Here is a 57671-nt window from a genome sequence, read left to right on the forward strand (position 1 = left end):
TTTGTAGCAGAGATCTGCCAGGGTGATGTCCAGGAACAACTTCCCTCATCGGAGAGGGAGCGGCATGTCCAACACATTATTCGTTATGTGGATACCCATTATATGAAGGACATTGGTCTGGATGATCTGGCACTTGAATTACATCTGTCCAAGCCATATCTGGCAGGCATGTTTAAGGAAATGACAGGTTTGACGATATTTAAATACCTGTATGACCGCCGTATCAATCAGGCGAAGCTTTTGTTTCAGTTTCAGCCTGAGATCACCGTGACAGAAGCAAGTCGATTGTCCGGTTTCAAACGCCTTTCGCATTTTAGTCGGATGTTCAAACAAAGTGTGGGATGTTCGCCTGATCTGTACCGTACCCAATTGCATCGCCAATCATAGAAGTCATCTTTGAGCTGACCAGCTTGTCTGGTTGGCTTTTTTTGTTGATTTTCGTTTGAGGAATGCATACCACTGTGTTTAGAGGACACGCAGAACAGGTAAAGAAAGGTAATGAACCCAGAGGAGGCGAATATGAATGAAACAGCGCACACCGGATCAGAATAACAACGATACCCATCAGGAACAATCCCATGACAATCCTGAACAATATAAGACAGAGCACGAAAGTCTGCTGGACCGACATGAAGAAGAACAGACTGTAGATCCAATTCCGATGGAAGATCTGAATATGGAAGCTCAGGAAGAGAAGAATAAAGATCAGACAAAAAGCAACTCGTCTACGGAAGAGAAATACCGGGCGGATTATCGTAAAAAGACGGGCGAAGGATAATTTCAATTGCTGTGTTGGGCAAACTTGTTGAAATATTTTCGGTGAATGTATATTTAGTGAAAATAAATTAGTTTGTTGACTAATGTATGTTACTATATTATAGTTACTATGTTGGCAATTGAAAAAAAATTTTGGGAGGCGAATAAGAATGACAACTTTTTTTGATGCGTTGAAAAACAGAAGATCTTATTATGGAATCAGCAAGGAATCTACAATTTCGGATGCTAAAATCCAGGAAATCGTAGAGGAAGCGGTGAAATATACACCAACTTCCTTTAACTCACAAACATCCCGTGCCGTTGTATTGCTCGGTGAACAACATGATAAATTGTGGAATCACACAGAAGAAATTTTGCGTGAAGTGGTAGGTAATGAAGAAGCCTTCAAATCCACAGCAGAGAAAATGACTGGATTCCGCAGCGGATATGGTACGGTTCTCTTCTTCGAAGATAACAATGCGATCGCACAGCTTCAACAAAACTTTGCAGCTTATGCAGATAACTTCCCAATCTGGGCTAACCAATCCAACGGCATGTTGCAACTGGTAATCTGGACTGCTCTGGAACAAGAAGGTCTGGGTGCATCTTTGCAGCACTACAACCCGTTGATTGACGAGAAAGTGAAGCAAGAATGGAACATTCCTGAGAACTGGAGATTGATCGCTCAGATGCCATTTGGTAAACCAACGGCAGCACCGGGTGAGAAAGAATTCCAACCAATTGAAGAGCGCGTAAAAGTACACAAGTAAGCTTCGCATTTCCCAACATTTAACCACATACGGCCTCGCTTCAATTTGATACGATGATAGTTGATCGTAATCCAATGAAGCGAGGCTTTTTGATGTGAATAATAGATTAAAAGACATAACGAACCAACGGATATGGAAAATGGCTTTGTGCGGGTTATTAACACTTGGATCGGTGGCTGGATACAGCTCTACCGTTCAGGCTGCAACCGTGCAGCAACAGTTTCAGGATACGCGTACCAGTTATGCCAAGGATGCCATTACACATCTGGTGGCCAGAGGTATTGCTGCCGGTACGTCAGAGACTACGTTTGAACCGAAGAAAGCCGTTACTCGTGCAGAATTTGCGACGTTTGCGGTGAGATTACTAGGTTTGAAGCCCGTTAAAAATAATATAAATCCCTATCAGGATATAAGCATGAATGCTTGGTATTACGGCAATGTTGCCGCCATGACGAATCTTTTTATTTTGGAGGGTAAGGGTCAGGGAACGTTCCAGCCTAATGCTTCCATTACGCGCGAAGAAGCGGCTGCCCTTCTTGTGCGAATGTTAAAACAACAACCCGTGGAGACCTCGCTCTTATCTTCAACGTATTTCGACGCAGCAGATATCTCAGACTGGGCACGTCCTTATGTTCAGACGGTATATCAACTTGGACTAATGCGGGGAAGTGGAGGCGTGTTCCGACCACATGACCAGGTAACGCGAGAAGAAGCGGCCGTAATGCTCGATGCCATTTTACAAAAGAAAACATGGTCTGAGCAGTTACAACGTGGGGATGAACTTGGCGTTCAGTTGGGCTGGCAATATAACTCCACTACAACTGAATTCAAGAAACAAGTGGAACAGTCTGAGGTCAATACACTTGTCCCACGCTGGTTTTTCCTGAACAGCAGTATGAAAGTAACAGATCACGCGGATCCTACATTGATCTCTTGGGCATCCGCCACTGACAGGCAGCTATGGCCATTACTTGGGAATCGTTCCGATTCGGCACTTACCCATCAGATGTTATCCAGTTCGGCCAACCGAGCGACAGTGATCTCACAGGTAGCCGCTTATGTCAAAACCTATAAATTGGACGGCATTAATGTGGACTTTGAGAATGTTGATCCTGCAGATCGAGAAGGGTTAACGGCATTTGTGACCTCTTTGACAGCTACGTTGCATGCACTCGGTGCTGTGGTGTCCGTGGACGTTTCTCCAGACCTGGGTACTGATTGGACGGATGCATTTGATTATGCCAAACTGGGCGCTGTATCGGATTATATGGTGCTGATGGGATACGAGGAACACTGGAACGGTGATCCGAAAGCAGGATCAGTGGCGTCTCTTCCATGGGTGGAAAAGGCTTTGGATACCATGCTTTCCGAGGTGGTACGTGCCAAAACAATTTTGGCCCTTCCGTTATATACACGGGACTGGTCTTCAGTGAATCCTGCAGCTAGTTCTTGGGACATCACACTTTCAGATCAGGGAATGCGTGCGCATGCTACGGGATCTGTAAGACGATGGGATCCAAGTCTGGTTCAATATAATATCGGGTACAACAGTAATGGTAAGCCAAGATATATATGGGCAGAGGACAGTCGTTCTTTATCGGCCAAAGTGTTAATGAGTGAGCAACGGCAAATCGCTGGACTGGCTTACTGGTATATGGGCGGCGAAACAGCCGATGTATGGAACGCCATTTCAAATGCTTCGCGATTTGAATCGTATAACTTCTAAGCAATCATAAATCTTATAGACCCAAACTCACCGTGATTCCGACGGATGGTTTGGGTCTGTTTATTTTGGTATAAGATAAGCAATATGAGGAATCGTTTAAGCTTGGCTGAACGGTTTAATGTATATAAGGACAAAATATATATATATTGAGCTAAACATTTACACAATAACGGAGAGGACAGAAAGAGCCTGAAGAAGCGAAGCGTGCGCCTAAAAGCTTTCTGAAAGAAAGCTGCATCGAAAGCATACGCTTATCCCCGGATTTACCCTTTGTAGAAGGTATTAAAAAAATCTGGGGATAACAGCGATCGGAAGGTTGTTCTGTCATCGGAGTGACCAGTGTAAATATTCTTTAGTTCAATGTATATAGTTCAGGAGGAGAAGGAGCATGCGAGAGGTTGATTGCATAATTGTAGGTGGAGGGCTCGCAGGGCTTCAGGCAGCCATTCAGCTTGGACGTTATTCAGCTCATCAGGTGTTGGTAATCGACGCGGGAGAAGGCAGATCGACGTTGTGCCGGACTTATCATAATATCCTCGGTTTCCCCGATGGGGTATCCGGTGAAGAGCTTAGAGAACGAGGCAGGATGCAGGCAGAGCAGACCGGTGTATCTTTTGAGAAAGACCGTATCATTAGTGCGGAACGTAAGGGAGAACATATTCAATTATTCGGTACTTCCGGATCTGAATATAGGAGCAAAACCATGTTATTGGCAACGGGGCTCACGGATAGAGTTCCGGACATTCCGGGTCTAACCCCTACGCTGGGCCGAACAGTGTATGTCTGCCCTGATTGCGATGGTTATGAGATTCAGGATCAACGTACGGTACTATTGGGATCTGGCGAACCAGGTGCCAATATGGCGATGATTTTAATTCAGCGTACGAATGATCTGTTATATATCAATCATGAGCAGGCTCCCATATCTGCAGAGCTGCATCGGAGCATGAAAGAGGCGGGAGTTCGTTATCTGGAAGCGGCTGTTCAGGAAGTACAACAGATTGAGGATGGCCATATCACCGGTGTTCTGACCGAAGATGGACAGATCTTTGAGTCGGAGCGTGGATTTATCGCATTTGGAGGCAACCGGGTACACTATGAACTGGCGGAGCAGCTGGGAGCTGTGATTGCAGATAACAAACATGTAGAAGCTGATCCGCGCAGCTTGCAGGCAGCGAATAATGTATGGATAGCCGGGGATCTGGGCCTGCACGCAGAACAAGCAACCGTTGCGATGGGTGAAGGTTCCATTGCCGCGATCTGGATTCATAAGGCGTTACAGCAGATGACCAAGGATTCACGTTGAATTTCACCTCCAACTATGAGGTTGATTATTTAATTGTTCATTACCAAAAAGTCCTCCCAAGCCATGCATGTGGCAGGAGGACTTATTGAGCTATCTGTTGCTAGGGAGAAAAGGATTATGCTTGTTTGTCTGATGAATCCTTTGACTTGGAAGAAGACGTCTTGTCCTTCGAGTCATGGGAGAAGTCTTTGCGAATGTTGTCCACGATATCACCAACCACGCCTTCGATCATATCGGTTGGTCCGGGATTATTTTTGTCTGGATGGATAACGGTATTCACTCCTGGTTCAAGTTCATCATTTGTCTTCTCATGTTTGGTTTTATCACGCATGGGGAATCCCTCCTGGTTCGATATTGTATAAGGTGTTCATTAACATATCCAAACACCGTTACGTATATGTAAACGATTAACCGCTGTAGTTCTTTTGAAACGTGTACTTGCACATATATAGAAGATATATACAGAATTGAACGTACTGATTAAACTTCTGCAATACGTTTATATTATAGATAACCAATGAGTATTAAGTTTAAAGCTTCAAACCAATAAACCACTATTATGCAGGAGGTTATTCAAATGAATGAAGAAAATCATGTAATCCATAAAGATGGCCAAGTATCAACTGACAAGGTGGACAATGCAATTGAGAAGATTGCGCCGGAAGAAAGAGAACAGATTTTACAGAACTTTGATGCATTCAAAGAATATCTGGGTAAGCGAATTGCCATGGGAGAATCGATTGGACTAAGTGAGGAGCAGATGGCCAAAATTGCCGAGAAAGTAGCGGATTATCTGGCAGCTCGGGAGGAACCCCGTAATCGTGAAGAAAAACTGCTGCAGGAGTTGTGGAACGTCGGTAAGGAAGATGAACGTCACATGCTGGCTCATATGCTCGTTCGTTTGGCACAAAGCTCCACACCCAATCATTAAGATTAGTATCTATGCGTAAGCATAAGAAATATTTTGAGCAGGTCTTCAAACTTGCCAAAAACCTGCCAAAAGCTGGAGCGTAACTCTGAACGTGTCTGGAGCAGGGCATAGAGAGGGGAGCGCTAACGAACCTGTTACGTCTTATTCAGGGGTTTGAAAGTCCCGTAGCAATCTAAGGAATCTGACACACGTTATATTGGTATAAACAGCCGTTAATAGCGTATTTCCAGGAAATTTTGGCAAATAACGTGTCTCATGTTCCTTACAAAATAAAAGGACCGCCAGAAGACCAAATAAGACGTCCTCGATTCCTTAGTTATCTGGACCATTCGTCAGGACTAGGTAGCTTGGACTTCAAGATGTTTGGGACACAGACATCCTTCAACGTATCACTTGCCTGAGTTTAAAAGACACACCCTAGTAAATAACCTCTGAATGGCGATGCCTTCAGGGGTTATTGCCGTTTACGGAGACTACAGACAGGAGTGATGACGCACATTGTAACTATTTTTAATCTGGCTGATACTTTTATAATCCCTGTTCGAAGTATGATAGGAAAAGAAAGAACGTTGGAATCGATAGTTCACATGAGCGTTTGAGAAGCAAAACTTCCGGTTAAGGAATAGTAACGTTCATATTAAGGAGAGATGTTACCTATGAAGAACGCGACAAAACAATGGAAACTAGGAATGATCGGTGCAGTTGTTGCTTTACTTGGTATAATTGTGCTGACTACATATTTACTTACCCCTGCGAATGCTCAAGGTAGTACGGATGCTCAACAACCTTCTGCGAAAGAAGCTCAAGTTGCAAACTCCGAGATGTTTACAGCCTATGTTGAAGGTATGCATATAGAAGACGGCAAATTGTTTATGACAGTGGACAAGATTGGCTGGTATCAGGGTGAAGAAGCCGATGCGATTTTTGCACAGCGTAATCCGGAAGCAGGTATAGACGGTGCTCCAGATGGTTACTATATTGTCAATGACAGCAAAGAGCAGGAGCAGGTTGAGGTTAGTGCCAATGCTGAAGTATTGATGCAGTTGTATGATCGGGATGGTACGATGCAGGGCGCAGACATTCAGTGGAATGAACCTGTGACATTATCCAAGTTCGAATCGTTGTATGAGAATACCCGTATTCTTGATCTGTCCGTATTCCCGTATCACCTGACGGTGCAGGACGGAAAAGTTACTAAAATTGTGCAACAATACATCCCATAAAATAAGATGAAATTCATCATCAAGCATTCCTCCTGTTCATTGGAACGGTGAGGGATGCTTTTTGGTTATGACAAATTCATGAAAGCGATTGTAATTAATGGTAGGTACATGTATCATTATTGGAATGGCGTTTTTACATAGTTCAGGAGGAGCCTCATGCTTAAAGACATGATTGCATTAACTAAGCCCGGACTTCTAAGGTTAAATGTGTTTGCGGTGGCGGTAGGATTCTGGGTAGCTTCAAAATGGGATATCAACTGGTTATCTCTGCTCATGGTCGTGATTGGATCAACTTTGGTTATTGCTTCAGCTTGTGTTATCAACAATTATTGGGATCGTGAATTGGACCAAAAGATGGAGCGCACCAAAAAAAGGATGGATTACATTAACCATCTGAAGCCAGGGTTTGTACTTGGCTATGGCATTATCCTTGGTGTTGTGGGACTAGCAGTACTGTATCTCCTGGTGAATCCATTATCAGGTTGGATGGCACTGCTTGGGTGGTTCGCTTACATCGTGATTTACACGATGTGGTTGAAACGTAGTTCGACGTGGAGCACGTCGCTGGGTGGAATTGCGGGAGCGATGCCGCCTGTCATTGGTTATACGTCTGTAACCAATGAGATTGATGCCGGAGCCTGGTTGCTGTTTGCACTATTATTCTTGTGGCAACCACCACACTTCTGGTCATTGGGTATTCGCCGGGTAGAGGAGTATCGTGCTGCTGGCTTCCCGTTGTTGCCAGTGGTTAAAGGGGTGAAACGCACCAAGTTTCAGATGATTCCTTATGTTTTTCTGCTGCTTCCTGCTGTATTCCTGTTGTATTATTACGACTACGTAGGTCTGGTATTTCTGATTGTATCTCTGGTCGGTGGATTGATCTGGTTCGTGCATACACTTAGCGGACTGAAGACACAGGATGATGAGAAGTGGGCAAAAGTAAACTTTCTGATCTCGGTGAACTATCTCATGCTTGTATTTATTGTTATGGTAGCGAATACGGTATGGTCTTAATTAGACGATGAACAGATCGTTTTCAGAGAGATTTCAGCTTATGCTATATAAATTGAACTAAACATTTACACAAAACGGAGAGGACAGAAAAAACCTGAAGAAGCGAAAGCGTTCGCCTAAAAGCTTTCTGAAAGAAAGCTGCATCGAAAGCATACGCTTATCCCCGGATTTTCACCTTTGTTAAAATGATTCGAAAAATCCGGGGATAACAGCGATCGGAAGGTTGTTCTGTCATCGAAGTGTCCAGTGGAAATATGCTTTAGTCCATTTTTTATAACAGGCTGAATCAAATGAAAAAGCACACGATGGAATAGCGTTTGGACAACCTTGAGTTGTTACAACATATTCTATAGGGTGCTTTTTTGGTATAATAAAACAATTGAATCATATAAGTGGAAATTATAATGCAAGATGGGAAGTGACAGCATGAGTAATTTGGAACAGGCCGTGCGATGGAGACAAGAAGGCAAGGTGCAGGAAGCGATTGAACTTTTGCAAGAGATTACAGTCCAAGAACCCGAGAATGCGAATGTCTGGTATCAGCTGGCTTGGGCGCATGATTCGCTTGGGTTAGAGCGGGAGGCTGTCCCGCATTATGAGAAGGCGCTAAGCCTTGGTCTTTCTGGTGAGGACAGAGCAGGGGCGATACTCGGGCTGGGCAGCACATATCGAACGCTTGGGCAGTATGAGCAGGCGAAGGTTTGGTTTGAAAAAGGGATGACAGAATTCCCGGCGTACCGGGAATTTGAAGTTTTTTATGCCATGGTGCTCTACAATCTGGGTGAACATGCAGAAGCGATGCAAAGACTGCTCGTGCAACTTGCGGACACATCAAGTGACAAGAGAATCAATGACTATAACAGAGCAATCCGTTACTACGCAGATCAGCTCGATCGGGTGTGGGAATAGATCGAATACACAGAAAAGGGAGAGATGGATGAATGAACTCCAATCAAGATCTGAAACAGGTAAATGAGAGGTTGGATCAAATTGAGCGAAAGCTGGATAACCTGGGAGGCAGTCAGCAGAACAAACGCTCACCTGGCGTGCGCTTCCTGATTGGTTTTGGCATCACGATTGCGATTATATCTGTACTGCTGCTGACTCTTGGTGTTATCCAATTTGTGAGTACCGGATAGGAGAAAAAGGATCATACCGATAAAGGTAGTGATTCTCCACATTTACTTACATAGCCTGGCAAGCCACTGTTGCACCTCTTCAATGAACCGCCGCGTAGCGGGCGATAGATTGCCCAAAGATGGGCAGGCGATGCCAATTGTACGATAAGGATCTCCAGAGAGTGGCACGAGCGCGAGTGAATCGGTATGATTTTGAAGAACCATTTTCGGAAGCAGGCTGATACCGAGGCCATTACGGACCATCGCCATAATGGCTTGATCCTCGGCTACTTCATAGGCGACATTGAGCTTGGCCGCATGCTGCCGGATCAGTCGTTCTATCTCGTTATCTCCGCCCCACTTGGGCAGAATAAAGGGTTGCTCCAGCAGAATATCAAACGAAACAGACTCCTCTGAGGCGAGAGGATGATCAAGAGGCAGGATACACATCATCCTGTCTTTTTGCAATGGGATCGTCTCAAAAGGTGATGAATCGCCGAGGGACAGAAATCCGAGATCGATGGCACCTCCAGCCAGCCAGCCCTCAATCTCAGCATAATCGCCCTCCCACAGCTTAATCTCAATTCCGGGATGACGCAGGCGAAATTGTTTCAGGATGCCCGGCAACCATTGTGTGGAGACACTTGCGAAGGTACCAATACGCACTGTACCAATCTCCGCGCCGCGAATGAGGGAAATTTCCTGGTTCATGAGTTCCGTCCAGCGCAGAATCTCACGTGTGTATCCCAGAATGCGTTCCCCTTCACCGGTAACCCGCACACCCGAGCGGCTGCGATGGAGCAGGGAAAAACCGCATTCTGTCTCCAGACTGGCGATGGCATGGCTGACTGCGGATTGGGTGATGTTCAACGCTTCTGCCGCTTTGGTGAGACTGCCATATTCCACAACGGTATTCAAAATTTCGTATTTGATTAGTGACATGAATGGTTCCGTTCCTTCCCATTTTTGATGAATGAATTTATTTCATATAATACATTATAAATATTCATTTTTATAATGCAAAGAGATCGTTTATACTTGCCAAGGCGAGTTAGTTTGACGCACGATCACACAGCTCAGAATACATAGAATGAAGGTTGAAGCAAGATGAATGGTGTACAGGTTAATCAAGGTCAGACAACAAGAAGAGCGGACATACAGATGCTGCTCGCAACGGTTATATGGGGATCTTCCTATCTGTTTATGAAATCGGGTCTGGAGTCCATGCAAGAATTGAATCTGGTCGCATTTCGTTTTGGAATTGCCTTTATTGCCGCAGGACTTCTTTTTCATCGGCGGTTGTTTAAGATGGATCGCAGAACACTTGTGGCAGGCGCTATTATGGGGACAGCTTTATTCGCTGCATTTGTATTTATCACCTATGGTGTGCAACGAACAACGACATCCCAAGCGGGATTCCTGATAAGTTTGGCCGTTATTTTTGTACCGATCCTGACGACGATCCAGCATCGTCGTATGCCGGATAAACGATTGACACTCAGTATCCTGGTTGCAGTTACCGGGCTTGGCTTGTTGACGCTTCAGCATCAGCTTAGTCTGCACATGGGAGATATTCTGTGCATACTAGCAGCACTTGTGTATGCCATCTATATCATGATTGCTGGCAAGTTCACACCGAAGCATGATCCGTTAACATTAGGGACAGTTCAATTAGGTGTTGCAGCGATGTGGGGAATTGCAGCTACATTTATGCTGGAAACGCCACGTATGCCCGATACGGCTGAATCCTGGGCAGCCATTCTCGGGTTAGGTGTTTTGTGTAGCGGCTTGGGGTATATTCTGCAGACACTCGCGCAGCGTCATGCCTCTCCTACAAGAACAAGTCTGATTTTTTCACTCGAACCACTGTTTGCAGCAGCCTTTGCATTTACCTTTCAAGGGGAATCGCTAACGTTGCAAGGGTATGCGGGAGCAGCTTTGATGTTGGTCGGTGTTCTGATCACAGAGATCAAACTTCCACAGCCTATCTTCTGGCGTAGAAAACGCCCGGTTTTACAGTCGGAACTTGGCGATCAGGGAGTATCAGGCGTATAATTGGGGGACAAGGGTCCTTTCGTCATCTTCTATGGAAGGTGGGGAGAGGGCCTTTTTGGTTATGTCGCACACCTTGTGAAACAGATAAACTACTACCTAACAAAAACAGAATAACATAACCTTGTTTTGTTGATTTTTGTTTTTTATGCTACACTGAATGGAAAATTAGGAAAAACGGGTGAGTAGGATGGCCAAAAGAGTAACGATGCAGCAAATTGCGGATGCTGCGGGGGTGTCCAAATTCGCAGTCTCCCGTGCGCTGACGGGCAAGCCTGGTGTGAGTGAGCATACACGCGAGATGATTGTCAGAACGGCGGGGCAGCTTGGGTATTTCAGAACTGAGCCTAAGCGTTATCCGGGGGAGACACAGATATCAGCGGAGATGAAGCCAGAAGCGGAGCGACAAGGCACGATATTGATTTTGTTTCCTAACGTTCGTTCTCAGAATCGATCTTCCTTATACTGGGGGCCAGTATTTGATGGCATTTCTGAGAGGTTGAATGAGAAGGGAATGGATATTTTAACGCTGACAGAACCCTCTTCAGATCGGATGTTCTCGGTCCTTAATCCCGAAGCGATCAGCGGAGTCATTACCGTGGGTACCATCTCGACATCGGTATTGCTGGAGATTTACAGGCTGCGTATTCCGCTTGTCATGGTGGATCATGAAGACCCTGCCATATACGCAGACTCGGTTTTTACGGACAATATGAAATGTATGAAAGAACTGGTTCTCATGCTCGTTGGTAAAGGGTATAGAAAGTTCCAGTTTGCCGGACAACTGCCCGATGCAGCAAGTTTTAGAGAACGCTGGCTTGGATATCGTATGGTGCTGGAAGAGAAACAGTTGGAGGGGGAACAGCAAGACGGCTTGCTGGGACCAGAGTATGATCAGATCCGGAGATCCATTGCTGAAATGGAGCTGGAGGATATCCCTGAAGTTATCGTGTGTGCAAATGACCATACAGCTGTCATTGTCATTCAGGCACTCCAAAGTCGAGGCATTCAGGTGCCCGAACGTTGTGCCGTAACCGGATTTGACAATACGCAGACGGATGAACCCATTCTTGCTTCGGTACATATTAACAAAGAGAATCTGGGAACGAGAGCAGTAGACCAGCTATTGTGGCGGATCAAACACGTGGATGAACCTTATGAACGCAAGCTGATCTATTCGGAATTAATTATTCGTGATGAATATAACGCCAGTATACTGTAATGGGATATGAATTTACGGGCTCATTTTAACAATGATCATACGGGTAAATGAAATCAGGTGAAAGACATGGAGAGGTTAGAGCTTCATGTCTTTTTGTTATGCAGAGATTGTTTAACAAATTAAATTACAAAACAGATTGACTATAAGAAGCATATCGTGTTAATTTTGTTTTGTAAGTTATTTGTTTTTATAATAACAAAACCTAACAAAATAATGTTTACCAACTCTAACAACAATGGAGGCTGTCATGAGCACAATACAATCACATGTTTTTCAGAATTGGACGTTCAAGGCTTGCGAAGATCAAGAGTGGATGCCGGCTCAGGTGCCCGGCTGTGTGCATACAGATTTGCTGAAGCTGGGCAAGATTCCAGATCCTTTTTATGGAACAAACGAGAAGGAAGTACAATGGATTGATAAGATAGATTGGGAATATCAGACGGAATTTGACGTTGCCGAAGGCTTGTTCTCCCAAGAACATCTGGAGCTGGTGTTTGATGGTCTGGATACATATGCGGATGTGTATGTGAATGATGTGCATGTGTTATCAGCAGATAATATGTTCCGGGTATGGAAGGCAGATGTAAAGTCTGTATTGAAGGGGAACGGCAACATTCTCCGAATACGTTTTCGGTCACCAATTCAGGAAGATCTGCCGAAGCTGGAGAAGCTCGGATATGCATTACCGGCATCGAATGATCAGTCCGATGTTGGCGGACTTGGCGACAAGAGAGTAAGTATTTTTGCACGTAAAGCCCCGTATCACTATGGTTGGGACTGGGGTCCGCGTTTTGTAACCAGTGGGATCTGGCGTGAAGCACGTCTTGAAGGTTGGACACAGGTACGAATCAATGATGTGTATATCCAGCAAAATGAAGTAAGCGCTACCTCAGCTTCATTAACTGCTGTTGTGGAAGTCGAGACATCACAAGCGGTAGATACGATTATTCGTATCGGCGCAGATGGACAGAGATGGGAAAGATCCGTATCACTACAACCCGGAACTCAGACTGTGGAGATTCCAATTTCCATGGATGAACCGAAACTGTGGTGGAGCCGTGGGCTTGGTGATCCGCATATGTACACCTTCCTTACCGAAGTGCTTCAAGGTGAGCGAGCTGTGGCTGAATCTACAGTGAAGACTGGGCTTCGTTCCATTCGGCTGGTACGTGACAAAGATGAAGCAGGAGCATCCTTTTACTTTGAACTAAATGGTGTTGCGGTCTTTGCCAAAGGGGCCAATCACATTCCAAATGATAGCTTCATCACTGAAATTACTCATGAACGTTATCGTCATGAGATCGTATCCGCAGCCGAGTCTAATATGAATATGCTACGCGTGTGGGGTGGCGGAATCTATGAGCAGGATGTGTTCTACGAACTGTGTGATGAATACGGAATCCTGGTATGGCAAGACTTCATGTTTGCATGCAGCATGTATCCAGGAGATGAAGCGTTCCTGAACAGTGTGAGACATGAGGCGATTGATAATGTGAAACGTCTGCGCAACCATCCAAGTATTGCACTCTGGTGTGGGAATAACGAGATTGATTCGGCTTGGGCTCACTATGTTGAGAATGGTGGCTGGGGTTGGAAAAAGGAATTTACTGCCGAGCAGCGTGAAAGCATCTGGGCCGATTACGAAGCCATCTTCCATGATTTGCTGCCAGAAGTCGTTGAAGCGTATGCGCCAGGTGTGGATTACTGGCCTTCCTCACCACTGGTATCACTGACAGGGGATGAGACGCAGCATGCGCACCCATCCACAGCTGAAGGGGATATCCACTACTGGGGCGTGTGGCACAATGTAGAGCCATTCGAGAACTACAACGTGCATGTGGGTCGTTTCATGAGTGAATACGGATTCCAGTCTTTCCCGGAGTACAAGTCAGTACGCACTTACGCAGAAGAAGAGGATCTGGCTCTGGAGTCGGAAGTCATGCTGGCTCATCAAAAGAATGGAGCAGGTAATCGTCTGATCAAACAGTATATGGATATGTACATGCATGAATCGAAGGACTTCCCATCGTTCCTGTATATGAGTCAGGTGCTTCAAGCGGAAGCGATGAAGACAGCCATTGAAGCGCACCGTCGCCGCAAACCATTCTGCATGGGCACACTTTACTGGCAAATGAATGACTGCTGGCCAGTGGCTTCATGGGCAGGTATGGACTACCTTGGTCGTTGGAAAGCATTGCAATATTATGCGAAACGTAGCTTCAGCGATGTGTTGGTATCGGTAGATGGAACAAAAGAAGATACAACAGATATATATATCATCTCGGATCAATTACAACCTGTAAAAGGGCAGTTACAGATTCGTTTGCTCGGGTTCGATGGAACGGTGCATCGTGATGAAACACATGACGTGACCTTGGCATCTAATACAGGTGATCGAGTGCTGTCATTACGTAACGTGGAATGGCTTGAAGGTCATGATACAGCTAACACGCTGCTGCGCCTGGATCTGAAACAGGAAGGTGCGGCGAATATCGTACAGGAACACTATTTTGTACCGTCCAAAGACCTTGCTCTGCAGCCTGCAAACATCAATGTAAGCGGGGGAGCGGATGAGAACGGCGTTCATCTGGTACTGGAAAGTGACGTGCTTGCTAAACAGGTATGGTTATCTTCGGATGTGGAGGGTGTCTTCTCAGATAACTTCTTCGACTTGATTCCTGGCATTCCGGTGAAGGTGCAGTTCACTTCCAGAGAGGGATTGCAGTCTAATGATGTGATATCAAATCCGGGACCGATCGAGGTTCGATCCATGTTTGATTTTATTCGTTTGACCTAGAAGAAACGGTTGGAGTCTCTCGTAAGAGAGATTTCAACCGTTTTTTTATTGAAACCTGACCCCATTTATATATCGTAATGGTTTCGTAATACTTCGCTTAGAGAATCGTAAGCTGTCTTGCTTATTGTAATCCATGTAAGTAATAAACGAATGGAGAGTGATAAGAATGATGAAAACAAATAAGAGCAAAAAAGTGATGGTAGCAGCGGTATTGATGATGTCTATGGCCTTTTCTGGATTGGCAAGTGCTGCAGATATGAAAACGATTAAAAAGGATGGCATGGAGCTTGTTCAATTGAGACAGGCGGCGAAAATGTATGATTACAGCATTATGTGGGACAGCAAGGACAGATCTGTAACTTTGATGTATATGGGTAAAATGGACGGCAAGATGATGAAAGACGACAACATGATGGAAGATGACATGATGATGAAAGACGACATGAAGATGAAAGACGACAAGATGATGAAAGACGACATGATGATGGAAGAAACGATGATGCCTGCGGGAAAAACGATTAAATTGTGGATTGGATCGAAAAAAATCATGGTAGACGGTATGCAAGTTAACTTGAAATCGATGCCTGTCATCCATGAAGGGAATTCGTATGCGGCTGAGTCTGTAATTAAACAATACATGATGCCAGCCATGGGAATGAAGTGATTTAAGGGCTAAGCATCGCCATCACCATATGATATGATTGGCTCAAATGTATTTTCTGGAATATGGGGTGGGTTCGTTTGAATGAATGTGTACTTGTTGCTGATGATGATACAAATATTACGGACGTTTGTCGCAGGTATCTGGAACGGGAAGGTTATCTTGTCGTGACGGCTAAGGACGGTTTGGAGGCTATTGAGCTGTGGCACAGCCAAACGCCAAGCTTGATTGTGCTCGACCTGATGATGCCACATAAGAATGGCTGGGAAGTTTGCAACGAGATTCGGCAAACTGAGGATGTGCCCATTGTAATGCTGACGGCCCGGGGTGAGGAACAGGACCGTCTGATGGGACTGACGATGGGGGCGGATGATTATCTGACCAAACCATTCAGTCCAAGAGAACTTGTTTTACGTGTGAAGGCAATCCTGCGGAGAATGCGAACTGCGCAGGCATCACCTGTAACAACATCTGAATATACGATCAATTATGAAGGGCTTACCATTGATTTTACCAAGCGTGAAGTGCACATCAGCGGGCAGGCCATTGAATTGACCGTTACAGAGTTTGAGATGTTGTATTTGCTGGCAAGTCACCCGGGTCAGGTGTTCTCCCGTAACCAGATGTTAAGCAAGATTTGGGATTTTAGCTACGAGGGAGATACAACAACGGTGACTGTACATGTTCGGAGATTACGAGAGAAGATCGAACAGAATCCTTCTGATCCAAAATATATTAAAACAGTTTGGGGCATAGGCTACAAGTTTGCGGGTGGCAGTTCATGAAACTTCGCACATACTTGGTATTGTCCAGTCTCACAGGCATTGGCGTATTATTAATTTGTTTGTTCATCAGTTATTCCAAAATGCTGCTTACGATCGAACAATTGTATTGGTTATCGGCTATAACGGCAGGGGTAGGCTTGCTTTCGTTTATTCTTCAATATTTGCTGACTAAGCCATTAGAGAAATCAATTGCGCGAATTACACAGCAGACAATACGAATTGCCGAAGGGGATTTCCATACGGAAGTCCCTCTCATCGGTACACAGGAATTTAAGCTCCTGGCACAGCAATTTAATGAAATGAGTTCCAAGCTGAAGGAAAGCTTTGATCATCTGCATCACTCAGAAACCGCGAGACGAGAGTTGATCGCCAATGTATCCCATGATTTACGGACTCCCTTGGCATCTATTCAGTCATTCGTCGAAGCGTTGGAGGATGATGTCATTAAGGATAAAGAAACCTTTCAACGATACCTGAACACGATACGACTTGAGACGAAGCGTTTGGGAGGGCTTATTCAAGATTTGTTTGAATTATCCAGCTTGGAAGCGCAAGGGGAGGTATTTGACCCTCAGCCTTGTCACGTTGATGAGTTGCTGCTCAGTACGTTGGAGAGTTTTTCGTTTCACCTCGTCGAGAAAACGCTGAACGTTGAAATCGATTTGCCCGATAAATTACCAGCCGCGGTCATGATGCCTGCACAAATGAAGCGGGTCCTTTCCAATTTGCTGCAAAATGCCATTCAATACTCTCCTATTGAAGGAAAAATCATTCTAGCTGCCGAAGAAAAGGGGCCCTTTATACGAATTTCAGTTACGGATGAAGGGGAAGGCATTGAAGCGGAGGAAACTTCGCGTATATTTGAACGTTTTTATCGAATTGACAAATCACGTAGCAAGAGCAATGGTGGGGCCGGGCTTGGCCTTGCCATCGCTCAATCGATTGTGGAACTCCATGGTGGCGAGATCGGGGTTCAGAGTACAAAAGGAGAAGGAAGCTGCTTCTGGTTCACGCTTCCGATCTACGTCAGTCGTTAACCTTGGTTAATCAAACGTAGTATTTATTCAGGTGGTGAATGACTTGACCAGTGATTTGGTTTTCCTTTTCGGCGTTTTTGGTGCAGGATTGTTATCGTTTTTTGCGCCATGTATTCTGCCGCTGATCCCGGTATATGTGTCTTATCTATCCGGAAGCATGGTCAACGGTACGAATCAGCAGCAGCCTGACACCAATTCGGTTCGGTTGCGGTCCACACTTGTTTTGCGGACTTTTTTATTTGTTCTTGGGCTGTCCCTGGTATTTGTTTTACTCGGTTTTGGTTCCGGCATCGTTGGTAATTTGATCTCAAGTCCTGTGTTTATTGCGATCTGCGGAGCCATCGTGGTGCTTTTTGGGATTTATCAAACCGGGTTGATCCGACTATCCTGGCTGGAACGGGAGAGAAAGCTGTCAAACGATCAAGCCAAACGGGGAGGGTATGTCGGAGCGTTCCTGTTGGGTCTAACGTTTAGTTTTGGCTGGACGCCTTGTATCGGGCCTGTGCTGGCGGCCATTCTTGGTATCGCCGCAGGAGAAGGCTCTCCACTGTATGGCGGGTTTCTCATGTTCCTGTATACCCTTGGGTTAGCGATTCCTTTTCTGATTCTGTCCGTTTTTTCGGAATATGTTATGAAGCGGATACGTCGTTTATACAGGTACATGGGTGTCATCAAAATAACTTCCGGCTGTATTCTTATTATCATGGGACTATTGTTAATGACAGACCGACTAAACAGCTTGGTGACCTGGTTTCAATAATCATTGGAGGAATTTGGTATGAAGATGGCACGGAAATGGATGGTATCTGTAATCGTATTTGCTGGAGTCCTGTTGATCTTGAGCGGATGTGGATCACAGCAAACTGGATCACAGCAAACGGGGTCATCATCAACCCCAGCATCAACATCCGATATGAGTTCGTCAACCATGATGAACAAGGGAGAGACGGCTCCTGAATTTTCATTGCGTGATCTGAAAGGAAACACGGTTGGACTTTCTGATGTTCAAGGAAAGAAAGTGTATGTGAAATACTGGGCTTCCTGGTGTTCCATCTGTCTTGCGGGTTTGGAAGATCTGAACAATTTGGCTGGTCAAAACAATGATTTTCAAGTCATTACGATTGTGACGCCAGACTACAAAGGAGAGAAATCCTCCCAAGCGTTTACCGAATGGTTTGACCAACAGCCGTATGATAACATAACTGTTCTTTTGGATGAGAAAGGTGTATGGGCCAAGAAATTTGGCGTAAGAGCATATCCTAGTTCCTTTTATATTGGCTCTGATGGTATTTTAACGAAATCGCAGCCAGGGCATGCATCCAATGAACAGATCATGGAGTCATTACAAGAGATTTTGTGAGAAAGGAGGAAGTGTCATGAAAAGGACGTTGCTGGGCCTGTGCCTCCTTGTTATAGCGATAGTTGTGTCTGCTTGTGGAAACAGGGCTGAGAGCCATTCAGCTTCATCTTCGATATCCACTCAACCTGTCAAGGCATCGAGTGTCTCCGAGGAAAACCTGAGTAACCTGTACTTGGCAGGAGGCTGTTTCTGGGGTGTGGAGGCATATATGGCTCGTATTCCAGGGGTTCAGGATGTGACTTCCGGTTATGCCAACGGTGCAGGAGAGAATCCAACCTATGAGGATGTTATTCGCGGGGACCAGGGGTTTGCGGAGACTGTTCATGTAAAATATGATCCGCAGCAAGTATCTTTGCAGAAACTGCTGGAATCTTATTTTCGAGTTATTGATCCTACGAGCTTGAATAAGCAGGGCAATGATCGTGGCGTTCAGTATCGGACTGGAATATATTATACGTTGCCTGAAGATGCCAAAATCATCGAGCAGGCTGTAGAGGCAGAGCAAGAAAAATATGACCAACCCATTGTAACGGAAGTAATGCCTCTGCAGAATTATTATTTGGCGGAGGAGTACCATCAGGATTATTTGGAAAAAAATCCGAACGGATATTGTCACATTGATATGACTGTTTTGGATGACCTGGAGATTAGAATTGATCCCGCTCAATATCCACGTCCAACAGATGAACAATTAAAGGAACGTTTAACAGATGAACAGTATGCGGTTACGGTAAACAATGATACGGAGCATGCGTTCAGTAACGAATACTGGGATAATGAGGAGCCCGGTCTGTATGTGGATATTGTAACGGGAGAGCCGTTATTCACCAGCCGGGATAAGTACGATTCCGGTTGCGGGTGGCCGAGTTTTACAAAACCGATTGTACCTGAGGTTGTTACCTATACAACGGATACGAGCTTTGGGATGGATCGCACGGAGGTACGAAGCCGGGCAGGTGACATCCACCTCGGTCATGTGTTCGATGATGGTCCCGAAGATCGTGGTGGCAAACGTTACTGCATTAACAGTGCATCGATCCGCTTTATTCCGCTAGACAAGATGGAGGAAGAACGATACGGATATTTATTGTCTTTTGTCGAGTAGAGAAGGGCAGCTGACTTTATCAAAACATAATAAGGCCATAATTTTAGAATGGTTGAGATCTCTCTATGAGGGATTTCGACCGTTTTTTATTTTGCGGCATCTAACAAAAACGAAGGTAGGCTTCAAAGATGGTTGCATCATTGTTATAATTGATAATCATTATCAATTATAGGTGGGTTTTTAGTCACAATGCCAAGGTATTGTGTGTGTTTGATCGCTTAGGAGAGGGAGTTTATATGGGAATTCAGAATGACATCAAGCTGTGGGATCAGGTTCAGGTTCGCGTGCTTGATGTGCGTCTTATATCACTCGGAACACACGAGTTCATACGCAATTATGTGTTACCGACGAGTGCATTTGTGTATGTTCAAGGCAGGGGGCAGGTCTGGCTTGATGAAGAGGTATGGACTACAAACCAGTTCTTGTTGCTGCATGGGGGAAAAGGAAGACGCCTAACACTTGAAGCGACAGGGGTTATGGAGGTACATCTGATTTTGTACAAATCAACCTTGCCCTCCAATGTGCTTGTGGAGTACCGAATGATGTTGAACCAGCGTAATCCGTTTGAAGAGTCCTGGGCGACAGTGCCGGATCATACACTTGAGCTGCGTGAGCTTGTGCGGAATATACATGAATGCTGGTCAGGGCAGGAGCGAGTGGGCAAAATTCAGGTTAAAGTGTATTTTTTTCAACTGGTACAGCTTGTCTTGTTACAGCGGAGTCGCATGTTTAACGAATTTCAACAGCCTTCGCTTACCGATCAGGTTTTGCGATATATCAAAGCTCATTACCGGGAATCCATCTCACTTGATTTGCTTGCCCAGTCCTTGAGTTACAGTCCGCAATATTTATCACGCAAATTCAAGGAACAGACGGGATGTACACCGACAGAATATGTGATTCGGTTACGAATGGGTGAGGCAAGGAGTCTGCTTGCGTCCACAGAAGCTTCATTACAGGAGATTGCTGCGTATGTGGGTTATGTGGACCCATTTTATTTCAATCGTATATTCAAAAAAGAGACCGGAATCACACCAGGGCAATATCGGTTGAAGCAGCAGGAAAACTCGAAATCAGTTTCAAAAAGTACATTAAATGCAATAAATCAATCCATTGTAACAGGAGGGGATGAACGTTATCCTTTAATTGATGATGATAATCATTATCAATATAAGGGAGATGAGGAAATCAACATGTTTAACCATTTTAAATCAGCGATTATGTCGCTTGCGCTTGTACTCACATTGAGTGCTTGTGGAACAGCCCAGCAGGGGGCAGAAACATCCGAAGTTGCGGCTGAACCCGAACAACCGGCAGTCGTGGAAACCCAAATGGTAAATACGACCTTTGGTGAGGTAGAGATTCCTGCACATCCGGAGCGAGTTGCTGCCATAGATTATCTGGGAACGGTGCTTGCTCTTGGTGTCAAACCGATTGGTGGAGGCCAATTTCTGATGAACAGTCCTTATCTGGAAGGTCACATGGATGGTCTTGAAACGATAGGGGATTCCGTTGAACAATTGATGGAGCTGGAACCTGATCTTATTATTACATTGAATCCGGACAAGGCGGCTTATGAGAAATATAGCAAGATTGCTCCGACCGTTTCGATCGCATCCATCACTTTTCCGACACTCAAGGACGAAGTGAACTATTTCGGTAAAGTCCTTGGCAAAGAAGCGGAAGCAGAGAAGTGGCTGGCTGATTTTGATGAGGAGATTGCCAAAATCAAGCAGGAGGTGCAGAGTGTTGTTCCAGCTGATGCTACATTCTCCGTTATGCAGGAATATGATCGCCAAGTCTTCATTTTTGGCAATCAGTCGGGCCGGGGAGGGCGTAACATCTACGAATTGCTTGGTTTGCAAGCACCAAAGAACATTCCGTCCGAGTTGATGCAGGGCGCCTATCATGAATTCTCCATAGAACTGCTCTCCAAATACGCTGGAGATTACATTGTGCTGACCAGCAAGTCTCAGTTGAAAGACCTTCAGGCAGATCCGATCTGGGGTTCATTGCCTGCTATCAAAAATGGAAAAGTGTACATATGGACGGAAGAACAATCCTGGTTCCGTGACCCTATTGCCTTGTTGAAACAGACACAGGATCTGGCTGAATGGATTATTGGACTTAATACACCGTCTAAATAAGGAACTTCAAAAAACCGTGCCGCCCAGTTTGCTGAGCAGCACGGTTTTCATATTCTTATGTAGGACTGAACAGTAGAGGGGATTAGCTGCCTGTACGGAGATGAAATAACAGTGTGATTACCGTATAAGAGTTTATTCGCTCTTTTGTTCGTTCTGAATTTCTTGCAGATCCTCCAGTTGCAGTGTGAGGTCATTCTCGGGGTTTGCGCTCACAATGACTTCTGACTGAGATTGTTGCTGACCTGGCTGATTCGACTTGGCGGCAGGTTTGATCACGTAGAGACTTTGAACGGAGTTGAGCAGGCTGGCAGGGGTGTCTTCATACGTTTCCAGGAAGAGTACATAGTCTTTGGTAGGAATCAGCTTGAGGTTGTCATCATTAATAATCTCGGTGTTGCCAAGTTGTCCGCCAAGTTGCTTCACTTCAAGTTTTTCCCCGGCAGTGTAACCGCCTTTATAGGATTCAGCGACCTGAATCGTGTGGATCGTATAGATTTTGTCAAAAGAAGCTGGCTCTCCGCCCGGATCGGACGCAGGGTTTAACTCGTTTTCATTGGCAGCATCAGTAACTTGTACAATATCGTTTAAAGCTTCCACACGAGTCTCAACAACACTGCCTTTCACAATGGTATTTGCTCTCTCGGACAGGTCGCCAATGCTGCCATAACTCGGGTAATCTTCAGAAGCAATAATGGTCATGGGTGCATCGGATGGGGACGCGGTAGGTGTAACAGAAGAACATCCAACAGCAGATAAAATGAAAATGGAAGAGAGAAGCAGCGTTAACACTCGATTTTTGTTCATGGACAGGAATCCTCCTTGGATTTTTGGAATAAGTTCGTAGCGGATTAATACTTGGATTTTACGTTATTGATATCAAAAGTTTGGGGTTGGGTCATGGAATTGCGGTTACGGGAGTAAGACATAATGGAAGGACTACTTGTTGTCGGGTTGTCACCGAGCCAGATGGAGTGTCCGAGTTCGTGGACAAATACGCTTTGAATGAAGTTGGATAAGTTGGTCGCGTCAGGGGTGATTGTGGATGCATTGAGTTCGATGCGGAAGCTTACGACTTGACTGCCGGATACGGAGGCGTAGTTGACACCATATGCTGTATTATTGAAGTTTCCTGCGGTGATGGTGTTTGGGGAGTTACTTGTTTTGGTGAATTTAACTTTGGCACCTGCATTGTTCCAGTTGGTAAGGGAAGTGTCCATGGGAGTCTGCCATGCGGCGGCGTAATTATACGTACGAATGGGGATGGTGGTGCTGGGATAACCGTAGGTCAGAAAGGTTGCCGCATAGATGGTACTGCCAAACATCGCAATCGCTGAGAACAACATGATGCTCATCAAAAACTTCCTTTTCATACTTAAAACCTCCAATAAATGTATTTTATTCTCTATTATAGTAACAAGTAATATTGGAGTTGAAATGAGTCCGAGGTCGTTGTTTTTGTCGTGAAAAACATGAAATATATCTTGATCCGACCCTAATGGTGTCAAAATAAGTCATTTCCTGTTCAATGTTCATGAATAATTTCCCTAAAATTACAAACAATACGTTCAACTTCTCATAGGGAAAGGTAGTGCTTGAACATGTGCAACCGTTTTTCATTGGCAGCCGATTTGGACGATGTCAGAGATCATTTCAAGATTCAGCGAGTGATGTATTATTACAAAAACCGATACAATATCAGTCCGACCCAGCATACGCCGATTATTTTGCATCAGGATGGTGAGCGTGTACTGGATGAGTTCCGGTGGGGGTTCATTCCATTCTGGGGGCGTGATGCCGTTAACGCAAACCTCATGACGGTGCATGAGAATCCCTCCTATTACAAACTGGTAGAGACCAAGCGCTGCATTATTCCCTGCAATGGATTATATTACTGGCGGCAAGAGGGCAAAAAAAGTTATGCGGTTCGTGTTGTTATGCCGGATCGTGGCCTGTTTGGGATTGCTGGGTTATATGAGGTGTGGAGAGATACACGGAAAGAGCCGCTTCGTACCTGCACGATGCTTATGACAGGCGCAAATATGGTTACACGCGAGTTTGGAAGTAAAATGCCAGCGATCCTTTCCGAAGAAGAGATCAACACCTGGCTTGACCCGGCTAATACACGGGTGACTCAGTTGTTACCGCTATTGAAATCGTATAACAGTACAGAGATGAATCTGTATCCGGTAACACCAATGGTCGCCAACGATGAACACGACTGTTACGAATGCGTAGAAGAGATGGATCAGAAGCTGGCTTACGTTCGGAGTTTCTGAGTATCCTTTGGAAGATGTGAAGAAAATGAAGAGGGCTGAGAGTCTGGAGACACTCTGCTCTTTTTTTCCTTTCTGAAAATGAAAAGTTGCAATTGCAGTGAAACGTAACTATAATCATTACAGTAAGCGAACGCATATATTCGTATATCTATTAAAAGAGATATTTATAATCAGGAGGGAACCACGAATGAATCCAAAGTTTAACCAGATGTTTGAACAAGTCTCACTACCGACTGGCATTACACTGAAAAACCGTATCGTGCTCGCTCCCATGACTCATATGTCCTCGAATGCTGATGGTACGATATCCGACGCTGAACTTGCTTATTATGCACGTCGCACCGGTGGTGCGGGCATGTCAATTACGGCTGTAGGGCATGTAACAGAGACAGGCATTGGTTTCCCGGCTCAATTTGGCGTATATGACGACCGCTTCATTCCTGGTCTGAAAAAACTGGCTGATACCATGAAACAACAGGGCTCCGTAGCTGTATTGCAAATTTTCCATGCGGGCCGTCTGACTCCTGAACAAGCTGTACCTGCGGGTCAAGTAGTTGCTCCTAGTGCGGTTGCAAGTGAGCGTCCGGGCTCTCCTGAACCAAGAGAGTTGACGGATGCCGAGATTACTTCGATTATCAAAGACTTTGGTGAAGCGACACGTCGTGCAATCGAAGCCGGCTTTGATGGTGTTGAGATTCACGGTGCTAATGGTTATCTGATCCAGCAATTCTTCTCCCCGCATTCCAACCGACGTGAAGACCGTTGGGGTGGTAGTGTCGAGAAACGTCTGACATTCCCACTTGCTGTAGTGGATGAGATTCAGAAAGTGGTTGCCGAACATACCAAACTGCCGTTCATCATTGGTTACCGTTTCTCCCCGGAAGAACCGGAAACACCGGGACTCACAATGGAAGATACGTATGCACTGGTGGATGCGCTTAAAGATAAAAACCTGGATTACCTGCACGTTTCCCTGAACGAATTCTGGTCCAAGCCAAGACGTGGCGAAGCAGATACACGTTCTAGAATGGAATTCATCCTGGATCGTGTGAACGGCAAATTGCCTGTTATCGGCGTAGGTTCAATTCATACGGCTGATCAGGCCGCTGAGGCGCTTCAAACGGGAGTACCTCTGCTTGCCATTGGACGTGAGCTGATTATTGAACCAGATTGGGTTGAGAAAATCGAGAGTGGACGGGAAGAAGATATTGAGACGATTCTGACCAAATCGGATCAGGAACGTCTGGTTATCCCTGACGGGTTGTGGAATGCAATCATCCACACACCGGGCTGGTTCCCTATGGCAGAAGATAAATAAGATACACTTCAGAACTGGAATGGAGGGGGCGAAAGCTCCCTCTTTTTGCACATGGTCCAAATTCTCCTTGTCATCGCTCTGTGGTATGATGGATGAACAGGATCAACTGGATAATCAACGGTTTGGAGTGAAGGAATATGCTCGTAGCTGAACGGTATGAGAAAATAGTGGAATGGGTGGATACGCAAGGTAGCATGCGTGTGACCGAACTTAGTGAGCGCTGCGGGGTGACGGAAGAGACGATTCGTCGTGATCTGGACAAGCTCGAACAGGCGGGCAGGCTCAGACGGTTCCATGGCGGGGCGGTCAGCGTAAAATACAAGGATGAGTTACAGTCGGAGATTCCATATCCGGAACGGGCTGTAGCCCATGCAGAAGAGAAGCGTAGAATTGCAAGCGAAGCGGTGAAAATGGTGGAATCCGGCGACCGGATCGCCCTGGATGCAAGTACAACGGCGTGGTATATGGCGGCAGGATTGCCAAACATTCCACTGACGGTATTAACCAACTCGATTAAGGTCGCCGCTGAGCTGAGTAACAAGGAACAGATTCGAGTTATTGCCACAGGTGGGCAACTGGCTTCGAAGTCACTGTCTTTTGTAGGACCGCTGGCGGAACGTTCGCTTGATGCCTATCATGTGGATAAAGTATTTCTGTCTTGCAAAGGTGTGCATCTGGCCAAAGGCATTAGTGAATCCAATGAATTACAGGCCTTGGTGAAGCAGAAGATGATCCATATTGCGGATGAGGTCATTTTACTTGCAGATTCCAGCAAATTTAACATACAGGCGTTTACCAGAGTTGCTGAGATGAGCAGTGTGGGCAAAGTGATTACAGATCAGGGTGTAGATGAAGAGCACGTTAGCGCATTGATTGAGCAGAATATTACGTGTATACGTGTGTAAACAAGAAAGGAATGAATGTCATGAAACATCCTTTTCATCTGAAAGCGGTATGGAATGGTGGGCGTAACAGTGAGGGAACAATCGATGCAGGTGGATTAAAAACGGTCATATCGATTCCGCAGGAGATGGGCGGACCCGGTACGGGAACTAACCCGGACGAGATGCTGCTGGGTGCAGCCTCCACCTGTTACCTGATCACGCTGGCAGCGATGCTGGAGCGTTCGGATATTACGCCGGATGAATTAACGCTTGAATCGGAAGCAACGGTAGATGTTACGAATAACGTATTTACGTACGAACGGATCGTACATAGACCCCGGATTGTGCTCAGCGCAGATGCCTCTGAGGCGGATCTTACCAAGGCTGAGCGCTTGGCGCATAAGGCTGAATCCTCCTGTATGATCTCCCGAGCGGTTGCAGGTAATGTCCAGATGGAGACACAGCCGGTCGTTGTTACTACAGGTGCTAACGCGGTGTGATATACTGAAGAATAGACGATTCAAGTTGTCATTTGTGTAAAATAAGGAGTAATTCGGTATGAACACACAGAAGCGCAAGACTAACCGCTGGGCACGTTTAACACGTGTTATGAAGCTGAATTTTCTCAAATTGTTACGCGCTCCCGGAGGTGCCCATAAAGTATCTACCGGATTTGCTATAGGGTTCGGACTGGAACTGATCGTGATCTCGACCGCTTCCCTGATATATCTCGTATTTTATCCGATTGTGCGACTGTCTGGGGGTTCGGTGCCAGCAGCCATTGTTGGTAATGTGATCGGGAAAATTACGTTTTTACCTATTATCCTGATGCCGCTCGCGAAACAAATTGGCTCATGGATATTGCCTGCGCACAGCATGGGACAGGGACCGGTACATGAGAGTGCATTCATGGAGCTGTTTCGCGGGAACTGGTCGGCCGTGAGTGAATTGTTGCTTGGTGGACTGGATATTCTGGCAGGCATGTCCGTGTTTGGTGTCATTCTGGGTGTGATTTCGTACTTTGTCGTAAAATTCTTCTACGTCAGAGCGCTCAACCGGCGTTATGAACGCCGGCTGGAGAAACGCCGCCAAGCGGATATCGCTTCGGTATCACCTCCGGTATTAATCAGGAAGCCATCACAATCATAATGGGCAGCATCAACATGGATGCAGCGGTGGTCCACAGAATGCAGCGGGATACAAACTGCGGAGAAGCATTGAACTGTTCAGCCAAAATAACAGCGTTCACTGCGGTCGGCATCGATGCGAGGATCAGCAGTACACTGAACAACGTACCTTCGACCTGAAGCGCGGTCAGTATCAGCCAGGACAGGATTGGCGCAGCTGCGAGACGTACCACAAGCCCGGTCCAGAAAGCTCGGCGTACATTGGGCAACCAAGGCACCGTTGCACCTTTTGGTCTGAGCATCTGTGCTCCCAGAATAGCGAGAACGACAGGAGAGTAACCCGCAGCCAGCATGGAGATCCCTCCATCCAGCGCTTCAGGCAGGCTCAGATTGGATGCACGCAGCGCAATGGCGATGCCAGCAGCATAGATGGATGGCATGCGGAAAACGGAAAGGATCGCATCTTTCACCGTGAATTCGGATCTCGCGGCAAAAAAGATACCTACCGTATTAACAATGATCATCTGTCCAATGACGTAGACCGAAGCCTTGTCCAGTCCAAGCTGACCAAAGGCAAGCAGTACAAGCGGGAGCCCGTAATTCACGCAGTTCGTAAACGTGGAGACGAGGGTGAGACCCGCTTTTTCGCTTGCACCCAGACGGAACACCCGGCTCAACAGCTCGGCGAGGGCCCACAGAGCAATCAGATTAATAATAGAGAACCAGAACGTGCTGGTGACATCCGTCCAGGTAATCTCTGCATGCAGCAATGTATTGAAGATGAGCGCAGGGCTCAAAATATAAAGGGAAAAGGTCGAGAGCGACCGGGTATCCCAATTTTTAAAGCGTTTTAACAGAATACCTCCGATCACGGGAAGTGATATCGGCAAGAACACATGGTATAAGGTGAGTAAAAATGAGTGAAGCAATGCAATTCAGTCCCTTCTGGATGAAAAACCTATCTTATCATAGCAGAAGATGCATCTCATATGAATGGATTTCAGTATGATGATGTGTAGTAATCGCCTTGCTTAACTAAGGATTTCCCTGATGGGCAGCGACAGCGGATTGCTATTTTGATATGGCAGATTTATTATAGAAGAGGTGCAACAAGATTACATACACATAGAGGAGGAAACTGTAATGAGTGAATCAAAACGCTTGCTCGTACTTGCTGGCTCTTACGCCGAAGCGGAAAATGAGGGCATTTATGCATATGAATTGAATGAGGATACAGGCAGCTTGTCCAAGCTTGACGGCATCGCGGGTGTGAAAAACCCAACGTTTGTCAACGTGGATGCTGAAGGAAACAAACTGTATGCGATTGGTGAAACAGCGTCAGCTGAAGGCAACAAAATGTCTGAAGCTGTAGCTCTGAGCATTGATCCTTCTACAGGAAAATTAACGTTGCTGAACCGGAATAACTCCATTTCAGCTCCGCCATGTCATATCCAGCGTGACCCTTCCGGCAAATACTTGATCCTCTCCAGCTACCACGGTGGTCTGGTAGGTCTGCAAGCCTTGACGGATAACGGTGAAGTTGGAGCGCTTCTGGACGAGAAGAAACATGAAGGACAAGGTGCGCATCCTGAACGTCAGGACAAGCCACATGTTCACTCCGCATTCTTCAGCCCAGATGGTAAATACATGATGGTACAGGATCTGGGCGCAGATAACATCGCGATCTATTCTATTGATGCAGACAAAAATGAACTTGTGCTGCACAGTGAAACCAAAACACATCCGGGAGCAGGCCCACGTCACTTGGCATTCCACCCGAATGGTGAATTCGCTTATGTCATCAACGAAGTGGATTCTTCCATTACTTCGTTCAAATATGATGCAGCAGCGGGCACGTTGACTGAATTGTCTACAGTGTCCACACTGCCTGATGGATATGATGGCAAAGAGAATACAACAGCCGAAATCACGGTTTCCAATGATGGGCGTTATGTATATGGTTCTAACCGTGGACATGACAGCATCGTTGTATTTGCAGTAGATGCAGACAAAGGTCACCTGACACTGGTTGAGCATGTATCTGCAGAAGGTGAGCACCCGCGTCACTTTGCGCTGACACCTAACGGCAAATTGCTGATCGCAGCTAACCGCGATACGAACAACCTCGTGACATTCACGGTGGATCAGGAGAGCGGACGTCTGAAATACACTGGTCACAGCACAGGTGTATCCAAGCCGGTATGCGTGAAACCTGTATATCTGTAAAATGATAAATTTCTAAACCAGCTTTGGCTGGATTGAAAATGAAACGATAAAGATAAAGACCCTGCCATGTGGCGGGGTCTTTTATATTGAATATATAATTGGATGATTAGGCTGCTGTTCTGCTGTAAGCATGTGGATTGGAATAGAGGATTAATTCTATATTTGATTCACCTAACAACGAATAACTATCAATAGTATCCCCCAAGTAACTACCCCACTTCAAAGTGCGTACTTCCTGAATGGATAGTCAGGGTCTACAATGAGTGAGTAGCCAAAACAAACACTGCATGCATCTGAACAGACAAATTGGTGCAGGCTAAATATCTGATTATTATTTTTACAGGAACGAATCATACTTGAACAACAAAGGAGAAATAAATGATGAAATTGCAATTGGCGCTTGACTTGGTAAATATCCCTGAAGGTATCGCACTGGTTAAAGAGGTTGAACAATATATTGATATCGTTGAGATTGGTACTCCAATCGTTATTAATGAAGGTTTGCACGCGGTAAAAGCGATGAAAGAAGCATTCCCTAATCTGCAAGTTCTTGCAGACCTTAAAATCATGGACGCTGGTGGTTATGAAATCATGAAAGCAGCTGAAGCTGGTGCGGATCTGATCACTGTGCTTGGGGCAACCAATGACAGTACGATCAAAGGTGCAGTAGCAGAAGCGAAGAAACAAAACAAACAAGTTCTTGTAGACATGATCAACGTGCCTAACCTGGAACAACGTGCTCGTGAAATTGATGCGCTTGGCGTAGATTACATCTGTGTACACACAGGTTATGACCTGCAAGCTGAAGGACAAAGCCCGTTCGAAGATCTGCAAACGATCAAAGCAGCTGTGAAAAACGCTAAAACGGCTGTCGCTGGTGGAATCAAGCTGGAAACATTGCCAGAAGTAATCAAAGCACAACCGGATCTGGTTATTGTAGGCGGCGGTATCACAGGACAAGCAGACAAAGCGGCAGTTGCAGCTGAAATGCAACGTCTCGTTAAACAAGGGTAAGCAGATGAGCAAAACACAGTACGCAGCTGACATCTTGAAGGAGCTGGAACGTACGTTAAGCCAGATCGACGATGCAGAGATGCAAGCGATGGCTGAGCACATTCTGGCTGCGGAACAGATTTTTGTAGCAGGAGCAGGCCGGTCAGGACTTATGGGGAAGGCTTTTGCCATGAGACTGATGCAGATGGGGCTTCGTGTATATGTGGTGGGCGAAACCGTAACACCTGGGATCAGCTCGAAGGATTTCCTCTTGCTGTGCTCTGGCTCAGGAGAGACAGGCAGTCTGGTAGCCATGGCTCAAAAGGCTAGTCAAGCTGGTGCACCTGTAGGTCTCATTACAATTAAGCCAGAGTCCACGATTGGGAAACTGGCAACTACGGTAGTGCGTCTCCCGGCTTCAGCCAAAGAGGACACAGCAACTTCCGGAGCGGCAGTAACCATTCAGCCGATGGGCTCGTTGTTCGAACAAGGACTGTTAATCGGCATGGATGCTCTCATCCTTACGATGATGGAAATGAAGGGTATGACCGGAGCGGATATGTTTGGCCGCCACGCGAACCTGGAATAGTGAATAGATGAAAGACCGGAATCCTTTGATTATGAAGGGTTCTGGTCTTTTCTGCGATACATAATCATTCATCTGTATAGGTTTTATCCGTGATTTACAGTTAAACTTTGCATCCCGACCAGGCTGTAGTAGAATTAATAGATAGCTGTATCGAATGAATGTACTTATTACATCATGCATGGAGCGGAAAACTTACCTCGTGTGAAGTGTCCCCGTGATATGTGTAATATACGCGATATAAGATTGAAGATGAGGGGGCTCGGAGCCATGGCGTCCGAAGTGAAGGAACGGATTAATCTGAAAGAAATCAACTGTGAGAAGGAATTGACCCTTGCGGTGATCGGTGGCAAGTGGAAACTGATTATATTGTGGCACTTGGGCCTGGAAGGCACCAAACGTTTCAGTGAGCTGAAACGCCTAATCCCTCATATTACCCAGAAGATGCTGACCAACCAGCTTCGTGAGCTGGAGGAAGACAAACTGATTGAACGCAAGGTGTATGCAGAGGTACCACCTCGGGTGGAATATACGTTGACAGATCACGGTCAAAGTCTGATGCCCGTCCTGCACGCAATGTATAACTGGGGTAAAAATTACGGTGAAAATGTAATCTGGAAAGAAAGCTAAATAAGTTATAGTTAGAATGACCGCTAGGTAAATGGATTCTTCCATAAACCAGCGGTTTTTTAGTTACTTTTAAATTTTGGACAGTGGATCAATAGTTTACTCCAAACGCAGCGGGCAGAAATAGACTTAAGAAGCGAAGTGTTCGCCTTTATCACCGGATTTTCACCTTTGAAAAAGGGGAATCAAAAAATCTGGGGATAACAGCGATCGAAAGGCTATTCTGCCAGCGGAGTAATAAGGAGTAATCATTGTCATGTACAGATGAGCAGAATATGATACGATGAGAGATATTGGAAAATGCAAGGAGGATGACAACTAAAGATGGAAAAAATACGTACACGTGCTGAGGTAAACCCTGAAACTACTTGGGATCTGAGAGACTTGTTTGTAACCGATGTAGAGTGGGAGCAGGAGCTTCGATCACTTCCACTGGCTGCTGCCCAGATCGAAACGTTCAAAGGACGTCTGGGCGAAGGCGCTGAACAATTGCTGGCTTGTCTGGATGCTCGTGAAGCTTTGCAGGAGCGAATCAGCAAGACGGCGTCTTATGCTCGACTGAAGCAGTCAGAGGACAGCACCAATCCGGTCAATATTGAGAATTCAGCCAAGGCAGGAGATATCCTATCAAATCTGTCTTCGTCCTTGTCTTTTGTCAATTCGGAGATCGTTGATCTGCCGGAGGGAACCGTTGAACGTTACCTTGAAGAACTTCCGGGATTGGAGCCGTATGCGCGCAGTTTGGAGCGTTTGATTCGAGAAAAAGCACATCGGCTCACGCCCGAGACCGAGAAGGTACTTGCTTCATTAGGAGAGGTACTGGATTCGCCATACCGTATCTATCTGCGCGGTAAACTGGCAGACATGACGTTTGACGATGCTCTTGACGGAGAGGACAATAATCGTCCACTGTCCTGGTCATTCTATGAAAATAATTATGAGATGTCGTCTGATACAAAGCTGCGCCGTTCTGCTTATGCTGCATTCAGCTCGACATTAAATGAGTACAAAAATACGTTTGCAGAAGGTTATGCAACCGAAGTGAAGAAACAGGTTGTTTTATCCAGGCTGCGTGGTTACGACGATGTTACAGATATGCTTCTCAGCCCACAGCAAGTGAGCAAAGAGATGTACAATAATATTCTGGATATTATCCAGCAGGAACTCGCACCTCATATGCGCAGACTGGCGGCTCTTAAGAAACGTGAGCTTGGTCTGGACAAACTGATGTTTTGTGATCTGAAGGCGCCGCTTGATCCTGAATTTAGCCCTGCCATTACATATGATGAGGCGTGCATACTCATTCGAGAAGCACTTGATGTGCTTGGGCCGGAATACGGCGAGATCGTAGAGCGCGCATTCAGTGATCGCTGGGTGGATTACGCAGATAACGCAGGCAAATCCACAGGGGCATTTTGCTCCTCTATATATGGTTCACACTCTTATATCTTAATTTCATGGGCGAACAATATGCGCGGAGCATTTACACTTGCCCATGAAGTGGGGCACGCAGGCCACTTCATGCTTGCGGGACGTTACCAACGGCTCACGAATACACGGCCATCTCTTTATTTCATTGAGGCGCCGTCGACCATGAATGAAATGCTTCTGGCCGATCATCTATTGAAGCGTTCCGATAATCCGAGAATGCGTCGCTGGGTCATTTTGCAATTGTTGAACACGTATTACCATAACTTCGTTACACATCTGCTGGAAGGTGAATTACAGCGCAGGGTGTACGCACGCGCAACCAATGATGAGCCCATTACGGCGAAGACGTTAAGTCAACTCAAGGGAGACATCCTTTCCGAATTCTGGGGACCTGATCTGGTAATTGATGAAGGGGCCAAGCTCACGTGGATGAGACAGCCTCATTATTATATGGGACTATATCCGTATACCTATGCGGCAGGTTTGACGGCTTCCACAGCGGCTGCACAGCAGATTCGTGAAGAAGGACAGCCTGCGGTAGATCGCTGGCTTGATGCACTCAAAGCTGGTGGAAGTCTCACACCACAGGAGTTAATGAAGCTTGCGGGTGTGGATATGTCCGGACCTGAGCCGATTCGCTCTGCGGTTGCTTATGTCGGCAGTCTGGTCGACGAACTTGAACGTCTGTATTCCTGATCTGGTTCATATAGTATATGGACAAGGCAGAACGAGTTGTCTGCATGCACCGCCTTCCTTGCGTGGGGGGCGGTGCATCTTATTTTTGCAAGGGGAAAGGAACGATGATGAATGGCGTTAACAAGCGTGTCCTCATCGATGGGCCGATTAAGCGTAGACGGCTTTGGTGTGTTTGACGACATGAATGGAGTACCAGGTTTTGAAGGCAATCAGGGTGGTTTTTTTTCGGGATTTAATGAGTTTGCTACAATGAATGCATTTGCTTCGATTTTCATTGGCGCCATATTTCTCATCATTGCGGGAGTCATTGTTTTTGTTATTATTTCAGGCATACGCTCAGGGATGTCAAATAACGCGGCAGCCTTGTTAACCCTGCACTCAACAGTGGTAGCCAAACGAACGGAAGTCTCAGGTGGAAGCGGCGATAGCAGTGCGACTATCCGGTATTATGTTACATTTGAATTCGACAATGGGGAGCGCACTGAACTGATTGTTGGCGGAAACCATTATGGTATGATGGTGGAAAATGATCGAGGGATGCTGACGTATCAGGGGACACGCTTCAAGCATTTTGAGAGAGATGTACAACCCCAGTCGGGGGTAAGCAAAGGTCAATTTTATACATGAAAGAAGAACTGCGGCTCCTCCCAGGTGGGAGAGAGTCGTTTTTGGTATACCCAAAAGAAAGAAAAAGCGAAGGGTATTCAAACGCTTACAATGGTGATATACTCGTAAAATAAAGTAAAACAGTATTAAACAAAAACAAACAAACAATAAATACAGAATAAAGTACAGGGTTACGGACTGAATTCAAGAGATGCCGTTTGGAAAATAGGATGGGTTCGAAAGGTTGGTGAAGCGCGGTGAGTGTGCTGGCTTATGATTTGGGCGCTGGGAGCGGGAGAGCGCTACTGGGACATCTGAATGATCGTGGGATCGAAACGAGCGAAATTCATCGGTTCAAGAATGAACCGGTGAAGGTTGGCGAGCGGATGCACTGGGATATTCTGCGATTACATCATGAATTGTTGCAAGGGCTTACCCTTGTGAAACAGCAGGGAGAAAAGCCGGAGAGCCTGGGGATCGATTCCTGGGGCGTTGATTTTGGTTTGCTTGGCAGTAATGGTGAGTTGCTTGGTAACCCGTATCATTACCGTGATACACAGTTTAACGGCATGATGGATCAGGTACGCCAAGAGCTGAGCTCTCAGCGAATCTTCGAACGTACAGGGATACAGTTTCTTAGCTTTAATACCCTGTATCAATTGGCAACGCTTCAACGCAGCGGTTCCCCGTTGCTTCATGAAGCAGAGCGTTTTCTCATGATTCCGGATTTGCTACGTTATTTCCTGACTGGGGAAGCGGTGAATGAGTTCACCAATGCAACCACAACACAATTATACAATCCATCAGCGGGGCAGTGGGACAGTGAGTTGCTGGCGCATATTCGTATTTCGGAGAAACTGTTTGGTAAAGCCGTGCTGCCAGGTACCCGTGTTGGACAATTGCGAAGCAGTATCTGTAACGATCTGGGATTGTCCCCGATTCCCGTGATCGCTGTTGCAGAGCATGATACGGGTTCAGCCGTTGTGGCTGTTCCTGCAACGGAACGTTCATTTGCTTATCTGAGCTGTGGAACCTGGTCCCTGATGGGTACGGAGATAGATCATCCTGCAATTAGTAAAGAGAGTCTGGCCTTGAACTTCACGAATGAAGGCGGGGCGGGCGGAACATTCCGTCTGCTGAAGAACATTATGGGACTATGGATTTTGCAGGAAAGCATGCGGGAGTGGGAGCGCCAGGGGCAGGGAATTAGCTATGATGCGTTGTTGGCAAGGGCGGAACAGGCACCCCTATTTGCCAGTTTGTTTGATCCGGATGATGAACTGTTCATGCCTTCAGGAGATATGACGACGCGTATACGTCAGTATTGTCGTGATACAGGGCAAGTGGTACCAGAGGATCAGGGGGCTATTGCCCGGGCAATTCTGGAGAGTCTTGCATTGAAGTATAGAAGAGTTCTGGAATGGACGGAGCAATTGTCGGGTCAGGCGTTCAACGGATTGCATATGGTCGGTGGAGGCATCCAGAACCGCCTGTTATGTCAGTGGACTGCAAATTCCATTGGTAAGCCGGTATGGGCAGGTCCAGCAGAGGGAAGTGCCATCGGGAATATGGCTGTGCAATGGATGGCGAGCGGAGCTTTTAAAGATATCTGGGAAGCTCGTAAGGCCATTCGTGATTCATTTCCGGTAACTGTGTATGAGCCGCAGGACGGATCAATCTGGGAAGATGCTTATGGCAGATTTCTGCGTGTGACGGCTTCATCTAATTCACAAGCGGGGAGTGAGGTGTAACATGCTGGCAGCCGAGCGGTATGACCGGATTGTGGAGATGGTGAATGTAAAGGGCAGTATGCGTGTATCCGAGCTTAGTGAGCGCTGCCGGGTGACGGAGGAAACGATCCGGCGGGATCTGGATCGGCTGGAACAGGCAGGACGACTGCGCCGGTCTCACGGTGGTGCAGTAAGTGTGAAGGAAGATCAACCGGAGATCCCTTACCGGATCAGGGAGACAACCCATGCGGAAGAGAAAAAACGGATTGCACAAGCGGCTCTGGCGATGATTAATCCGGGTGATCGCATTCTGTTGGATGCGAGCACAACGGCAGGTTATATGGCAGCGAATATGCCGGATTTCCCGCTGACGGTCTTAACCAACTCGATCCAAATTGCCACTGAACTCAGCAGCCGTGACAAGGTTGAGGTCATCTCAACAGGGGGTCAGCTGGCATCTCGCTCGTTGTCTTTTGTTGGGCCGCTCGCGGAGCGTTCTCTGGAGACGTATCACGTGGATAAAATGTTCATGTCGTGCAAAGGTGTACATCTCGAAGGCGGCGGAATCAGTGAATCCAATGAACTCCAGGCAAGGCTGAAGCAGAAGATGGTTGGCATATCCGATCAGGTCATCTTACTTGCAGATGCCAGTAAATTTGGTGTCCGTGCTTTTGCCCGAGTATCCGGGTTAAATGCAGTCCATACGATCGTTACCGATCAGCCATTGGAGGCTGAACAGACAGATCGTTTGAGCGGATACGACATTGGTATCATCACGGTTTAATCTTTTAGATTTTATCTATATAAATTGAACTAAATCATAAAATCTGGGGATACCAGCGATCGGAAGGTTATTCTGTCATCGGAGTGTCCAGTGTAAATATTCTTAGTCAATTTATCTACTAATCAGTTAATAGGAGCGTGTAATTATGAAGGTCTCCTTATTCATTACCTGCCTCAGCGATGCCATCTATCCCCGAGTGGGGGAAGCCATGGTCAGATTGCTCGCCGCTCATGGCGTTCGGCTGGATTTCCCGCCGGTGCAGACCTGCTGCGGTCAGCCTTCCTACAATAGCGGGTACTGGGATGAGACTCGGGTAGCGGCCAAAACGATTCTTGAAGCGTTTGACGACAGTGATTTTGTGGTATGTCCTTCGGGATCGTGTACGTATATGATTCATCATTATCCCGAGCTGTTCGCGGATGAACCAGTATGGTTGGAGAAGGCAAAACGATTGGAAGCCAAAGCCTATGAGTTTACTCAATTCCTCGTTCAGGTACTCGGGATAACCGATCTGGGCGCACATTTTCCGTACAAAGTAACCTATCATCCATCCTGCCACGGCAGCCGTCTGCTGGGTGTGAAGGATGAGCCGATGGCGCTGCTCTCTCAGGTAAAAGGACTGGAATTGGTTCCACTTCCATTCGCGGAGGATTGCTGCGGATTTGGGGGGACGTTTGCCATTAAAATGTCCGATATTTCAGGAGCGATGGTGACGGAGAAAGTTGATCATGTCAAAGAGACACAAGCTGAAGTGCTGGTTGGGCTGGACATGGCCTGTCTGATGAATATCGCAGGTAATCTGCGTTATCGGAATGAACCGGTGCGTGTGATGCATCTGGCGGAACTACTGTATGAGGGGGTGCGAACAGGATGAGCCAACCGGGAGTTATGGATACTACGGTCAAAGAACGTGCCGGACTGGCCTTGAATGATGATTTTCTGCGAAAAGCGGTCAAATTCACGACAGAACGTTTGCGTAACGGGAAGAAATCTGCCTCAGAAGAACATGGGAATTGGGATGAATGGCGGGAGCGTGGCCGTCAGATTCGCCTGCATACGATTGCGTATCTGGATTATTATCTGAATGAATTTGTGAACAACGCCCGTGCGAACGGGGTTCATATTCATTTTGCAGATACATCGGTGGAAGCAGCGGCGATTGCGCTGGATATTGCGGCGCACAAGCAGGCTTCTACGGTGGTGAAGTCCAAATCGATGGTGTCGGAGGAAGTACATCTGAATCATGTGCTGGAGTCGGCGGGCATTGAAGCCATCGAGACCGATCTGGGTGAATACATCATTCAGCTGGCAGGCGAAGCCCCTTCTCATATTGTCATTCCAGCGATCCATAAGAACCGCTATCAGATCGCAGAGTTGTTATCGAAGGAAGCGGGTGAAATTCTGGAGCCGGACACAACGGTACTTGCCGGATTTGTTCGCAAAAAGTTGCGCGAGAAGTTCCTCGAAGCAGATATCGGCATGACAGGCTGCAATTTTGCGATTGCAGAGACAGGTTCCATGGTTTTGTTCGAAAATGAAGGTAATGCCCGTATGGTATCTACTGTTCCGAAAACGCAGATTACACTGATGGGCATGGAGCGGATCATCCCGTCGTGGACGGATCTGGAGGTCATGGCAACCTTGTTGCCACGCTCCGCAACAGGTCAGAAATTAACGATGTACATGTCAGGCATCACAGGTCCTCGCCGAACAGCGGATGCGGATGGACCGGATGAAATGCACATTATTATCGTGGACAACGGTAGATCCTTACAGCTCGGTGATCCTGAATTCCAGGAGTTGCTGAATTGTATTCGCTGTGGTGCTTGTCTGAATGCTTGCCCGGTATATCGCCATATTGGAGGTCATGCCTACGGTGGAACATACAGTGGTCCGATTGGCGCGGTACTGACACCTGCACTCAATGGCAACATTGATGAATGGAACGATATTGCGGGTGCTTCGAGTCTGTGCGGAGCCTGTTATGAAGCATGTCCAGTTAAAATTCCATTGCATGATATGCTCGTTTATCTACGTAGGCGTAAAGTGGAAGACGGCCATGGAAACAAAATGGAGAGCATGGGCATGAAGGGATTTGCCGCTGTTGTATCCAATTCCAAACGTTTCAGTGCGGCCATACGTCTGGGACAGATCGGGCAGAAGGCAGTTGTACGCAACAACGGCATTTCTCTCAAGCTGGGCCCACTTAAAGGCTGGAACAATTATCGGGTTGCGCCAAGCCTCGCCAAGAAATCCTTCCGGCAACAATGGAACAAGCTGGATCAGGAACTGAACCAGAAGCAATCGGCCATGGATTCTTCCGTTCGCAGCCGTATGGAGCAGATTATTCGTGAACGAGAGGAAGGGGAGGGTAAGCATGGTCACTGAACATCAGCAATGGCTCGCACAATTGGAGAAGAAGTCGATGGAGAAACAGGAGCAGTTCATGAATGACATTGCTTCGAAATTGAGAAGACCAAGGCAACGCCATGCGCCGACCCAACCTTTCCGGGGAGCCCCCGACTTTTGGACTGAGCTGGAATGGGATGAAGAGAAGCGTATTCAAGCATTTACGGATAACTTTGTGAGTGTAGGCGCACACATCGCCCGGGTTCAGAACATGGAAGAAGTATCTCAATTTATTGCCAACAAGTCTCATGAACTGAGTGCCAGGTATATCATTCGTCAGAATGAACAGGCGTTACAGGATCTCGGATTGGAAGAGCAGCTTCCGGATGTACAGATCTCAGTCTGGAATAGTCAGGCGGATGAGAACTGGAAGGCTCGGGCAGCTGAGGCGGATATCGGTGTGGTTATGGCGGATTATGCAACAGCATACACAGGCTCGGTTACTGTACTTTCTTCACCGGAAAAAGGTCGTTCAGTCAGTCTCTTGCCTACGGTGCTCATCATCATTATCCCAGTGGATCGACTGTACACCAGACTGGGTGAGACGCTGGATCGATTTGACGAAGCGGGAAGAGAGAATCTTCCAGCAGGCATCCACTTTATTTCAGGGCCAAGCCGATCTTCCGATATTGAAAATGATTTAACCATTGGCGTTCACGGACCAGGCATTGTATATGGTTTAATTATGGGTTAACGGTGTGTTGAGTGTGATGGCACATCATGATTTTGATAACTGTCCGAGATGCAGTATTTGACTGCTGAGGGCAGTTTTTTGTTCACAATTTATAGTTAAAAGCTATTAAAATTATATTAATTATATATTTCACCTATTAATAATAGGGGTGTATAATCCATCTCAAGAGCGAATTTATATGAGGTACGAAAGAGAAAGAGGAGGATGAATACAGATGAGTATATTTTCTTACCAAGTTCCGTTTATGGATAGACACGAGAGTGATTTTTCTGTTTTAAAAGGGAAGGTGCTGCTTATTGTGAATACAGCAAGTCGGTGTAGCTACTCCCGGCAATTCAGTGAACTTCAGCAGATGTATGAGAAATATGGTGATCAGGGGCTAGAGATTCTGGCGTTTCCCTGCAACCAGTTTAACGACAAAGAACCTGGTAGTAGCGCTGAGGTAGCTGAGTATTGCAGAAGTCAGTTTCAGATATCCTTTCCGATTTTGGAGAAGGTTGAGGTCGTTGGGCAATCGATGCATCCGTTGTTCCGTTATCTGATTGAAGAAGCCCCATTTCAAGGTTATGATCTGAACACGAAGGAAGGACAGTGGATGGACACCTTTGTGAAGGAGAAACATCCAGAACTGTACCAAGGAGACGGGATCAAATGGAATTTCACCAAATTCCTGATTGACCGCAGTGGGAACGTCCATGACCGTTATGAAACGACAGTTGCTCCATTAGAGATGGAGTCTGCTATTCAGAATCTATTAAAGAATTTATAAGTATACCGTAATCCCTGTCCTGAGGTCCTATGACTTTGGGACTGTTGAAGATTAGAACTGGAAATGTTAGGGTAAAAGAAGATAACGAAGTCCTCCATTTTTTTTAATCAAAAATGACCAATATACTATTTCAGTCAGTTAGTTCTTTATTGGTTTTCTCGTTATCTGGATGAAATATGAAAATGTGCAAAAAATAACTTGAATCTGTTGATCTGAAGAGTAAGTGTAATCGCGTCTGTAAATCAAGTCATTATTTTTTAGTTGTAGAACTCTTAACTTGGGAAGAAGGAGTGAGTGTCATGCCACCAATTTCAGTGCCTCAACCAAAAACATTTGGCCCACTGGGCAATTTGCCGCAATTGAACTTTGAAGAGCCCGTACAATCTTTGGTGAAACTTGCTGAGGAATATGGACCGATCTTTCGTATGGAGTACCCTGGGCGAAGTGAATTGTATATTTCAGGTCACGAACTGGTTGCTGAGGTAACGGATGAATCCAAATTCGACAAACGTGTGTGGGCACCCCTTGCAAAGGTTCGTGCTTTTGCAGGAGATGGACTCTTTACGAGTTGGACCGAAGAACCGAATTGGAAAAAAGCCCATAACGTACTGCTGCCAAGTTTCAGTCAACGTGCGATGCAGGGATATCACAACAAAATGATTGATCTGGCTGTGCAGCTGGTTCAGAAATGGTCACGATTGAACCCGGATGAGACGGTTAACGTTCCGGATGATATGACACGTCTTACGCTCGACACGATTGGCCTGTGTGGGTTCAACTATCGGTTTAACAGCTTCTATCGGGAAGAACCACATCCATTCATTACGAGTATGGTTCGTGCGTTGGATGAATCCATGAGTTCATTGCAGCGACTGCGTCTGCAAGACAAGCTGATGATCACCAAAAAGAAACAGTTTGAACAGGATATCCGTTCCATGTTCTCTTTGGTGGATCACATTATTGCCGAGCGTAAAGAGAAACCGCAGGAAGGCGCAGATGATCTGTTGTCCCACATGCTCAGCGGCAAGGACCCGGAAACAGGAGAAACGCTGGATGATGAGAACATCCGTTATCAGATTATTACATTCCTGATCGCTGGACATGAGACCACAAGTGGACTGTTATCCTTCGCTGTTTATTATCTGATGAAGAATCCGGATACGCTGGCTAAAGCCCAAGCTGAGGTGGATCAGATTCTGAAAGATCCGGTTCCAACGTACAACCAGGTTCGCAATCTGAAGTACGTTCGTATGGTTTTGAATGAAGCATTGCGGTTATGGCCTACGGCCCCGGCATTTTCCCTGTATGCAAAAGAGGACACGGTACTTGCGGGTCAATATCCTTTGCAAAAAGGAGACAGCGTCAGTGTACTTATTCCCAAGCTGCATCGTGACCGCGAAGCCTGGGGAGACGATGTCGAGGAATTCCGCCCGGAACGGTTCGAAGATCCGAGCAAAGTGCCGCATGATGCCTATAAACCTTTTGGTAACGGTCAACGGGCCTGCATTGGGCAGCAGTTTGCACTTCAGGAAGCAACGCTGGTACTGGGCATGGTGTTGAAGCATTTTGACTTCATAGATCATTCTGATTATCAGTTAAAAGTGAAAGAAACGCTGACGCTCAAACCGGATAACTTCACAATTCGTGTACGTGCGCGTGGTGGGCAGCCAGTCATGGCCGTTCCGGGTGTAGCGGTTGAAGAACCAAAGCCGGTTGCCAAAAGAACGGAGCCGGATGCAGCCAATGCCCACCACACACCGATGCTTGTTCTGTACGGTTCCAATCTGGGTACCGCTGAAGGCATTGCACGTGAAATTGCAGATACCGCCAGATATCAGGGTTTCCGGAGTGAGGTTGCTACGCTGGATGATCGTGTTGGCAAACTGCCAAAGGAGGGTGCCGTCATTATTGTCAGTGCATCCTATAATGGTCAGCCGCCAAGTAATGCCAAGATGTTTGTCGAGTGGATCGAACATGCAGATGCGAATGAATTCAAGGGTGTGCGTTTCGCCGTTCTTGGATGCGGTGACCACAACTGGGCCAGCACCTATCAGCGTATTCCGCGTTTAATAGATGAACAGTTATCTTCCAGAGGAGCAGAGCGGTTATCACCGCTGGGTGAGTCAGATGCCAGTGGAGATTTTGAGAAACAGGTGGGGGATTGGACAGAGCAATTATGGCCAGATCTCGCACGAACGATGGGACTGAAACTGAACACAAGCTCCAATAGCGAACGCAGTTCCCTATCTGTACAGTTTGTCAGTGGGCTCGCCGTAACACCGCTTGCGGATACGTATGATGCCCATGTGGCAGAAGTACTTGAGAACAGGGAGCTTCACGACGCGGGCAGTGAACGAAGCACACGTCACCTGGAGATCAAATTGCCTGAAGGCATAACCTACAAGGAAGGGGATCACCTGGGCATTCTGCCGCAGAACCCACCGGAGCTGGTGGAACGTGTACTTCGTCGTTATGGATTCACCGGAACGGAGCATCTCGTTCTGGATGCATCCGGTCGCAGTGCCGCGCATCTGCCGCTGCATCAACCGGTTAACCTGTATGATCTGCTCAGTCATAGCGTTGAGCTTCAGGAGGCGGCAACGCGTGCGCAGTTGAGAGAAATGGCAGCATACACCGTATGTCCACCGCATAAGAAAGAACTTGAAGCGCTGCTTGATGAATCTGTGTATATGGACGAAGTGCGGAACAAACGGATCTCCATGCTGGATTATCTGGTGAAATATGAGGCATGTGAATTGCCGTTTGAGCGTTTCCTTGAATTATTGCCTTCATTAAAAGCCAGATATTATTCGATCTCCAGCTCACCGCGTGTTCAGCCCGATCAAGCGAGTATTACGGTCAGTGTTGTGCGCGCCCCGGCATGGAGTGGGCAGGGGGAATACAAAGGTATTGCGTCCAACTATCTGGCTACCCTGAAGTCGGGTGACAAGATCGTGATGTTCACGCGGACACCGGAATCCGGGTTCCAACTGCCGGAGGATGCACAGGTTCCCGTCATCATGGTAGGCCCGGGTACAGGTGTTGCTCCATTCCGAGGTTTCTTGCAAGCAAGGCATGTATTGAAGGAACAAGGTCAAGAGGTTGGCGAAGCCCACCTGTACTTTGGATGCCGGAATCCCGAACATGATTATCTGTACAAAAATGAACTGGAAGCAGCCCAGCAAGAAGGGCTTGTGAAGCTTCATACGGCCTTCTCCCGTGTAGACGGGGAGGAGAAATGTTATGTACAGCATCTGATGAGAGACGATGCCCAGCATCTGATTCCTTTGTTTGAAGAGGGTGCGCATCTGTATATCTGTGGTGATGGCAGCAAGATGGCACCTGATGTGGAAGCTACACTCCAGCAGGCATACGCTGATATTCATGGCAAGTCCGCGAAGGAAGCAGAGGATTGGCTTAATCAGCTTCAGCAGGATGGTCGTTATGCCAAGGATGTATGGACAGGCATCTGATGTACACATATGAAGGGTCAGCTTGATCCGTAACTGGCTGAGCGGTGAGATACAGAAGCAGTTCTGTTCTCACCGCTTTTTGACATAAAATGATTCTTCAGCAGATAAGTGGCTGCATGGGTTATAATTATATATTGGAAGGGAGCACCCGTATGCAGACATTTGGGAACCATTGTATGGCTTGCGAAAAGAACCAGCTTTACTTCCGCCTACAAGCCCGTTTCAGGTTTTTTCTTCCGGCGGTTGGCCGATAGATCGACTCGACGCTGGAGAGAGGAAATAAAATACGGGAAGGGACTCTGCCTTTTCCCTGGAGTTCAAGATAATCCAGTCCCACGCCCACAAGTCTGATATTGTTAAATGCATTCCTGGAAGGGAAAGTCGTGCGGATTCCCACTCTGACGCCTCGCCGTGTTCGAGGAATATCGAATACCCGAATGGAATTCAGACTGAGTGGAATGAATAACTGCCGGTTTACTTTGATAAACTGCCTTGGATAGACACGACGAATACGTCCCGGTTCCAACCCGGAGAGTGGAGTATTCAGTTCTGCAAGGTGCCCCTGGAGTTCTGCCAGGCGCTGCTGAAGTGTTTTTCCAGTATGGAGATGCTGCCAGCTCATAAGTATTCCTCCGTTCGCCATTTGTACCTAGTATATGAAGGAACGGGGTCGGAAGGTGTACGTTTGATAGCCCATGTTCGTTAAGGCTAACGGGGTTTCTTTTATAATAGAGGAGTGATTCACATGATCGTAGAGATGTATAAAGACCTCATTAAGGATGAGCGTGGCAATTATTATCTAGCAGTGCAGATCGAGGGCAATGAGCTTACGCTCGTTAATGCTTTCGTCGAAGCGGCATTCACACCTGAACTGATCTACAATGAAGAGTTTCGTACCAAGCATAAAGAGATGGAAGGCGGATTTGTAGGCAAAATTGCGATGGACCTGCTAAGGCATGATGTGGTCATGGGGATGAAGCAAATCGACCGCAAACTGTTGAACTTGTCGGATGTGGAACAGCAGTTCACGGTAAATTATATTGATACGATTGAATTTTATCGCCACCCGGCGTGGAACCGGAAGGTGTAAGGTGAAACTCATCTCCTCTGTAACCAGAGAGAGAATGATTTCCGCAGTGGTAGTCAATTTCTATCTTGTGTCCTTATGAATAAGAAATAAAGAAATGCAAAAGCGCAAGTGCAGGGGCAGTAAACCTCCGCAACTTGCGCTTTTTGCATACAAACAATTAACGATACGTAGGATAGATGATGCCAATATCGCGCTCGGTGCTCAAATTTCCATCAGCATAACGCTGCATTTCATTTCCTTTGACCCGAATCGGAATGCGCTCTCCTTGATAGAAGAGCTCTCCCTCAACGGTGCGAATGCTCATTCCAATAACGCCTTCCAGATGTCCACTATGATCCGTCACCAGTCGAATCCCTGACGGGCCATCCAGATGAACCTTGCCTTCCAGATATACCGTCATGCGATCAGGCGTGTTGACCAATTCATATCCTACTCTGTTGATTTTTCGGCTATAAGCCGTGTTGCCAGATACGATCTCACCATGATCCATGTCGATGGGGAGCAGTCCGGTAAACCAAAGCTGATTCGATCCAACAGGCATAATTCCGCATAATCGCTCCACATAATCAAGGAGACAGAGGATGGAGGGCGAGTAAGTCTCGGTATAACCTTGTTCTCCGGTCCATGGGCTTAGTACCTGACCAAATCGCTTATCTTTGGATAGAGCGGACAAGATAGGCTGCATTACCCAAGTTAGCTCCACATAACGATGATGATACTCGAATGCGTGTGGCGCCCGAATCAGACTCAGGAAATTGGATGCCCCTCCCCAGCTGTTATAGGAGGAAAAGGGATCGAATCTGGGATCATCCATTGAAATCGATGTAAACGGGTATTTAGCGAAAAACTTGCTTGTATTCAACAGGTACCGACGCAGCATATTATCGAATAATTCACGGTCGCCCACCTCGCAGGCCATTACGCGGAGCAACACATCAGATTGGACTCTGACCAATTCGTCATTGCGATCCCGATCATAGAAGAACATATCCTGTTCGTCGTAACAATAACGGAAAAGACTTTCCAGGCTAGACTCGGCTTTTGCTTTCCAATCCGTTCCCGATACTCCCAGTTCTTCAGCCATACGGGACAGATACATGCGCTGACAATAGATATTGGCGGTCAGATCCGGTGCCAGAAAAGGCAGAATCGGAGAATCCGGATGATAGGCAGAAGCATCATTCATATAAGGTGTATCCGGAACATGCCAGAAACGCGGGGATAAGTCATGTCCGGTGTCAAACGTACTGAAGGCCTCTACACAGCCAGTTCCTCGGGTATTACGGTTGTGGGCAATCCACTCATCGTAACGAACCATAGCCTTATACATCGTGTTCAGGAAAGGCGACTGCTTGCCATGATTGCTATGAAGCTGATAGTGGTTCCATACACTGCGTGCCAGTGGAGTGACCAACTGGATTTGCCGGAAAGAGGGCCCGTTTGCCGTGAGTTTATACGGGAACAATCCATCTTCTCTTTGCTGCTCGGCAAATGCGAGGTATGTTGTTTCGGACACGGAAGGAAGCAGGCGAGACAGCAGCTCTGCATTGATGGTACCTGTGCTCTCTAACCAACAACCCAGATAGATGCCACCTTCTTGTAAAATAGGATCGTTGTCTCCCATGGGCAGGATACAAGCAAGCAATTTCTCCACGGCTGCATAATACGTAGCTTCCAGTTGTCCGCCCGATGCCGCAAACCGGATACCTGACGCATGCCATTCTTGTAATAACTGCTGATCTTCCGGTTTAACTGGCTGAACTTGATCCATCATCGAAATGTTGCGCAGCCGATTTAATATCTCTTCTGTCATATGTTCCTCCTCACAGTGTCTGGTTTCTGGTTATTGATTCGATTCAAAGATTCGAACGGTCCCGTTATAGAAGTCGGAGACAGCTTGCTCCACACTTTTTCGTCCAAATCCGATCTCTTGATTTGTCGTCTGAGCTAACTTGGAGAACTCTGCAAATCCAGGTGGATTGTAACTCACGTCAAATGGTTCAGTCTTCGTTGCTTCAGAGACAAGATTTGTATAGTTATAGACAATCTCCTCCACAGGGCCTGCACCTTCCTGAAGAAGATTTCGATTGGCTTCCGTAACGGGCACGCCACGGTCATTACCAAGGATTTTGGTTGCTTCAGGATCATGAATCCAGAAGTCCATTAATATAGCTACTTCCTTCGGATGTTTGGTATTTGCATAACCCGATAATCCCTGACTGGATTCAAATACAACACCCGTTCCCTTAGGGCCTCGTGGTACAGGGAGTAGCACCAGAGGATCTTCCGTCAAGCTCTGGAATGCAGCAAGTTGGTTGGATGGTAGTAGAGTCATGGCTGCTTTGCCTGTGATTAACAGGGATTTACTGGTGTCATCATGCGGGTTGGACACCTGCAATTCCGGTGTGACTACACCGCCGGATGCCGAAGTCTTCTCCCAATACTGGAACCATTCCAGAATGTCTTCCTTGGTGAATCCGAGTGTGCCGTTTTTCATGTCATACAGTTGTTTACCCCTTTGTTTTAGAAAAATATCCATCCCGTCGACGGTAAAATTGTACGTCCCATAGAAGCCATCTCCGAGCTTGTCGGACAACTCTTTGCTGATGGCGGCATAGTCCGTCCAGTCCCAATCGGATGCTGGCAAAGGCACGCCGGCTTTCTCAAAGAGTGCCTTGTTAACAACAATTCCTCGTGCGTTCGCACCGGCAGAGATATGTTGCAACTTCCCGTCGAGACGTCCGTATTCGATCATGGTTTCATCCATACCGTCCAGATTCAGTTCGTTGCCAACATACGGGTCCAGATTGAGCAGGACATCTTTTTTGGCATAGTCCACGACATTTCCGCCAAGGAAAAAGATATCTGGTGCTGTGCCTGATGCCAGCTGGGTATTCAGTTTGTCGAAATATCCGGAGGAGGGTGCAAATTCACCTACAATTTTAATATCCGGATGTTTCGCCTGAAAGATCTTCAGGGCTTCATTCGTAATATCTGCCCGTTTCTGGTCACCCCACCACATGATGCGAAGTTCGACCTGTCCGCCCTCGGTCGTTCCATTATCATTACCATTGCCTGCATTATCATTGGCACCTGTATGGTCTGTTCCAGAGCAAGCTGTTACGAGTAACAAAAGTGAAGTAATCATACCAATCATGAAACGTTTGAACATGGTAAATCCCCCTGTCTATTGATATGAGAAACGTGTTGTTACTTCAGACCTGTGGTTGCAATGCCCTCAAGGAAATATCGCTGAAACAATAAAAAGATGATAGTCACGGGAAGCAGTGACAGGGTGGACATGGCAAGTAATGCGCCCCAATCGGATTGTCCTGATGGATCGAAGAGAGAGCGAATGCCCAACTGCACGGTGAACAGATCAATTTTGCTCAGATAGATCATCTGACTGAAAAAATCATCCCAGCTCCACAGGAAGGTGAAGATCGCGGTTGTAATCAGTGCTGGAACGAGCAGTGGTACTACGATTCGGAAAAAGATCTGTGATTGCCCGCAACCGTCAATGGTTGCACTCTCGTCCAGCTCCCGCGGTATACCGCGTATGAATTGAACCATGAGCAAGATGAAGAAGGAATCCTGCGCAAGCCACTTAGGCAGAATCAGTGGGAAATACGTATTAATCCATTGAAGCTCATTATAGAGAATGTACTGAGGCACCAGGGTAACATGGTAAGGCAACATAATCGTAACCAACATCATGCTGAACCACAGGCCTTTGAATCTGAACTTTAATCTGGAGAAAGCAAAGGCTGCAAGGGAACAGGAGATCACATTACCTAACACACTCATGACCGAGATCAGCACGGAGTTGCCGAAGAAACGGCCGAAAGAGATGCCCTGCAGACCTTTCCAGCCATTAATATAGTGCTCCAGCGTGAAGCTGGTTGGGAATAGACTGCCACTGGTGAAAATGAGATGGTTTGGTTTAAACGAACTGAGAATCAACCATAGTACTGGATATAACATCAGTAGACCGAAGAGTATAATGGCGGCATGCCTCCCGGCCTGAACCAGTTGTCGTTTGATTGGCATATGCATTACCTCCCCTCCTGATTGTCCCCGTAGAACACCCAAAATCGGGATGTAACAAAGACGATTGCGGTGAATACCCCGATAATGACCAACATGATCCAAGCCAGAGCCGAAGCATAACCCATATCAAAGAACGAAAAACCTTTCAGATACAGATACAAGGTATAAAACATTGTTGCGTCGAGTGGACCTCCACGGCCATCCCCGATCACATAAGCTGGTGTAAACGCCTGGAATGAATTGATCATACTCATAATCAGGTTAAAAAAGATAACGGGGGAGAGCATGGGCAGAGTGATTCCAAAAAATTGACGTATCTTTCCCGCTCCATCGACATCGGACGCTTCATATAAGTCTGCCGGGATCTGTTTCAGGCCAGCAAGAAAGATGACCATGGCAGACCCGAATTGCCACACGGATAGTGTGATGATGGTATAGACCACATAATCTGGATGCGCAATCCAAGATGGACCCGAGATACCAAACCAGCTTAAAAACTGATTGACCAGTCCATTTCCCTCAAAAAGTTGACGCCAGACGATTGCAATCGCGACGCTGCCGCCCAAGAGGGAAGGGATGTAATATACAGTCCGGTAGATGCCGAGGGCTCGAATACCTTTGTTCAGCGCCATCGCCACCAGTAAAGCAAAGGCGAGCCTTAGTGGAACGGATAAAAAGACATAATAAAACGTCAGCCCAAGGGACCTGCGAAAGGTATCGTCCTCGGTAAAGATGTGAACATAGTTGCTAAGTCCAGTCCAAGTCGGTGATGACAGTAGATTGAATTTGGTCATGGATAAGTATAGGGACGCAACCATTGGTCCCAGTGTCAGACAGAAGAGCCCGATCAGCCAGGGTAGAAGAAACAAGTAGGCTGTGGTATTGTGCTGACCGTATAAGGGCTTGGTCTGTTTTTTCATCATGTGCCTCCCTTCTGAATGGGTAAGAATAATAGTCACCAATTATGAATCCGCTTACAACATACGGCGTTCTCTTGGTAACCACATCATACCGGGGAAGGGGAGAAGCTTGAATCTCATTTCTTCGGATCATGACTATCGATTTTTTCGGAATGCAGCAAGCGATAGTCTGACGGACTCATGTTGAACATTCTTTTGAATTTCGAGCTGAAATAACTTGGTGAACTGAAGCCGGTCAGTTCTGTAATATCCCACACGGTTAATTGGGTTTCCTTCAGCAGTTGCAAGGCGTGTTTCATCCGAACGCCCGTCACATACTGAATAAAAGAGGTCCCTGCACCTTCCTTAAACAGTTCGGAGAAATAGGTAGGATAATAGTTAAACCGTTCAGCGAGTAACGTCAAGGTTAGCTCCTGCATGTAGTTCTCCTCGATATATCGCTTGGCTAAGTCTATAACCGTCTCATCCCCATCTTCTGAAGGAAGTTGTCGACTCAGGAAGTCTTGAGCCCATTGCATTAATAAGCGTTCTGCTTGATCTGGCGTCTTAAGCCAAAGTATCCATTCCGGGGCCATAGGAAAATCCATCAACAATGAAATTTGAAAAATGCTTCGTGTCATTCTGGAGGGAGAAAGCTGGAATGCCTCGTGAAGTTCCTTGCGGATGATGCTGCGGAAGGAGTCCAGTTCCCCTCGAATGAGGTAACGATGCAGCTTGCGTGTTGTTTCTTCAGGTAGTAATGGACTATAGTCCGTTCCTGGCTGAGTGTTAGGCTCGCTGACAGCCCGTTCAGCTGAATTCCATGCCAGAAGGGAATGGATATAACCTTCTTTCCAGTGCTCAAGTCCGGATACAGAAAGTCCCATCCCAATCTTGAGTTCCATGGAAAAAACGGATGCCGTATGTTCCGTAAGCTGTTGGATGAATTCATGCTGCATACCATCTTGCACTATGAAATGCATGATGCCTGCGTGCCAAATCATGAAAAACCTGGACATTGTCTGAATCAGACTGGGCGATTTCATAACATACCATTTCGAAAGGAAGATGCATCTGCTCGTGTAATCGATCTTTTCGAATATCCGGCTTGTCCGATTGACTTATACTCGCGGTGATGAAACAGACCTTCTGATCCTGCCATGATTCGAGATGGAACAATCTGAGCCGTTCTGGCATGGAGGAAGGCGGTAGGCGATTGCCTTTGACGAGATCAAGAAGGAAACGTTCCTTCATTTCCCGGTAATACTGAGAGAGTCGCCATTGCATCAATTCGGAATCGCCTCGTATTTTACGTTTGTCATCCAGATCCGCTTTGATTTTGCCTAATGTGGCTTTCAATTCATCCCGGGTTACAGGTTTCAGTAAATAATCCATGACCTGGCTGCGGACCCCCGCTCTGGCATATTGAAAATCCTCATAACCCGTGATAATGATAATCTGAATGGAAGGGTTATAACTGCGGCAGACATCCAATAGTCTGATGCCATCCATGACAGGCATATTCATATCGGTAATCAGCAAGTCAAAATGTTCAGATTTCAAAAGTTCATCCGCTTCGATCCCATTAGAGGCTTCTCCTGTTATGACAAAACCCATGCCATGCCAATCGACTTTCAATTTTAATCCTTCGCGAACTTCGATCTCGTCATCTGCGATTAATACGTTGTACATCATATTCCTCCTGTACGGGTAGAGTCAGTTCAATGTAAGCTCCTCCGCGCTCATCGTTCTCCACATGGACCGTGAACAAGCCACCATAATGCAGACGACAACGAGCAATGACATTGCTCAGTCCAATATGCCAGCCTTCATTATGCAATATGGATTCCAATGAGGAGGGAGCAACCGGATGTTGCAACTTATTGATTATTTCTGCCGGGATACCCGGTCCGTTGTCTAAAACGCTGATGTGCAGACGATCATACATCCGGTTGATCCGTATCTGTACCTGAGCTGTCGTCTGATGCTGGAAGCTGTATTTCACTGCATTTTCAATAAGTGGTTGAAGAATAAACTTGATGATGACCACGGAGTTCAGTGTACCTTCTAACGTTACCGAAATGTCGAGTTTATGACCGAAACGAGTCTGCAAAATGGAGATATAACGCTGCACATAATCCAGCTCTTCGGTTAGCGGAACACGGTCGTCATTGGTATTGATAGAAAAGCGCATCATTTTACCCAGATCCTCAATGACCTGAACCGTATCATCCGTTCGGCGCTGAATGGCAAGACTGCTTACCAGCTCCAGAGTATTAAACATAAAATGTGGATTAATCTGTATGAGAAGTGCCTTATACTCTGCTTGCTGGCGGAGTAGCTTCAGCTCGAATTCATTCTGGATATGCTGGCGTAGCTGACTGATCATATAACGGAAGGTGAAGATCACATAACTGATCTCGCTCTTTACATTTTTATCTGGCGGCAGTAGTGAATCCGCTTGGTCAAAAGCCCCTCGTTGAACCTGTCTCATCGCCAGCACCAGTCTGGTCAATGGCTTGGTCACACCGTGAGATAGCCATGCAGCAGCCAAGAGGGAGACTAGAATCAGGGCAATCGTCACCACCACAATCGTGCTTTGGAGCTTATGGAGAGAGAGGTACATTTCCTTTTCCGGTGCCAGACCCGCCAACATCCAGCCCGTACGTCCCAGTTTCTTGAATACAAGGATGTCTCGCTGTCCTTCATGGTTTGTGAGGTATGCCACCCCGGATTTGAGCGGGCTGTTTCGAATACGATCGATCTCTGCGGTAGCTACAGCACCCAACGTGTCTACCTGCTGTGAGAGAATAGGATTTCCTTGCTCGCCCAGCAGAAAAATAGTGCTACTCTCCGCAAGATGTATGCGACGGAGCGGCTCCAGAAAATAGGATTCACTGACATTTACCTTCATGACACTCTGCGCTGTAGCATGATGAAAAGTGCCAATGGGCATCAGCAGACTGACCACCGGATTACCATGATCTCTGACACGTTCATGTTGATCGGTGTGTGCAGGTAACCAGCGTTCTCCCAACGTGTAAAAATTCGTATACCAGGATTCTTTTACAAATGCAGGGTCATATGTTACCTGATTCTCGCTGCCAATTCGCAGTCCATTCCGACGATAGATGGATACATCCGAGATACTGGTGTAACTGTTGGTTGCCTGAGTAAGAAAACGGCTCATCGCAAGATTGGCCAGCATCTTTTCTCCTTCGGGCAGGTTCGGATCACCGATCGCGTTATCCCAGTTTTTGCCCATATCACTATTGAAAACAAGAGAGGCGACATCGTAGATCTGCATCTGCACCATGTCTACGTATGAACCGTATTCCTCCATTTTCTCAAGAGCAGAGGATTCGATGTAAGAGCGAATGACCGTGCGTGATTCCTTGAAGAGCAGGTAGGAGAGTGTGCCAAAAGCGAGGACAAACAGGACAACGATAAAGGCAATCAGACGGTTTTTTAAAGAGAAGAACATGGATTTCCTCCTTCTACCGAGTCGACGTGCAGATTAGCCACAAAAATATAAAAAAGACTGCGTGATATGCGCAGCCTTTAAATGAAATTAATAATGTAGTGCAGACCTGGGGGACTTAGAAACGAACCAGATTATTGACGTTGACAGGCAAACCCGTCGCGATGGCGCGATTGGCAGCAATACCCGTCAGAATGGATCTGGCACCGTCCACGTGGTTAGCAGCGCGATGGAACGGATCTTCAACAGGCTCTCCAAACAGATCATTCAGCAGAACCGGGTCACCTCCGCCATGTCCACCTGCTTTCTCTTCCACTTCAACCTCATATGGCGCATCAAACATTGGAAGAACCCGCAACGTTTTACCGATTAAAGCACCTTCTTTACTTTTGTCACCCAATGAATTGACATAGGATTGCTCCACAATGTTCATTTCAATCCGGCCTTTGGTGCCATTGATGGCAATGCGATAACCCTCCCATGGCTGGTAGGCAACGAGGGAGTAGGTCAGAATGGCTTTGTTCCGATACTTCACAAGAACACCCATTGTATCCTCAATGTTGATGCCATCCCCAAATACACTCTGATCGCGCTGGTAACCATCTTCCGATTCGGCATCCAGATACATGGACTTCATATGTGCGTCTGAATCCAAATGCAGTGCAAAAGGGTCATCCTTTGCGATCGGGTTGCCGGTTGCCCGGTTGTAGAATTGCGTTACACCGCGTTCTTCTGCGTTTTCTCTGCCGTAATACATCAGATCACCAAATGCAAACACGGTATCCGGTTGCGAGCCAATCCAGAAATTCACCAAATCGAAGTGATGGGTGGATTTGTGCACGAGTAATCCGCCGCTATTACGCTTGTCCCGATGCCAACGGCGGAAATAATCTGCCCCGTGGCGGGTATTCAGCAGCCATTCAAAGTGAACGGAAGTGACTTTCCCGATGGTATCATTCAGAATAAGTTCCCGAATCTTAGTATGGTGCGGTGCATAACGGTAATTAAAGGTCACTCTTACGTTCTGGCCAGTCCGCTTGACAGCATCCAGAATCTCCTGACATTTCTCCTCATCGATGGTCATCGGTTTTTCGGTGACAACGTCACAACCCAGTTCCATCGCACGAATGATGTACTTGTGATGGGTGCGGTCAACACTCGTTACGATGACATAGTCAGGCTTCTCGTTCTCAATCATTTGATCAAACTGATCTGCAGGATAAGTGGGTACCTCAGGATACTCGTACTTTTCCTTCAATAGTTGATTCGCGTAGTTCATGCGGACTTGATTTATATCACAAAAGCCGACAAGCTCGGATGTATCCCTATAATCCCGGGTCAAAGCACCATAAAAAAATTCGGCGCGGCCGCCGGTTCCAACTAATACATAACGTTTCTTGTTACTCATGTCTATCGCCTCCTTGAATATAGCTCTAGACTATAACAAGGGAGTACTTCTTTCGCCGCATTTTATGCGTAACCGCTTTCAAATGCCGCATATTTTGCTATAATTTATGGAAAGGAGAGAGGGCGATATGACAGAACCTTTCAGTGCAGATTTTCATGATCCCTCGGATTTACTGCACATCGAATATGATCGTCGCATTGGATATTTCTCGATGACGGATGACCATCTGCATGATCATTATGAGTTATATTACCTGTTGTCTGGTGAGCGTATCTATTTCATTAAGGACCGGACCTACCGGGTAAAGGCTGGTGATCTGGTGTTTGTTGACCGCAATACGGTTCATAAAACATTGGAGAGCGGTATGCCTGACCATGAGCGGATGGTGCTGTATTTGAAGCCTGAGCTTTTTGCAGCCATAGCTATTTCCGCGGAGTTAGTTGAAGGCTTGAAGGAACCCTTCTGTTGGGAGATTCCTATTGTAAGGTTTCCATCTCAAGTCACTGAGGTTCTAGAACGGATGGTTAGCGAAATGGTAGATGAAATGCTTCGTCCTCAACCTGGAAGCAACCTGTTGCTCCGTCACCGGGCTGTCGAATTGTTGCTCCATGCCTATCGTAATCAACACTTGGGCAGGTTAAGCTCCGATGATCGTGAGCCGGTTCTTCATCCCAAGACACAGGCAGTTGTACGTTACCTGAATGAGAACTATCAGAAACCACTGACATTACCGGAGGTGGCGGGCATGTTTCGCATTAGTCCGCATTATCTGAGTCGATTGTTCAAACAAACGACGGGATTTACCTTCAGTGATTATCTGAATCTGTTACGGGTGAAGGAAGCACAACGTTTACTGCGAGAAAGTGAAGAATCCATTACGGACATCGCCTGGCTTGCGGGGTTCAGTAACTTCTCTCATTTTGGCAAGATGTTCAAACGTACCGTTCAGGTATCACCAAGAGTTTATAGACAGGAATACAAGGAATCGGGTTCCGTGAGGACCATAAAAGAGGGAGAGAACATACGATGATTGAAGCGAGATTAAATGAACTGGGGATCATTTTGCCACAGGCCAGTGCCCCCGCAGCGAAATACGCCAATGCCGTTATTGTGAATGGAATTATGTATGTATCCGGAAAAGGACCGGATACCTCCGAACGCGGCAAACTGGGATCAGACTTCACAACAGAGCAGGGGTATGATTTTGCCCGGAATGCTGGACTGGAGGTGCTTGCTGTCGTTCGAGATGTGTTGGGTTCACTGGATCGGGTGAAGAGAGTGGTTAAAGTGCAGGGATTCATCAATGCGTCCGCTTCGTATCAGGAGCATCATAAAGTGCTAAATGGATTCTCGGATCTGATGATGGAGGTATTTGGGGATCAGGGGGTACACGCTCGTTCAGTATTCGGTGCAGTGTCCGTAAGGGATAATTTGCCGCTGATCATTGATTCTATTTTTCAAGTGGAGGAGTAGGTATAACGATGATAGAATCGTCTTCGTTTAATCCGATCATGTTAACGATACCCGAGAGCTTCCATACGGAACGCCTCTCGATTCGAGCACCACAGTGGGGGGATGGCGCAGCCGTTAATGAAGCCGTCCGTGAGAGTGCGGAGCAGCTGCAGTTGTGGTTACCTTTTGCCGAGAAAATCCCTTCATTGGAAGAGTCTGAAGTGACTGTTCGCAAAGCAAGGCTGCAATATCTGGAACGTACCGACATGATGTTACATTTGCGTGATAGACATACGGATGAATTCGTAGGCAGCAGCGGGTTACATCGCATTGACTGGAATGCACGCTGTTTTGAGATCGGTTACTGGATTCGAACATCGCGAGCTGGTGAGGGTTTGATGACAGAAGCGGTGAAAGGCATTGAGCAATTTGCCATTACTCATCTGGAGGCGAACCGGCTGGAGATCCGCTGTGATGCCCGCAATGTGCGAAGTGCCAAAGTAGCCGAACGAGCGGGTTATACGCTGGAAGGCACACTACGTAAGATGCGGCGGGACAGTACAGGTACGCTGGTTGATTGTATGGTTTTCTCCAAAGTCAGAGGCAGTGAGTTCGGAGGGTAAATATGGAACGAATCGGTCAGGGAAGAACT

General features: G+C 46.6%; 57 protein-coding genes (2 of these 57 running past the window's edge). 43 read left to right on the forward strand and 14 right to left on the reverse strand.

Going from position 1 to position 57671, the window contains the following annotated elements:
- The 5 genes from MHH92_RS12155 to MHH92_RS12175 form a co-directional block, all read left to right on the forward strand.
- Positions 1 to 387, forward strand: the end of a protein-coding gene (locus tag MHH92_RS12155; RefSeq protein ID WP_223199924.1) for an AraC family transcriptional regulator. It extends 477 nt beyond the left edge of the window; 387 of the gene's 864 nt are visible here — the last part of the coding sequence; its start codon lies beyond the left edge, outside the window; the stop codon is at positions 385 to 387.
- A 136-nt stretch (positions 388 to 523) separates the two neighbouring features.
- Positions 524 to 778 carry a hypothetical protein gene (locus MHH92_RS12160; protein WP_211081408.1) on the forward strand — a complete coding sequence of 85 codons (255 nt, stop codon included), beginning with the start codon at positions 524 to 526 and terminating at the stop codon, positions 776 to 778.
- A gap of 148 nt (positions 779 to 926) precedes the next feature.
- Complete coding sequence (locus tag MHH92_RS12165; protein ID WP_036670536.1) at positions 927 to 1526, forward strand: nitroreductase family protein; 600 nt, start codon at positions 927 to 929, stop codon at positions 1524 to 1526.
- A gap of 94 nt (positions 1527 to 1620) precedes the next feature.
- The gene (locus MHH92_RS12170) at positions 1621 to 3252 is read left to right on the forward strand and encodes an S-layer homology domain-containing protein (RefSeq protein WP_340903910.1); all 1632 of its coding nucleotides are present in this window, start codon (positions 1621 to 1623) and stop codon (positions 3250 to 3252) included.
- 388 nt (positions 3253 to 3640) lie between these two features.
- Positions 3641 to 4558, forward strand: a complete 918-nt coding sequence (locus tag MHH92_RS12175) for an NAD(P)/FAD-dependent oxidoreductase (protein ID WP_340903912.1) — start codon at positions 3641 to 3643, stop codon at positions 4556 to 4558.
- Positions 4559 to 4673: 115 nt separating this feature from the next.
- On the opposite strand, the gene MHH92_RS12180 is transcribed toward MHH92_RS12175, so the two are convergent.
- On the reverse strand, positions 4674 to 4889 hold the full coding sequence (locus MHH92_RS12180; RefSeq protein WP_339188054.1) for a hypothetical protein: 216 nt from the start codon (positions 4887 to 4889) through the stop codon (positions 4674 to 4676).
- Between the two features lie 246 nt (positions 4890 to 5135).
- Between MHH92_RS12180 and MHH92_RS12185 the strand changes: the two genes are divergently transcribed.
- The 5 genes from MHH92_RS12185 to MHH92_RS12205 all read left to right on the forward strand — a co-directional run bounded on the left by MHH92_RS12185 (position 5136) and on the right by MHH92_RS12205 (position 8865).
- Positions 5136 to 5489 carry a DUF3243 domain-containing protein gene (locus tag MHH92_RS12185; RefSeq protein ID WP_036609024.1) on the forward strand — a complete coding sequence of 118 codons (354 nt, stop codon included), beginning with the start codon at positions 5136 to 5138 and terminating at the stop codon, positions 5487 to 5489.
- A 656-nt stretch (positions 5490 to 6145) separates the two neighbouring features.
- Positions 6146 to 6712 (forward strand): hypothetical protein, encoded by a 567-nt coding sequence (locus MHH92_RS12190; RefSeq protein ID WP_340903915.1) that lies wholly within the window; start codon positions 6146 to 6148, stop codon positions 6710 to 6712.
- Positions 6713 to 6868: 156 nt separating this feature from the next.
- Positions 6869 to 7726 carry a heme o synthase gene (gene cyoE / locus MHH92_RS12195; RefSeq protein ID WP_047842615.1) on the forward strand — a complete coding sequence of 286 codons (858 nt, stop codon included), beginning with the start codon at positions 6869 to 6871 and terminating at the stop codon, positions 7724 to 7726.
- 426 nt (positions 7727 to 8152) lie between these two features.
- A complete protein-coding gene (locus tag MHH92_RS12200; protein WP_340903916.1) occupies positions 8153 to 8635 on the forward strand; it encodes a tetratricopeptide repeat protein in 483 nt (160 codons plus the stop codon).
- Positions 8636 to 8667: 32 nt separating this feature from the next.
- The gene (locus MHH92_RS12205) at positions 8668 to 8865 is read left to right on the forward strand and encodes a hypothetical protein (RefSeq protein ID WP_340390187.1); all 198 of its coding nucleotides are present in this window, start codon (positions 8668 to 8670) and stop codon (positions 8863 to 8865) included.
- A gap of 42 nt (positions 8866 to 8907) precedes the next feature.
- Here the strand turns inward: MHH92_RS12205 and MHH92_RS12210 are convergent, their stop codons facing one another.
- Entirely contained in the window at positions 8908 to 9786 is an 879-nt protein-coding gene (locus MHH92_RS12210; RefSeq protein ID WP_340903918.1) for a LysR family transcriptional regulator, read from the reverse strand.
- A gap of 165 nt (positions 9787 to 9951) precedes the next feature.
- On the opposite strand from MHH92_RS12210, the gene MHH92_RS12215 reads away from it, so the two are divergent.
- The 10 genes from MHH92_RS12215 to MHH92_RS12260 all read left to right on the forward strand — a co-directional run bounded on the left by MHH92_RS12215 (position 9952) and on the right by MHH92_RS12260 (position 22010).
- Positions 9952 to 10899, forward strand: a complete 948-nt coding sequence (locus tag MHH92_RS12215; RefSeq protein WP_340903920.1) for a DMT family transporter — start codon at positions 9952 to 9954, stop codon at positions 10897 to 10899.
- Between the two features lie 187 nt (positions 10900 to 11086).
- Positions 11087 to 12118, forward strand: coding sequence for a LacI family DNA-binding transcriptional regulator (locus MHH92_RS12220; protein WP_047842618.1), 1032 nt, complete (start codon positions 11087 to 11089; stop codon positions 12116 to 12118).
- A 247-nt stretch (positions 12119 to 12365) separates the two neighbouring features.
- Positions 12366 to 14915, forward strand: coding sequence for a beta-mannosidase (locus MHH92_RS12225; RefSeq protein ID WP_340903922.1), 2550 nt, complete (start codon positions 12366 to 12368; stop codon positions 14913 to 14915).
- Between the two features lie 166 nt (positions 14916 to 15081).
- On the forward strand, positions 15082 to 15579 hold the full coding sequence (locus tag MHH92_RS12230) for a hypothetical protein (RefSeq protein WP_340903924.1): 498 nt from the start codon (positions 15082 to 15084) through the stop codon (positions 15577 to 15579).
- 77 nt (positions 15580 to 15656) lie between these two features.
- Complete coding sequence (locus MHH92_RS12235) at positions 15657 to 16361, forward strand: response regulator transcription factor (protein ID WP_074094715.1); 705 nt, start codon at positions 15657 to 15659, stop codon at positions 16359 to 16361.
- Positions 16358 to 17398 (forward strand): sensor histidine kinase, encoded by a 1041-nt coding sequence (locus MHH92_RS12240; RefSeq protein ID WP_340903926.1) that lies wholly within the window; start codon positions 16358 to 16360, stop codon positions 17396 to 17398. The genes MHH92_RS12235 and MHH92_RS12240 overlap by 4 nt, the downstream gene beginning before the upstream one ends.
- A gap of 34 nt (positions 17399 to 17432) precedes the next feature.
- On the forward strand, positions 17433 to 18158 hold the full coding sequence (locus tag MHH92_RS12245; RefSeq protein ID WP_340903927.1) for a cytochrome c biogenesis CcdA family protein: 726 nt from the start codon (positions 17433 to 17435) through the stop codon (positions 18156 to 18158).
- 18 nt (positions 18159 to 18176) lie between these two features.
- Positions 18177 to 18758 (forward strand): redoxin family protein, encoded by a 582-nt coding sequence (locus MHH92_RS12250; RefSeq protein ID WP_340903928.1) that lies wholly within the window; start codon positions 18177 to 18179, stop codon positions 18756 to 18758.
- A gap of 16 nt (positions 18759 to 18774) precedes the next feature.
- Positions 18775 to 19863: a peptide-methionine (R)-S-oxide reductase MsrB gene (msrB, locus tag MHH92_RS12255; protein WP_340903929.1), complete on the forward strand. Its 1089-nt coding sequence runs from the start codon at positions 18775 to 18777 to the stop codon at positions 19861 to 19863.
- Positions 19864 to 20099: 236 nt separating this feature from the next.
- On the forward strand, positions 20100 to 22010 hold the full coding sequence (locus MHH92_RS12260) for an AraC family transcriptional regulator (RefSeq protein ID WP_340390197.1): 1911 nt from the start codon (positions 20100 to 20102) through the stop codon (positions 22008 to 22010).
- A 132-nt stretch (positions 22011 to 22142) separates the two neighbouring features.
- On the opposite strand, the gene MHH92_RS12265 is transcribed toward MHH92_RS12260, so the two are convergent.
- Entirely contained in the window at positions 22143 to 22814 is a 672-nt protein-coding gene (locus tag MHH92_RS12265) for a hypothetical protein (protein ID WP_036608867.1), read from the reverse strand.
- A 44-nt stretch (positions 22815 to 22858) separates the two neighbouring features.
- Entirely contained in the window at positions 22859 to 23380 is a 522-nt protein-coding gene (locus tag MHH92_RS12270; protein ID WP_076318667.1) for a hypothetical protein, read from the reverse strand.
- Between the two features lie 228 nt (positions 23381 to 23608).
- Here MHH92_RS12270 and MHH92_RS12275 point away from each other — a divergent pair, with 228 nt between their 5' ends.
- The 5 genes from MHH92_RS12275 (at position 23609) to MHH92_RS12295 (ending at position 27637) form a co-directional block, all read left to right on the forward strand.
- The gene (locus MHH92_RS12275) at positions 23609 to 24286 is read left to right on the forward strand and encodes an SOS response-associated peptidase (RefSeq protein ID WP_340903931.1); all 678 of its coding nucleotides are present in this window, start codon (positions 23609 to 23611) and stop codon (positions 24284 to 24286) included.
- Between the two features lie 187 nt (positions 24287 to 24473).
- Complete coding sequence (locus tag MHH92_RS12280) at positions 24474 to 25604, forward strand: NADH-dependent flavin oxidoreductase (RefSeq protein WP_127546194.1); 1131 nt, start codon at positions 24474 to 24476, stop codon at positions 25602 to 25604.
- Positions 25605 to 25741: 137 nt separating this feature from the next.
- Complete coding sequence (locus MHH92_RS12285; protein ID WP_340903932.1) at positions 25742 to 26509, forward strand: DeoR/GlpR family DNA-binding transcription regulator; 768 nt, start codon at positions 25742 to 25744, stop codon at positions 26507 to 26509.
- Positions 26510 to 26529: 20 nt separating this feature from the next.
- The gene (locus MHH92_RS12290) at positions 26530 to 26988 is read left to right on the forward strand and encodes an OsmC family protein (RefSeq protein ID WP_074094724.1); all 459 of its coding nucleotides are present in this window, start codon (positions 26530 to 26532) and stop codon (positions 26986 to 26988) included.
- 58 nt (positions 26989 to 27046) lie between these two features.
- Complete coding sequence (locus MHH92_RS12295) at positions 27047 to 27637, forward strand: DUF2062 domain-containing protein (RefSeq protein WP_340903934.1); 591 nt, start codon at positions 27047 to 27049, stop codon at positions 27635 to 27637.
- Here MHH92_RS12295 and MHH92_RS12300 read toward each other — a convergent pair.
- On the reverse strand, positions 27615 to 28544 hold the full coding sequence (locus MHH92_RS12300; RefSeq protein ID WP_036670567.1) for an AEC family transporter: 930 nt from the start codon (positions 28542 to 28544) through the stop codon (positions 27615 to 27617). The two genes, MHH92_RS12295 and MHH92_RS12300, sit on opposite strands and share 23 nt — an antisense overlap.
- Before the next feature lie 214 nt (positions 28545 to 28758).
- Here MHH92_RS12300 and MHH92_RS12305 point away from each other — a divergent pair, with 214 nt between their 5' ends.
- From MHH92_RS12305 to MHH92_RS12365, 13 genes are all read left to right on the forward strand, one after another.
- Positions 28759 to 29841, forward strand: a complete 1083-nt coding sequence (locus tag MHH92_RS12305) for a lactonase family protein (RefSeq protein ID WP_076327805.1) — start codon at positions 28759 to 28761, stop codon at positions 29839 to 29841.
- A 381-nt stretch (positions 29842 to 30222) separates the two neighbouring features.
- Positions 30223 to 30855: a 3-hexulose-6-phosphate synthase gene (gene hxlA / locus MHH92_RS12310; RefSeq protein WP_036670570.1), complete on the forward strand. Its 633-nt coding sequence runs from the start codon at positions 30223 to 30225 to the stop codon at positions 30853 to 30855.
- A gap of 4 nt (positions 30856 to 30859) precedes the next feature.
- Entirely contained in the window at positions 30860 to 31423 is a 564-nt protein-coding gene (gene hxlB, locus MHH92_RS12315) for a 6-phospho-3-hexuloisomerase (protein WP_047842632.1), read from the forward strand.
- Positions 31424 to 31690: 267 nt separating this feature from the next.
- A complete protein-coding gene (locus MHH92_RS12320) occupies positions 31691 to 32050 on the forward strand; it encodes a winged helix-turn-helix transcriptional regulator (RefSeq protein ID WP_036608849.1) in 360 nt (119 codons plus the stop codon).
- Between the two features lie 321 nt (positions 32051 to 32371).
- Positions 32372 to 34174 (forward strand): oligoendopeptidase F, encoded by a 1803-nt coding sequence (gene pepF / locus MHH92_RS12325; RefSeq protein ID WP_340903940.1) that lies wholly within the window; start codon positions 32372 to 32374, stop codon positions 34172 to 34174.
- A gap of 111 nt (positions 34175 to 34285) precedes the next feature.
- Positions 34286 to 34801: a DUF2500 domain-containing protein gene (locus MHH92_RS12330; RefSeq protein WP_340903942.1), complete on the forward strand. Its 516-nt coding sequence runs from the start codon at positions 34286 to 34288 to the stop codon at positions 34799 to 34801.
- Between the two features lie 236 nt (positions 34802 to 35037).
- Positions 35038 to 36531, forward strand: a complete 1494-nt coding sequence (locus tag MHH92_RS12335; RefSeq protein WP_340903945.1) for a rhamnulokinase — start codon at positions 35038 to 35040, stop codon at positions 36529 to 36531.
- 1 nt (position 36532) lies between these two features.
- Positions 36533 to 37294: a DeoR/GlpR family DNA-binding transcription regulator gene (locus MHH92_RS12340; RefSeq protein WP_091016970.1), complete on the forward strand. Its 762-nt coding sequence runs from the start codon at positions 36533 to 36535 to the stop codon at positions 37292 to 37294.
- Between the two features lie 145 nt (positions 37295 to 37439).
- The gene (locus MHH92_RS12345) at positions 37440 to 38168 is read left to right on the forward strand and encodes a (Fe-S)-binding protein (protein WP_340903948.1); all 729 of its coding nucleotides are present in this window, start codon (positions 37440 to 37442) and stop codon (positions 38166 to 38168) included.
- Positions 38165 to 39682 (forward strand): LutB/LldF family L-lactate oxidation iron-sulfur protein, encoded by a 1518-nt coding sequence (locus tag MHH92_RS12350; protein WP_340903949.1) that lies wholly within the window; start codon positions 38165 to 38167, stop codon positions 39680 to 39682. The genes MHH92_RS12345 and MHH92_RS12350 overlap by 4 nt, the downstream gene beginning before the upstream one ends.
- On the forward strand, positions 39672 to 40397 hold the full coding sequence (locus tag MHH92_RS12355; protein WP_017688925.1) for a LutC/YkgG family protein: 726 nt from the start codon (positions 39672 to 39674) through the stop codon (positions 40395 to 40397). The genes MHH92_RS12350 and MHH92_RS12355 overlap by 11 nt, the downstream gene beginning before the upstream one ends.
- Positions 40398 to 40611: 214 nt before the next feature.
- On the forward strand, positions 40612 to 41166 hold the full coding sequence (locus MHH92_RS12360) for a glutathione peroxidase (protein ID WP_340903951.1): 555 nt from the start codon (positions 40612 to 40614) through the stop codon (positions 41164 to 41166).
- Positions 41167 to 41465: 299 nt separating this feature from the next.
- Entirely contained in the window at positions 41466 to 44639 is a 3174-nt protein-coding gene (locus MHH92_RS12365) for a bifunctional cytochrome P450/NADPH--P450 reductase (protein ID WP_340903954.1), read from the forward strand.
- Between the two features lie 199 nt (positions 44640 to 44838).
- Here the strand turns inward: MHH92_RS12365 and MHH92_RS12370 are convergent, their stop codons facing one another.
- Positions 44839 to 45261 (reverse strand): hypothetical protein, encoded by a 423-nt coding sequence (locus tag MHH92_RS12370; protein ID WP_340903956.1) that lies wholly within the window; start codon positions 45259 to 45261, stop codon positions 44839 to 44841.
- A 123-nt stretch (positions 45262 to 45384) separates the two neighbouring features.
- Between MHH92_RS12370 and MHH92_RS12375 the strand changes: the two genes are divergently transcribed.
- Complete coding sequence (locus tag MHH92_RS12375) at positions 45385 to 45729, forward strand: hypothetical protein (RefSeq protein WP_047842639.1); 345 nt, start codon at positions 45385 to 45387, stop codon at positions 45727 to 45729.
- Positions 45730 to 45886: 157 nt separating this feature from the next.
- Here MHH92_RS12375 and MHH92_RS12380 read toward each other — a convergent pair whose 3' ends face one another.
- From MHH92_RS12380 to MHH92_RS12415, 8 genes are all read right to left on the reverse strand, one after another.
- Positions 45887 to 47542, reverse strand: a complete 1656-nt coding sequence (locus MHH92_RS12380) for an MGH1-like glycoside hydrolase domain-containing protein (RefSeq protein WP_340903958.1) — start codon at positions 47540 to 47542, stop codon at positions 45887 to 45889.
- Positions 47543 to 47572: 30 nt separating this feature from the next.
- A complete protein-coding gene (locus MHH92_RS12385) occupies positions 47573 to 48901 on the reverse strand; it encodes an ABC transporter substrate-binding protein (protein ID WP_047842641.1) in 1329 nt (442 codons plus the stop codon).
- A 38-nt stretch (positions 48902 to 48939) separates the two neighbouring features.
- Positions 48940 to 49779, reverse strand: a complete 840-nt coding sequence (locus tag MHH92_RS12390; RefSeq protein ID WP_047844271.1) for a carbohydrate ABC transporter permease — start codon at positions 49777 to 49779, stop codon at positions 48940 to 48942.
- 5 nt (positions 49780 to 49784) lie between these two features.
- Positions 49785 to 50699, reverse strand: a complete 915-nt coding sequence (locus MHH92_RS12395; RefSeq protein WP_047842642.1) for a carbohydrate ABC transporter permease — start codon at positions 50697 to 50699, stop codon at positions 49785 to 49787.
- A 116-nt stretch (positions 50700 to 50815) separates the two neighbouring features.
- Positions 50816 to 51661 (reverse strand): helix-turn-helix transcriptional regulator, encoded by an 846-nt coding sequence (locus MHH92_RS12400; protein ID WP_340903963.1) that lies wholly within the window; start codon positions 51659 to 51661, stop codon positions 50816 to 50818.
- Entirely contained in the window at positions 51627 to 52370 is a 744-nt protein-coding gene (locus tag MHH92_RS12405; RefSeq protein ID WP_340903965.1) for a response regulator, read from the reverse strand. The genes MHH92_RS12400 and MHH92_RS12405 overlap by 35 nt, the downstream gene beginning before the upstream one ends.
- Positions 52345 to 54162, reverse strand: a complete 1818-nt coding sequence (locus MHH92_RS12410; protein WP_340903967.1) for a sensor histidine kinase — start codon at positions 54160 to 54162, stop codon at positions 52345 to 52347. The genes MHH92_RS12405 and MHH92_RS12410 overlap by 26 nt, the downstream gene beginning before the upstream one ends.
- Positions 54163 to 54277: 115 nt before the next feature.
- Positions 54278 to 55567 (reverse strand): Gfo/Idh/MocA family oxidoreductase, encoded by a 1290-nt coding sequence (locus MHH92_RS12415; protein ID WP_036670584.1) that lies wholly within the window; start codon positions 55565 to 55567, stop codon positions 54278 to 54280.
- 127 nt (positions 55568 to 55694) lie between these two features.
- Here MHH92_RS12415 and MHH92_RS12420 point away from each other — a divergent pair, with 127 nt between their 5' ends.
- The 4 genes in view from MHH92_RS12420 to MHH92_RS12435 are tightly spaced (at most 8 nt apart) and all read left to right on the forward strand, a layout consistent with a single transcriptional unit that may run on beyond the window.
- Positions 55695 to 56597 carry an AraC family transcriptional regulator gene (locus MHH92_RS12420; protein ID WP_047842645.1) on the forward strand — a complete coding sequence of 301 codons (903 nt, stop codon included), beginning with the start codon at positions 55695 to 55697 and terminating at the stop codon, positions 56595 to 56597.
- A complete protein-coding gene (locus MHH92_RS12425) occupies positions 56594 to 57040 on the forward strand; it encodes a RidA family protein (RefSeq protein WP_047842646.1) in 447 nt (148 codons plus the stop codon). The genes MHH92_RS12420 and MHH92_RS12425 overlap by 4 nt, the downstream gene beginning before the upstream one ends.
- An 8-nt stretch (positions 57041 to 57048) precedes the next feature.
- Positions 57049 to 57642 (forward strand): GNAT family N-acetyltransferase, encoded by a 594-nt coding sequence (locus tag MHH92_RS12430; RefSeq protein ID WP_340903971.1) that lies wholly within the window; start codon positions 57049 to 57051, stop codon positions 57640 to 57642.
- Positions 57643 to 57644: 2 nt separating this feature from the next.
- On the forward strand, positions 57645 to 57671 hold the start of the coding sequence (locus MHH92_RS12435; protein WP_340903973.1) for an aminoglycoside phosphotransferase family protein. 786 nt of this gene lie beyond the right edge of the window; only the first 27 of its 813 coding nucleotides appear in the window; it begins with the start codon at positions 57645 to 57647; its stop codon lies off the right edge, out of view.

The sequence above is a fragment of the Paenibacillus sp. FSL M7-1414 genome, assembly GCF_038003195.1.
Classification (GTDB): Bacteria; Bacillota; Bacilli; order Paenibacillales; family Paenibacillaceae; genus Paenibacillus; species Paenibacillus amylolyticus.

Excerpts from the sequence above, each read along its gene's own strand:
- MHH92_RS12265 (WP_036608867.1), bottom strand. The coding sequence starts at position 22,814 with ATGAACAAAAATCGAGTGTTAACGCTGCTTCTCTCTTCCATTTTCATT.
- MHH92_RS12390 (WP_047844271.1), bottom strand. The coding sequence starts at position 49,779 with ATGCCAATCAAACGACAACTGGTTCAGGCCGGGAGGCATGCCGCCATT.
- MHH92_RS12205 (WP_340390187.1), top strand. The coding sequence starts at position 8,668 with ATGAACTCCAATCAAGATCTGAAACAGGTAAATGAGAGGTTGGATCAA.
- MHH92_RS12375 (WP_047842639.1), top strand. The coding sequence starts at position 45,385 with ATGATCGTAGAGATGTATAAAGACCTCATTAAGGATGAGCGTGGCAAT.
- MHH92_RS12350 (WP_340903949.1), top strand. The coding sequence starts at position 38,165 with ATGAGCCAACCGGGAGTTATGGATACTACGGTCAAAGAACGTGCCGGA.
- MHH92_RS12380 (WP_340903958.1), bottom strand. The coding sequence starts at position 47,542 with ATGACAGAAGAGATATTAAATCGGCTGCGCAACATTTCGATGATGGAT.
- pepF (WP_340903940.1), top strand. The coding sequence starts at position 32,372 with ATGGAAAAAATACGTACACGTGCTGAGGTAAACCCTGAAACTACTTGG.
- MHH92_RS12250 (WP_340903928.1), top strand. The coding sequence starts at position 18,177 with ATGAAGATGGCACGGAAATGGATGGTATCTGTAATCGTATTTGCTGGA.
- MHH92_RS12365 (WP_340903954.1), top strand. The coding sequence starts at position 41,466 with ATGCCACCAATTTCAGTGCCTCAACCAAAAACATTTGGCCCACTGGGC.
- MHH92_RS12260 (WP_340390197.1), top strand. The coding sequence starts at position 20,100 with ATGGGAATTCAGAATGACATCAAGCTGTGGGATCAGGTTCAGGTTCGC.
- MHH92_RS12160 (WP_211081408.1), top strand. The coding sequence starts at position 524 with ATGAAACAGCGCACACCGGATCAGAATAACAACGATACCCATCAGGAA.
- hxlA (WP_036670570.1), top strand. The coding sequence starts at position 30,223 with ATGAAATTGCAATTGGCGCTTGACTTGGTAAATATCCCTGAAGGTATC.
- MHH92_RS12185 (WP_036609024.1), top strand. The coding sequence starts at position 5,136 with ATGAATGAAGAAAATCATGTAATCCATAAAGATGGCCAAGTATCAACT.
- MHH92_RS12200 (WP_340903916.1), top strand. The coding sequence starts at position 8,153 with ATGAGTAATTTGGAACAGGCCGTGCGATGGAGACAAGAAGGCAAGGTG.
- MHH92_RS12285 (WP_340903932.1), top strand. The coding sequence starts at position 25,742 with ATGCTCGTAGCTGAACGGTATGAGAAAATAGTGGAATGGGTGGATACG.
- MHH92_RS12270 (WP_076318667.1), bottom strand. The coding sequence starts at position 23,380 with ATGAAAAGGAAGTTTTTGATGAGCATCATGTTGTTCTCAGCGATTGCG.
- MHH92_RS12370 (WP_340903956.1), bottom strand. The coding sequence starts at position 45,261 with ATGAGCTGGCAGCATCTCCATACTGGAAAAACACTTCAGCAGCGCCTG.
- MHH92_RS12210 (WP_340903918.1), bottom strand. The coding sequence starts at position 9,786 with ATGTCACTAATCAAATACGAAATTTTGAATACCGTTGTGGAATATGGC.
- MHH92_RS12175 (WP_340903912.1), top strand. The coding sequence starts at position 3,641 with ATGCGAGAGGTTGATTGCATAATTGTAGGTGGAGGGCTCGCAGGGCTT.
- MHH92_RS12395 (WP_047842642.1), bottom strand. The coding sequence starts at position 50,699 with ATGAAAAAACAGACCAAGCCCTTATACGGTCAGCACAATACCACAGCC.
- MHH92_RS12345 (WP_340903948.1), top strand. The coding sequence starts at position 37,440 with ATGAAGGTCTCCTTATTCATTACCTGCCTCAGCGATGCCATCTATCCC.
- MHH92_RS12225 (WP_340903922.1), top strand. The coding sequence starts at position 12,366 with ATGAGCACAATACAATCACATGTTTTTCAGAATTGGACGTTCAAGGCT.
- cyoE (WP_047842615.1), top strand. The coding sequence starts at position 6,869 with ATGCTTAAAGACATGATTGCATTAACTAAGCCCGGACTTCTAAGGTTA.
- MHH92_RS12420 (WP_047842645.1), top strand. The coding sequence starts at position 55,695 with ATGACAGAACCTTTCAGTGCAGATTTTCATGATCCCTCGGATTTACTG.
- MHH92_RS12430 (WP_340903971.1), top strand. The coding sequence starts at position 57,049 with ATGATAGAATCGTCTTCGTTTAATCCGATCATGTTAACGATACCCGAG.
- MHH92_RS12275 (WP_340903931.1), top strand. The coding sequence starts at position 23,609 with ATGTGCAACCGTTTTTCATTGGCAGCCGATTTGGACGATGTCAGAGAT.
- MHH92_RS12295 (WP_340903934.1), top strand. The coding sequence starts at position 27,047 with ATGAACACACAGAAGCGCAAGACTAACCGCTGGGCACGTTTAACACGT.
- MHH92_RS12410 (WP_340903967.1), bottom strand. The coding sequence starts at position 54,162 with ATGTTCTTCTCTTTAAAAAACCGTCTGATTGCCTTTATCGTTGTCCTG.
- MHH92_RS12320 (WP_036608849.1), top strand. The coding sequence starts at position 31,691 with ATGGCGTCCGAAGTGAAGGAACGGATTAATCTGAAAGAAATCAACTGT.
- MHH92_RS12215 (WP_340903920.1), top strand. The coding sequence starts at position 9,952 with ATGAATGGTGTACAGGTTAATCAAGGTCAGACAACAAGAAGAGCGGAC.
- MHH92_RS12305 (WP_076327805.1), top strand. The coding sequence starts at position 28,759 with ATGAGTGAATCAAAACGCTTGCTCGTACTTGCTGGCTCTTACGCCGAA.
- MHH92_RS12220 (WP_047842618.1), top strand. The coding sequence starts at position 11,087 with ATGGCCAAAAGAGTAACGATGCAGCAAATTGCGGATGCTGCGGGGGTG.
- MHH92_RS12385 (WP_047842641.1), bottom strand. The coding sequence starts at position 48,901 with ATGTTCAAACGTTTCATGATTGGTATGATTACTTCACTTTTGTTACTC.
- MHH92_RS12425 (WP_047842646.1), top strand. The coding sequence starts at position 56,594 with ATGATTGAAGCGAGATTAAATGAACTGGGGATCATTTTGCCACAGGCC.
- MHH92_RS12280 (WP_127546194.1), top strand. The coding sequence starts at position 24,474 with ATGAATCCAAAGTTTAACCAGATGTTTGAACAAGTCTCACTACCGACT.
- MHH92_RS12415 (WP_036670584.1), bottom strand. The coding sequence starts at position 55,567 with ATGAGTAACAAGAAACGTTATGTATTAGTTGGAACCGGCGGCCGCGCC.
- MHH92_RS12360 (WP_340903951.1), top strand. The coding sequence starts at position 40,612 with ATGAGTATATTTTCTTACCAAGTTCCGTTTATGGATAGACACGAGAGT.
- hxlB (WP_047842632.1), top strand. The coding sequence starts at position 30,860 with ATGAGCAAAACACAGTACGCAGCTGACATCTTGAAGGAGCTGGAACGT.
- MHH92_RS12400 (WP_340903963.1), bottom strand. The coding sequence starts at position 51,661 with ATGCATTTCATAGTGCAAGATGGTATGCAGCATGAATTCATCCAACAG.
- MHH92_RS12180 (WP_339188054.1), bottom strand. The coding sequence starts at position 4,889 with ATGCGTGATAAAACCAAACATGAGAAGACAAATGATGAACTTGAACCA.
- MHH92_RS12355 (WP_017688925.1), top strand. The coding sequence starts at position 39,672 with ATGGTCACTGAACATCAGCAATGGCTCGCACAATTGGAGAAGAAGTCG.
- MHH92_RS12165 (WP_036670536.1), top strand. The coding sequence starts at position 927 with ATGACAACTTTTTTTGATGCGTTGAAAAACAGAAGATCTTATTATGGA.
- MHH92_RS12290 (WP_074094724.1), top strand. The coding sequence starts at position 26,530 with ATGAAACATCCTTTTCATCTGAAAGCGGTATGGAATGGTGGGCGTAAC.
- MHH92_RS12405 (WP_340903965.1), bottom strand. The coding sequence starts at position 52,370 with ATGTACAACGTATTAATCGCAGATGACGAGATCGAAGTTCGCGAAGGA.
- MHH92_RS12190 (WP_340903915.1), top strand. The coding sequence starts at position 6,146 with ATGAAGAACGCGACAAAACAATGGAAACTAGGAATGATCGGTGCAGTT.
- MHH92_RS12330 (WP_340903942.1), top strand. The coding sequence starts at position 34,286 with ATGGCGTTAACAAGCGTGTCCTCATCGATGGGCCGATTAAGCGTAGAC.
- MHH92_RS12240 (WP_340903926.1), top strand. The coding sequence starts at position 16,358 with ATGAAACTTCGCACATACTTGGTATTGTCCAGTCTCACAGGCATTGGC.
- MHH92_RS12230 (WP_340903924.1), top strand. The coding sequence starts at position 15,082 with ATGATGAAAACAAATAAGAGCAAAAAAGTGATGGTAGCAGCGGTATTG.
- msrB (WP_340903929.1), top strand. The coding sequence starts at position 18,775 with ATGAAAAGGACGTTGCTGGGCCTGTGCCTCCTTGTTATAGCGATAGTT.
- MHH92_RS12340 (WP_091016970.1), top strand. The coding sequence starts at position 36,533 with ATGCTGGCAGCCGAGCGGTATGACCGGATTGTGGAGATGGTGAATGTA.